This is a genomic window from Bacillus sp. BF2-3, assembly GCF_008368795.1.
Lineage (GTDB): Bacteria > Bacillota > Bacilli > Bacillales > Bacillaceae_G > Bacillus_A > Bacillus_A cereus.
In genome coordinates this window covers 1-57,671 of sequence record NZ_QOSA01000036.1, presented here as the reverse complement: position 1 = coordinate 57,671, position 57,671 = coordinate 1, and the positions used below count along the sequence as shown (strand labels likewise).

Below are 57,671 nucleotides of genomic sequence, written 5' to 3'. Positions count from 1 at the left end.
AATTGTTCTAAACGTTCTTCCTCAATTCCCTGTCCATTATCTTTTACTTCAAAATGAACCATACCCTCTTTTTCAAAAACATGCACTTCTACTTCACATACTGGTTGCTTCTTCGGAAAAGCGTGTCGTAATGCATTTTCAACCAATAGTTGAAGAACAAATGGTGGTACTAAAGTTGTCTTTAGCTCGTCCTCAATATACATCTTTACCTCATACTTATTTGGGAACCTTGCTTGTTCTAAGGATAGATATGCCTGTACATGGTTTAATTCTTGTTCTAGTGGAATCAATAACTGACGTGCCCCTTGCAAATTACATCGGAAATATACGCTAAGCTGTAATAATAACTTCCTTGCTTTTTCTACATCTGTTCGGCATAAAGCTGATACTGTATTAATCGCATTAAATAAAAAGTGCGGGTTAATTTGCGCTTGTAATGCTTTTATCTCTGCATCTTGAAGTAATTTACTTTGCAACTCAGCTTCTCCTAACTCTAACTGCGTGGAGAATATTTTTGCTAACCCTTCTGCTAATTCTTCTTCAACGCGACTTAACTGGTTAGGATTTTTAAAATACAGTTTTAATGTCCCTATCGTATTTCCATGCGAAGTTAGTGGAATAACAATCGCCGCTTGCAAAGGGCATCCTTCATGTTGACAATTAATGACCTCACGTGATTTTGCTTTCATTATTTGCCCTGTATGTAAAACTTCTTTCGACAAACCAGTTATTAAACTATGTGAAGGAATATGGTGATCTGATGCTAATCCAACATGAGCTAATATTTTCTCTGTATCTGTTAAGGATACCGCATCTGTTCCTGTAAAACGGTGAATAATTTGTGCCACATGCTTACATGATTCTTCTGTTAAGCCTTGGCGAAAATATGGTAACGTTTTATCTGCAATACGTAATACCTTATGAGTCTGAAGTGCCTTTGCGTTCTCTTCCTGACGCAAAATAGCTTGTATCATAGAAAGTAAAATAAAACTTCCAAAACTATTTACAAGGATCATTGGTATCGCAATTGTTTTCACAATGCTCATTCCATCCTCTACAATTAATAGGATCATAATCATTTCTAAAGAAACGATAAAAACACTTAAAATCGCTGAAAACTTAGGAGTAATTGTACGATTATACTTTTTGAAAATGTATCCAATATACCCCGTTATAACACCTGCTAAAATTGACGAGATTGCACAACTTAGAGCTGTCGTCCCTCCAAGCATATAACGGTGAATACCAGCAATTGATCCTACCCCAATTCCGACGATAGGACCACCAAGCAATCCACTAATTCCAACACCCATAATACGTGTATTCGCAATAGTACTCGATGATGAAACACCTTGTAACCAATTTTCATTCATAATCGTATTTCCTGCTATTTCAATCCCAGTGTAATTGCTTACAATTGTAAATACCGAAAAAATACAAATAAGCTTAAGCTTATCTACATAGCCATCCTGTTTATGAAGGAGGCGTCTGAAAGTTTTAATATGAGAGAGTAAAAATCCTAAAATAACTATAAGTCCGACTCGTTCAATCATCATGAGTACTAAATTTAGCATCTTTGATTCATTCCTTTTTATTTAGTTAGTTTTATTATGGGAAAATAATGAAGTCGGCGTCAAGAAGAACGAAATGTTTTTTGAAATATTTTACACATAATAACTTCCTCTTTATTTGACAATACATATAGAAGAGTGCTAAAAATAAAGTAATATAATACAGTCCTTTAACCCAACCCCGTGAGGTTGAGAAGGAAGTCGGAATACAATATACGTATGTTCTTTTCTTGGGGATACGTATGCTTTTTTGGCCTTCTCATCATATCAGGTGAGAAGGCCTTTTGTTATTCTTCCATAGCGACTGTAGAAAATAAGGAGGAGTAATAATGAACGTCACTACTGATGTACAACAAACAACAGAGGAGACAAAAGCGAAAAGATATAAAACATTATTTGGTTCTGCGCTAGGATATGCAGCAGAAGGTTTAGATATGTTGCTATTATCGTTCGTACTTGTCTATATTTTAAAAGAGTTTCACTTAAGTCCTGTTGAAGGCGGAAACTTAACTTTAGCTACCACAATAGGAATGTTAATTGGTTCTTATTTATTTGGATTTATTGCTGATTTGTTTGGCCGTATTCGTACAATGGCCTTCACAATCTTACTGTTTTCACTAGCAACCGCACTCATTTATTTCGCAACAGACTACTGGCAATTATTAATTCTGCGCTTTTTAGTTGGAATGGGAGTTGGTGGTGAATTCGGAATCGGAATGGCCATCGTAACAGAAACATGGTCTAAAGAAATGCGCGCTAAAGCGACATCTGTTGTTGCACTTGGATGGCAATTTGGTGTACTGATTGCTTCACTCCTTCCAGCATTTATTGTCCCACACTTTGGATGGAGAGCCGTTTTCTTATTTGGATTAATTCCAGCTTTACTAGCTGTCTATGTCCGTAAAAGTTTAAGTGAACCGAAAATATGGGAGCAAAAACAACGCTACAAAAAGGAGCTATTGCAAAAAGAAGCTGCAGGTAAATTAACAACTACTGAAGCAGAACAACTAAAACATATAAAAAAATTTCCACTTCGAAAGTTATTTGCCAATAAAAAAGTAACAATTACAACAATTGGTCTTATTATTATGTCGTTCATCCAAAACTTCGGATATTACGGAATCTTCACATGGATGCCCACTATTTTAGCAAATAAATATAACTATACATTAGCAAAAGCAAGTGGCTGGATGTTCATTTCTACCATCGGTATGCTAATTGGAATTGCAATCTTTGGTATTCTAGCTGATAAAATTGGTCGACGTAAAACCTTTGCAATCTATTATATTGGCGGTACAGTATACTGTCTCATTTACTTCTTCTTATTCACAGATTCAACATTATTATTATGGGGAAGTGCATTGCTTGGATTCTTTGCAAATGGAATGATGGGAGGATTTGGAGCAATTTTAGCTGAAAACTATCCTGCTGAAGCTCGCTCTACCGCCGAAAACTTTATTTTCGGTACAGGACGTGGACTAGCTGGATTTGGGCCTGTTATTATTGGCTTACTTGCTACAGGTGGCAACCTACTTGGAGCATTGTCCTTGATTTTTATCATCTACCCAATCGGGTTAATTACAATGCTACTATGTGTACCAGAAACAAAGGGAAAAGTATTAGATGTACCAGAAACAAAGGGAAAAGTATTAGATTAAACGTAAAAGAGGAAGCATCTCATTTAAGATGCTTCCTCTTTTACGTTTTTATTTATTTTGATTTACTAGCCTTCTGAAATAAGAATGCAGTTTTATCTTCTTCTTTTACAATACCTTGTTTTAATGCTAATTCTCCCGCAACTTTAGGCGCTAACCATAGCATTGGGAATAACAAAATTGATACCGGAACTGCCGTCACCACGATAAACGATTGTAGCGCATTAATACTTCCTTCACCCATATATAAAAGAATTGCTGCAACTGCGCCCATAATAAGCGACCAAAAAATCCGCAAACTAATTCTAGGATCTCCGTCTCCAGTCACTGCCATTGAAATGGAATACGCCATTGAATCTCCTGTTGTCACTACAAATAAAATTGTTAATAAAAGAAATGCTGGTCCAATAATATTAGAAAGTGGCAATTGCCCTGTAATTGCAATCATAGCTGCCGGCATACCAGATTCACTTAATGCGTCCGAGATAGACCCAGGATTCATCAACTCATAAAACACGCCTGATCCACCTAATATAGTAAACCAAAATGTTGTAATAATAGGTGCGATAATTCCAATTGCAACGATGATTTCTCGAATCGTTCTCCCTCTTGAAATTCGACTCACTAAAATTGCCATCATTGGTCCGTATCCAATAAACCATCCCCAGAAAAAGATTGTCCAAGATCCTAACCAACTTGTATCACCACGGTATGTGCTCATCGGCATAAACTCATTTACATAAAATCCAAACGAAGAAACAAACGAATCAATAATAAATCCACCTGGCCCAAATAGTAATATGAATGCCATTAACACAATTGCTAATCTAACATTTAAATTACTTATAATTTGAATCCCTTTATCAATACCTGTTACTGCCGATATGGTAGACACGGCCACCACACAAACAATAATTGCTAATTGAGTAGTAAACACATCAGAAACTCCAAATAATTCTTGTAATCCATAACTTGCTTGTAAACCTAAAAATCCAATTGGGCCAATTGTACCTGCAGCTACTGCAATAATTGCAGCTGCATCAATTATCGTTCCAAGCAGGCTCTTTCTTAATTTTTCCCCAAAAATAGGATATAAAAGTGTTCGAGGTTTTAGCGGCATATCTTTATGATAATGTCCATACATCATAACTACCGCACTAATTGTACCTAAAATCGTCCATGCTAAAAATCCCCAATGCATATAACTTTGTGCTAAAGCAGGCATGACTGCTTCTTTCGTTCCAGCAGATATACCATCATGTATTGGTGGCACCGTCATCAAATGATACATTGGCTCTGCTGCTGCCCAAAAAACGCCACCTCCAGCAAGTAATGTAGACATAATAATAGCAAGCCATTTTGCCGTACTAATCTCAGGTTTTTCTAATCCCCCAAGCTTAACTCTCCCATATTTGGAGAAAGCCATACACATCGCAACAATAAATGTACCTAATAATAAAACTTGCCAGAAGGCACCGAAATATTTAATTGAAAAAGCGAAACTTTTATTAATTGCACTCTCTACATAATACTTGTTCAAAAAAACTGCAATTACAAATAATAAAAGTGAACCACCACTAATAATAAATACAGGCCAATCAGTTTTTCGACTCTTCATCCTCATTTATACTTCCTCCTTCCTCAGCAATCTAAAAAAACAACTTTATTATGTTTTATTGTTTAAACCCAAAACATAATAATTATATATGCATAACATTTTATCGACTTCCCACATACTTATGTTGTCCCTAAAAATATGCCAAATCCCTTATTAAAAAGAAAAATTCTCTTCCTCTTACATAAAAAAGCAAAACAAAAGACCTTATATTTCTATAAGGTCTTCGAAACAGAAATTTGATTATAACATAAGGTACTCCTTGGTTCAAAAAGCCTCTTCCAAAAATAACCGAGAGTAAAGGCTTCCATTTGCTACATAACAGTAATTAAAAAAAATATATTTTGCAGAAAAAAACTGCACTAAATATTATTTATGAAAGAAATTTGGCTTCAAAATTTCATTCGGATACGGTTTATGATAAATGTGAGTGGTAGCTGGAGATAATGGCGGAATAAGCCATACCCAATTACCTGTTACAACACGACCACAAGCAGCTTCTTGCTTCTCAAATTGCTGAAATTGTTGTGCAGCAGTATGGTGATCAACAATACTAACTCCTTGTTTTTTAAAGGAGTGTAGTACGGCAATATTCAACTCAATTAGCGCCTTATCTTTCCATAAGGTACCGTTTCTCGATGTATCTAAATCCATCATCTCCGCAACAGCCGGAAGTAAATTATAACGATCATGATCTGCTAAGTTGCGCGCCCCAATTTCTGTTCCCATATACCATCCATTGAACGGAGCGGCTGTATAAGAAATACCGCCAATTTCTAAACGCATATCTGAAATCATTGGAACACCATACCATTTCACTCCAAGTGATGAAATAGGGTATTCTGGGTGTTCAATTGGCACTTCTTTTACTTCTTCTCTCGGAATTTCTTTATATGTAGGTGCCTTCCCGTTTATAGAGAACACAAGTGGCAATACATCGAAATTCGTACCTTCTCCTTGCCAACCAAGCCCCTGACAAAAGTCCGTAAATGTAGCGGAATGAGAATCACCAATCACTCCCGTTTCTGTTTTATATCCTGCATATCGAATCAATTGGTGATTATAAATTCTTATATTATTTTCTTCACCTTGATATTGCTTAAAAATCGTAATGGTTGGTTTAACTTTCCCGTCGTTCGTTGCATATTTAATATGATGAATTAATGCATTATATACACCCTCTTCATCATTTACTTCGCGCGCATCTAATATGTGCATCTTACTCCAAAATAGTCTTCCAATACATCTATTACTGTTACGCCATGCCATTCGTGAACCATGAACAAGTTCTTCAAATGTATGCTCATATGTCCCTGTCTTCTCTATCTCAATTTGAATTTCTTTTATACGTTCTTCTATCAATTGTTCTTTATGAAGCTCCTTATAACAAATCGTAATAAAATTACTTGCTTCTTCTATTAATTGTTTCGTTTTACTCATAAACAATCTCCTTCTATTTCAACAAAACCCTGCTACTTTACAGTATAAGCAAAAAGGATAGGAGTCACAAATGAAAGTGAGAGTGTTACTTTTATTGTAATATTTTTCAGAAAATTAATGGACTTACTATTGACTTATATGGAAAATGGGTGTATTTTTGACTCAGGTAAAGTATTTTTACCTAGACCAACTTTTTAAATAGAAAGGAGGTAATGTTATGTCTTCATTTCAATTGCCAAAGCTTTCATATGACTATGATGAACTAGAGCCACATATTGATAGCAATACACTTTCCATTCATCATGGAAAGCACCATGCGACATACGTAAATAATTTAAATGCTACTTTAGAAAATTATACTGAATTACATAATAAATCTTTAGAAGAATTGCTATGTAATTTAGATACTTTACCGAAGGAAATTGTTACAGCTGTACGAAATAACGGTGGCGGTCACTATTGTCATAGTCTTTTTTGGGAAGTGATGAGCCCACGAGGTGGCGGTGAGCCTAATGGAGACGTTGCAAAAGTAATTGATTATTATTTCAATACCTTTGACAACTTAAAAGATCAACTTTCCAAAGCAGCTATTAGTCGTTTTGGAAGTGGCTATGGATGGCTTGTTCTTGACGGTGAGGAACTCTCTGTTATGAGTACACCAAATCAAGATACGCCTTTGCAAGAAGGGAAAATCCCCTTACTCGTAATTGATGTATGGGAACATGCTTATTATTTAAAGTATCAAAATAGGCGCCCAGAGTTTGTTACCAACTGGTGGCATACAGTAAACTGGGACCAAGTAAACGAGAAGTATTTACAAGCAATTCAATCACAAAAACATTAGTCGTACGTATAAGGTAAATTTGGTAATGTAAAATCAGTATTGTCGAAATCCTCCAGAATCCCCCGGATTGCCACCGGGGGATTTATGATTACTTCATTGTATTTATATAATGTTTTAAAACATTTTTCATTTCTAGTTTCAGCTCTCGGAACAAAAATCCGAATTCACGAGCCTTTCCATTATGTAATGTACAGTTAGTTACCTCATTATAAGGAGCTATATTTTCCCCAGCTTTCTGAATGAGTGCTTTTATTCCTGTCTTCTCTTCTATGAAATGAATAATTTCTTCCGTAGAAACTACCCCGTTACTACAGGCGTTAATTGGCCCTTTCACATTTTCCATTCCGCACCAAGCTAGAAACTCTCCTGCCTCTTTTTCATGTATAAATGACAAAGTTCCATCTACATGATCCACAACGATAGGTTTTTGGTTCACAATACATTCAACGTAAAATTGTAACCTTTTCGTATAATCGTTTTCTCCAATAACAACTGGAAAACGAACTGCAACAACTGGGAATGTTGCTTGTTGAAATACAACGGCTTCAGCTAATCTCTTTCCTTCACCATAATTGAAGTCATTCCTATCTCCATACGCGATTGCATAATCGTACGGATTAAAGTCTTCTTCTGATAAGCTTAGGGCAGGTTCATAGACGGCCATTGAAGATGTCATAACATATTTCTTCGTTTTCCCTCGTAACACTTCACATATTATCTTCGCTGCATTCGAGCTATAGCATAAATTATCGTATACAATATCATAACTTTTTCCTTCTAGACGCTTTTCTAGTAGCTTTCCATCTTCTCTATCAATAATTATTCTTTTTACTGCGCTACCAAAAGAATCTTCAGTAACTCCCCTCGTCGCAATCGTTACATCGTGCTCCTCTTGCAAAAGTGCTTCTACTAAATGTTTACCAAAAAATCTTGTTCCCCCTAGCACCAATACTTTTTTCAACTTCATCATCCCCATTTTAGCAAATTGTAAAATACTACCTCTCTATTATAAGTGCCAACATATAAAAAGCATGGAATTCGTTTAACGATTCCATGCTTCTCTACAGAAAATATATTAACGTACTCGATATTTATAAATACAATAACAGAAGTACAAAATAGAAATTACTGATACATAAACCCATAGTTCATATACAAATCCCTCTCCCCACACTCCCATAAAATAAAAGAGTGAAGGTAAAGTCAATGTTACCCATGATTGTACGAAGGCAATCCTTCCAAGATATTGATTAATGTTCTTCTTTTGTGTATTTAATACAAAGAATAAATACCAAAGTAATGCCCACATAAACCACGTTAACGCATTAACAACATCATGGAATTGAACAAATGAAACAACCATATAGAATAAGGCTATAATTGCTACCCAAATACAAAACCATCCTAGACCACTACTATCCATTCCTTTTATAAAAGTAACACCTACATATAAATAAGTTAATCCAAATAAGAAAGTAGCCGCATATGAATACACTGTCCAATTGCTTTGGTCAGAAATCATGATCAAATAAAACGGAATAATAATTTGTAGTGCACCCACAAATAAATTAAAAACACCCGCACTTTTCATCTCTGCTTTCCCTAATATAACAAGACTATTTAAAAATAAAGCTGCCCCTGAAAGTAATAATCCTACATAACCCATATATATTCGTGTGAAAATCTTTACCTTTCACACTTTTAACCTCCCCACACTATAAAGTGATACTTATATTATTTTTCTTCCCATTTAAAACTACATACATAATTTTTCATTCAAATAAGTCAGACCTCCTACCTCAAAAAGGAGCGAACTTAAAACGCTTTCAATAATAAATAATCCTATTAAAACATGAACTAGGATTCCTTGATTATAAACGGACTCTAGCAATGATACAAGTGTTGGAATACTTTTCAATAATACGCTTTCAATTTCTATAAAAAATTAATAAAATAATACATTCCTCTATCTCATTCTACTACCTTCTAGCATAAGATATTGTAAAATCACATCATTTAAAACAGCGAACGCTCTTTTCTAGGTTCGCTAATAAAATTAATAAAAAATGACCTCTTGCTTTTATGCAAAGGTCATTTTTTTATATACATCATTAAACTTCTAAATAGCCATTTTTATTATTTGATTGCCATTTCCAAGAATCTGCACACATTTCTTCTAATCCACGTGTTGCCTCCCAGCCTAATTCACGCTTTGCTTTCGATGCATCAGCAAAACATACTGCTACATCACCTGGGCGACGCTCTGTAATTTTATAAGGAACTTTCTTGCCCGAAACTTTTTCAAACGCTTCAACCATCTCTAGTACACTATAGCCCATACCTGTGCCCAGGTTATAAGCATCTACTCCCGTTGTACTCAATACTTTCTCAAGCGCCTTTACATGACCATTTGCTAAGTCCACAACATGGATGTAATCACGGACTCCTGTTCCATCTTTCGTTGGATAGTCATTTCCGAATACGCTTAATTCTTTTAACTTACCTACCGCTACTTGCGTTACATATGGCATTAAGTTATTTGGGATTCCATTTGGATCTTCTCCGATACGCCCACTTTCGTGTGCACCAAATGGATTGAAATAGCGAAGTAATGCGATACTCCATTCTGCATCTGCAAATGCTACATCACGCATAATTTGCTCAATCATTAATTTCGTTTGACCATATGGATTTGTTGCACTTAATGGAAACTCCTCCGTAATCGGTGACGTTTCCGGGATACCATATACAGTTGCAGATGAACTAAAGATTATCTTCTTTACATTATGTTTCTGCATTACTTCACATAGCACTAACGTGCTTGTAATGTTGTTATGATAATATGTTAATGGAATCGCTACTGACTCCCCTACAGCTTTAAATCCTGCAAAGTGAATAACTGCTTCAATTGCATTTTCTTCAAAAATTGCGTCAAGCGCTTCGCGATTTAAAACATCTTCTTTATAAAACTTAAATTGTTTTCCTGTTATTTCTTTCACTCGATTTATAGATTCTACCGAGCTATTCGAAAGATTATCCACTACTATAACTTCGTAACCGCTATTTAGTAATTCTACACATGTATGACTACCAATATATCCTGCTCCACCTGTTACAAGTATTGCCATAATTATAGTCCTCCATATTTCATTCATTATAAACTTCTCAAAGTATATCACATATTTCTTATCCTATGTTTAACATGCGAACACAGAAACTTACATTTTATCCCATAATAAATTTATAACATATACGATTCTAATCAGGTAATAAAAAAACGCCACATAATTTTTATTATGTGGCGTTTTTTTATTAAATTACATAACAATATACACTTATATAACATATACGATTCTAATCAGGTAATAAAAAAACGCCACATAATATGTGGCGTTTTTTTATTAAATTACATAACAATATACACTTAGAAAATGCGCAAGACTACCTAATAATACAAAAACATGAAAAACTTCATGATGCCCCATATATTTAAACTCTAACCATTTTGGCTTTGTTCCATAAATAAATCCACCAATTGTATAAAAAATGCCCCCAAGTACTAAGAAAATAATGCCTCCTGTACTTAAATTCTCAGCTAACGGTGCAAAGAATAACACAATTAACCAACCCATCGTAATATAAATTGCTGTCGATAACCATCTTGGACAATTAAACCAAAACATTTTAAATACAATGCCACAAATCGCAGTTGCATAGACTAAACAAAATAATAGTAAACCACTTGCTGAATTTAATGTAATTAAGCAAAAGGGTGCATATGTACCTGCAATTAATATAAAAATCATAGAATGATCTAGCTTCCTAAAGAAGTAAATAACACGTTCATTGGCCACAACACTATGATACACAGCTGACGCCGTATAAAGGACCATCATTCCAATACCAAACAAAATAACAGCTGTAATTGCAGCAAATGATGGCATCTTGATAGAAACTTTCACAAGCATAGCTAATAAGGCAATAAATGATAATATTGCTCCACCTAAGTGAGTAAATGCATTAACCGGTTCCCTTACATAAGCATTCATAATAACACCCCTCATATAATTACATGTAGTTTTGATAACTACATGTAATTATATACACATTTCTTTTTAAGGTCAACATTTACAATTCATTTGTTTCGTAATACCATATTTAAAGATATATTAAACATTAAGTTCCACTAAGTTATAAAAGTGAGGGATTCTACGTGGAAAATATAAATGAATTACTTGAGACATTGCATTTAGAAAAAAACATTAAACTTGAGGATATTCCAAATGTTGACTTATATGTAGATCAAGTTGTTCAACTATTTGAGAATACTTATGCAGATACAACGAGAACTGATGATGAAAAAGTATTAACCAAAACCATGATTAATAATTACGCAAAAGGAAAACTATTCATCCCCATCAAAAATAAAAAGTATTCAAAAGAGCATATGATTTTAATTAGCCTAATTTATCAATTAAAGGGAGCTCTCTCCATTAACGACATAAAAAGTTCATTAGAAACTATAAATGACTCCTTATTAAATGATGATTCATTCGAATTAAATACGTTATACAAAAATTATCTTGCTCTTACTGAAAGCAATGTCGAAAGCTTTAAACAAGACGTAAATAACCGTGTTACAGAAGTAAATGAGATTTCTTCCTTAGAAGATACAAAGCTAGAAAAATTTCTACTACTAACATCCTTCGTGACTATGAGTAATATGTATAGACGTTTAGCGGAGCAACTAGTGGATGATTTAAAAGAATCATAAATAAAAAACTATCCACCTATTAAAGTGGATAGTTTTTTATTTACTTAATTGCTTCATGAACTTTTAGTTGTTTCCCTTTAATCGTTGTAGTCTTCATAACTTTCAAGACGAGTGGGCCTTTTCCATTTAATATTTCAACATAAGAAACATTATCTTGTATCGTAATAATACCTATATCTTCTGCTGTAACACCTTTAATTTTAGCAATTGTACCGACGAAATCTACCGCCCTAATTTTCTTTTTCTTCCCGCCATTAAAGTACAGCTTCATAATGCCTTTGTTGATGTCTGCATTTTTATCTTTCTTTATAATTGGTTTAGCATGTATCTTTTCTTCAAATGCAGCTTTCTCTTTCATAACTTCTTCTTTTGAAGGTCCAATTGCCTTTGGAATTTCAAATCCAATATACTCCTCAATCTCTTCTAAAAATCTATTTTCATATGGTGTTATAAATGTAATAGCTTTTCCACTATTTCCAGCTCGTCCCGTTCTTCCAGTACGATGTACATAGCTTTCTTTTTCAAGTGGAATATCATAATTAATAACATGTGTAATATTATCAATATCAATTCCTCTCGCAGCTACATCTGTTGCTACTAAATAGCGGAATTTTCCTTTTCTAAAATCATCCATGACTTCAAAACGATCTTCTTGTACCATACCACCATGTATTTTGTCACAGGGATAGTTAGCTCGTTTTAATTGTCTATATACATGATCTACATTTTCTTGTGTACGGCAGAAAATAATACAGCTATCAGGATTCTCAATCGTTGTTACATCTTTAAGTAGTGAAAGCTTCTCGTCTTCTATCACCTCAAAAAGAGTATGTTCAATTTTATCCGTCGTAATCCCAGCCGCTTTAATTTCAATATGAGTTGGTGAATTCATATATGTACGAGACAATTTCTCAACATCTTCTGGAAGTGTTGCTGAAAATAACATCGTCATTCTTTTTGTAGGTAATTCATCAATAATTGCCTCTACTTGATCGATAAAGCCCATATTTAGCATCTCATCTGCTTCATCAATAACTAAATACTTCAAACACTCTAAAGAAAGGGTACCCTTCTCAATATGATCCAACACACGACCAGGAGTCCCAACTACAATATGTGTCTTTTGCTTTAATTCTAATTTTTGACGTGCAAATGGAGATTTCCCATAAACTGCCGCAGCCTTAATCCTTTTGAATCGACCTATATTTGTAATATCTTCTTTTACCTGTACCGCAAGCTCTCTCGTTGGTGTTAAAACTAATGCTTGTGGTTTATTCTCTTCCCACTCCACCATTTCACAAAGTGGAATACCAAATGAAGCTGTTTTTCCACTTCCAGTCTGGGACTTCACAACAAGATCCTTCTTTTGTAATGCAACTGGAATAACCTCACCTTGTACTTCTGTTGGATGATCATACCCTAACCCAGTAAGTGCCCTTACAATTTCCTTACTTAATTTATAATCAGAAAAACTTTTTTTACTCATATATTAACCTCATTTTATTCTGTATTATTTTCTTTTTTATCTTTTGTATACGTTACTATCACCCTACTTATTATACTTGAAACCTCACATAAAAGGTGAATCATGCCAGATTCATCTTTTTATATAGAAATAAACCTTTTCATTTCATATATTGTTCAAATACTTGATAACATCTTTTGCTCGTATTGTTAGCATTAACCTTTTTATAGTATCCTACATCCAATCAAAAAAATAAAAAGAATACATACAACCTTCTATAATTATCTTAATTTTTCAACCCTTCCCATAAACGAACAATATAATTTAAAAAACGTTTTAAATTCGTTTTTAACGTTGTTTTTCAGGTATAAAATCTATTTTTTCAAAAAACGTTAAGAAATCCTTTGACTTCTTAATAAAAATAATGTAAATTATCCTATGGACGAACATTTTTTATTAATAAAAATAAAATATTCGTATTTTAGGGGTGTAAATGATGGAAAACGTATTCGACTATGAAGATATTCAATTAATTCCTGCAAAATGTATTGTAAATAGCCGCTCTGAATGTGATACAACTGTCACTTTAGGAAAACATAAATTTAAATTACCTGTCGTGCCTGCAAATATGCAAACGATTATTGATGAAAGAATTGCAACTTATTTAGCTGAGAACAACTACTTTTATATCATGCATCGTTTCCAACCAGAGAAACGAATCTCATTCATTAGAGATATGCAATCACGTGGATTAATCGCTTCTATCAGCGTTGGTGTAAAAGAGGACGAATATGAATTCGTACAACAATTAGCTGCTGAGCAACTTACACCTGAATATATCACGATTGATATCGCACACGGTCATTCTAATGCTGTGATTAACATGATTCAACATATTAAAAAACATTTACCAGAGAGCTTTGTTATTGCTGGAAACGTTGGAACTCCAGAAGCGGTAAGAGAATTAGAAAATGCTGGTGCCGATGCAACAAAAGTTGGTATTGGACCTGGTAAAGTTTGTATTACTAAAATTAAAACAGGCTTCGGAACTGGTGGTTGGCAGCTAGCTGCACTTCGCTGGTGTGCAAAAGCTGCAAGTAAGCCAATTATCGCTGATGGTGGTATTCGTACACACGGCGACGTAGCTAAATCTATTCGCTTTGGGGCAACTATGGTCATGATCGGTTCTCTATTCGCTGGTCACGAAGAGTCTCCAGGGGAAACAATTGAAAGAGATGGAAAACTTTATAAAGAATACTTCGGTTCTGCTTCTGAATTCCAAAAGGGTGAGAAGAAAAACGTTGAAGGTAAGAAAATGTTCGTTGAGCATAAAGGTTCTTTAGAAGATACGTTAATCGAAATGGAACAAGATCTTCAATCTTCTATCTCTTACGCTGGCGGAACAAAATTAGACGCTATTCGTACTGTAGATTATGTTGTCGTGAAAAACTCGATTTTCAATGGTGACAAAGTATATTAATTCTTAAATTAACTCGAAGGACAAGCATTTTCATGCTTGTCCTTCTTTTTTGTATATGAAAATGTAAAAACATTTTAATTTAACTGAATTTTCTAGTATTATGTGTTTAGATAGTCTTAATAAGGGGGAGATACGACTTGAAAAATGTAATAGAAAATCGCCTTAATCGCGCAGAGGTACCCGCTGAACTAACATGGGATTTATCCCATTTGTATAATTCCGATGCCGAATGGCATACTGCATTAAACGCATTGGAAAATGATATACAGAAACTTGATTCATTTAAAGGGCATTTACATACTAGCTCCCACACTTTATTAAATTGCCTACTTTTAGAAGAAGAGCTTTTAATGACGTTAACAAAACTGTACTCATATGCAAATTTAAAAGAAGCTACTGATCGTACAAATCCAAGTATTCAAGCGAACTCTTCCAAAATTTCTGCTTTATGGACGAAAGTACATACTGCACTATCCTTTATTCATAATGAAATCCTCTCATTCGACGAAGGAACAATTGAAAGATGTTTAACTGAAGAAACAAAACTCGAACCTTTCCGTAAATCTTTACTAGAGATACTACAAAAAAGACAGCACACACTCTCTCCTGAAACAGAAGAAGCACTTGCTGCACTTGGCGAAGTTCATAGTTCTCCATACAAAATTTACGGCATGACTAAATTGGCCGATATGGATTTCACTTCTATACAAGACGAACAAGGAAACGAACTTCCTGTTTCATTCTCATTATTTGAAAGCAAATATGAATTTTCTCCAAGCACATATATACGTCGAAAAGCATATTCATCATTTGTTTCCACACTAAAACGATATAAAAATACAATTGCCACAACATATGCTACTGAAGTAAAAAAACAAGTAACACTTTCTCGTTTACGTAAATATGAATCCGTTACTCATATGCTATTAGAACCACAAAAGGTTCCACTTGAAATGTATAACAACCAACTTGATATTATTTATAAAGAACTAGCACCTCATATGCGCCGTTTTGCAGATTTAAAAAAGAGAGTATTAGGACTCGATCAAATGCTTTTCTGCGACTTACATGCACCTTTAGATCCCGAATTTAATCCGGCGATTACTTATGAAGAAGCAGGCACGCTCATTCAAGATTCTTTAAAAGTATTAGGCGATGAATATAGTTCCATAATCCAAAAAGGATTCAAAGAAAGATGGGTAGATCTTGCAGATAACGTAGGCAAATCAACAGGGGCATTTTGCTCAAGTCCATACGGCTCTCATCCCTATATTTTAATTACATGGCAAAATACGATGCGTGGATGCTTTACATTAGCACATGAATTTGGACATGCTGGTCATTTCTATTTAGCAAATAAAAACCAACGTATCATGAACATACGCCCATCTATGTACTTTGTTGAAGCACCATCAACCATGAATGAATTACTATTAGCTCAGCATTTACTAGCGACTACTGACGATAAGAGAATGCGCAGATGGGTCACTCTACAACTACTTGGCACATATTATCACAACTTTGTTACTCATTTACTTGAGGGTGAATATCAACGTAGAGTATATGCTCTAGCAGAAAAAGGACAGGCCCTTACAGCTACAACTTTAACTGAAATTAAAACAAATGTCCTTTCGACATTCTGGGGAGATTCTGTAGAAATCGATGAAGGTGCGGGCTTAACTTGGATGCGTCAGCCTCATTATTATATGGGTCTATATGCTTATACATATTCCGCAGGCCTCACTGCATCCACTGCAGTAGCTCAAATGATTAAAGAGGAAGGACAACCTGCTATTGATCGCTGGTTAGATGTGCTTCGTGCTGGCGGTACAATGAAACCACTTGAACTAATGAAACATGCCGGAGTAGATATGTCAAAACCAGATGCAATCCGTAAAGCTGTTTCTTACGTTGGTTCATTAATTGATGAATTAGAGCATTCTTATCAAGAATAAAAAAATAAGCCCTCGCTTTAATGAGGGCTTATTTCATATTTACTTTCCAAATCTTTTACGGTATCCACATTTTCTACATAGCTCTTCAACCGCAACTCTTCTGGAAAATCCATCAACAATGTTTGTTGCTCTTTCACCTTCTATAATGTTAGAAAATGAATCATTATTAATATTTCCAAGGTTAATAATCCCTTCACCATCTAAACAACAAGGAATAACCGTTCCGTTCGCTAAAATACCAGCTTGATTACGAAGTCCATGACAGAATCCTTTCCCATCATCCTCTTCCTCATGTAATGCTGGCCACTGGAATTCATAGTCTTGATTAATAAAGACACGTTCTGCAATTTTTATACCTTTTCCTGGTGTAAGCTTCTCTTCAATTTGATAAGATAGATCAAATTCATTTTCAATTATAGATAATAACTCTCTATTTTTCTGGATTTCAGCATTTGTTTTATTATCCTGAGTTAAATTCCATAACCTTAACGATACAATTAAATCTGATTGACTTGTCGCTTCCCTAATGAAGGAAAGTATACTCCTTACATAGCCCTCTTTATCTTGCGAACCTGGATGTCCATCAAAACTATGCAGTGAAAAATTCATTTGTCTTAACGCAGGCTTATTTAACAGCCTATGTCTTCTCTTATTAATTAACGTTCCGTTCGTTGTAATATTAACTTTAAATCCTTTTTCATGACTTAAGTCTAATAGTTGATCTATTTTCGGATGGAGCAACGGCTCACCCTTCACGTGCAAATAAATGTAGTCTGTGTGAGGTTTAATTTGGTCTAATCTTTTAGCAAAATCCTCCACAGAAATGAATTGCTTCTGCCTTTCCGTCGGCGGACAAAAGCTACACGCAAGATTACATACACTCGTAATCTCCAAGTAAAACTTCTTAAACTTCTTCACCTTTAATTCCTCACTTCTCTAACTACTTATACTTTTTCCTCTTCATATTACAGCATATTTTTATGGAAATAGAAACATACTTATTTTAGGAAATCTACATACCATCTAATAATATTTAAAAGACCATCGGTAATTTTTGTCCAATGGTCTTTTTATCCTTTTATATACAAAGAATAAATTTATTTATGATACGGTTCATCGTAACTATTCTAAATAAGGTTATTTTTTATTATTTTCATAATTAAATTTAACAAAAAAGGTAGTGCCTTCCGATCCTGTTTGAATTTCTATTTTTGCATTATGGCGGGCAGCAATGGCATAACATACACCTAACCCCAATCCAGTTCCATTATCTTTGGTCGTGTAAAACGGCGTACCCAGTTTCTCTAATACTTCAGGCCTGATACCTTTTCCTTGATCCCGCACTGCAAGCACCACACAATTTTGACCTTCCTTGTAAGTGCTAATGGTTAGAACTTTCCCTGTATTCATCGCTTCTAAGCCATTACGATATAGATTCATTAATAATTGCCGTATCTCATTACGATTTATAAGTAATTCTGGAATGTCATTTGTATCGACTTGAATATATTTATTTTGATTGTACGTATCAATCTTTATTAAAGGAATAATATCGCGGATAATTGAATTTAAATCTAACATCTGCAAATCCAATTTCCTTGTATTACCCATTGAGAGAAATTCAGTAATAATAGAATTGGCACGGTTAAGTTCTTCAATCATTAAATAAAAGTACTTATTATGTTTCTCATAGGTATTCTCTTCTTTTAATAACTGTAAAAATCCCAGTACTGTTGTCATTGGATTTCTAATTTCATGGCTGATACCTGCTGCCATTTGCCCTATTAAATCTATATTGGATAATCTTTTCAATTCCTGTTCATATTTCTTTTTTTCCGTTATGTTTTTAAAAATACAACAAATACCATCATCATATGGGTATGCAATAACTTCGTGCCAATATTCATCTGCAGTAGAAAGAAATTCGAAATGAACTGTAGTTCGCTCTGACATCGCACGATGAAATTCCTTATACATAACTGTGTCAATTTCACTCGGGAAAACATTCCATATATTCTTTCCTAATACATCTTTTGCTGTTTTTCTTTGCGGAAAATATTGGTGCTTATTTACGTACGTAAATTCCCATTTATTATTTAAAATAAAAAATCCATCCGTAATACATTCAATCACACTTGTAACTTTTTCATTAGCAGCAGCTAACTCTCTCGTTCGCTCTTCCACTATGCTCTCTAGTTGATCCATATACAACAAATTCGAAAACGTAGGGGCTGTGGCATCAACGATAGATTTTGCTAGTTGAAGTTGGGAATCATCATAATTGTGAGCTTTTCCTTCTTTGCCAACGACGATTACCCCTAATACTTCTCCCATCGAAACCAATGGAATCATCAATAGACCCTTACTATCTATATTTTTTGTTTGAATAACCTCTTGGATCTTGGCTTCATAGCTTTTCTCTGTCCAATCCGCTTCTGTCCAATGACAGTCCTTACTTAATTTCGTTGTTTTAATTGTTGTTTTGTCTAGCGGATCTAGAAGATGAGCAGTCATATTTTTACTCTCTAAAATCTGTTCTAGGTAAAAAAAGCATTTATCAAAACTCTCCTGTATCGAGGAACACATCGATAAATCACGTGTAACATTTAGTAACAGTTGTTTCTCAGCAATAAGGTTTTCCTTTTGTTTTAAATTATTTGCGTTTTGAATTGCAACCGCAGCCATATTTACATAAGCTTCAACACTTTGAATTTCTGAATCTGTTAAGTTCATCGGAATTCCATAATCAAATAAAAAAACCAGACCAAATAACTCTTGCCCAAATGAGATAGGCAGAGCTAATAAGGACTTAATTTTGAATGCATTAACCGGTCTCGGATCTGGTCGATGATCCTTTGAGGTATCAGGAATATAGATGGTTCTTTTCGTTTCAATAACTTCTTTTGCCAGTAAGTCTATTTCAGGATCAATTACTTGAGTATCGAGCGTTACACCATTTATAGTCTCTGGTTTTCCTGCAAACCCTCTAAATGTTCCATCTTCCTGGGGTAAATAAATTCCAACAGCGTCGCACCTAACAATCTCCTCTGATATCGCCATTGTCACACGCTGCAATACGTCACGTAGTTCTAATTTCGTATTTATTATTTTTGTTATATTCGCGAGCCTAGAATATCTCGTCTGATCACTTACCATTCACATAGCCTCCAGTTATAGGCATAATAAAATAAATATGATAATATCAGTGTTTTATATAGAATACATTACTTATGATACGGTTCCCCACGATTAATCCGAAACGCTCTATACACTTGCTCAAGCAACACTAATCGCATTAATTGGTGTGGTAATGTCATCTTTGAAAAAGAAAGTGATTCATTTGAACGCTTCATCACTTCTGAGCTTAGTCCAAGTGATCCACCAATTACAAATGCGACTTTACTCTTTCCGTATGTAGCAAGGCGATCTAGACTTATCGCGAATTCTTCTGATGACTTTTGCTTTCCTTCTATAGCTAATGCAATCACATGTGTGTCATCAGAAATTTTATCCAGTATACGTATACCTTCTTTGTCCTTTACAATTAACATTTCTGCTTCACTTAAATTTTCTGGCGCCTTTTCATCAGGCAATTCAATTACTTCTACTTTTGCGTATGCAGATAATCGTTTTAAGTATTCTGCTATACCTTGTTTCAAATATTTTTCTTTTAATTTCCCAATTGAAATAATCGAGATATTCACACGTATCCTCCACCTTACAAACATGTTATCCACAAAACTTATCCACATATCCACAAATACTACCCACATATTGTGTGAGAATCTGTGTTCGATACAACATATGTCGCCTCATTTTGACAAAATTCACATGTTTTTTTCTCTTTTTCTGAGTTATCCACATTGTTGATAACTGGCGCAACTTCACACTCATCCACAATAATATCTAACGCTAATTCAACATGCTCTAAACAACAAGGTAAATTCATTTTCTTCACCTCACTTTTCTACAATAGAAAACAGGAGGTAGGCCCTCCTGTTTTTAATACTTTTGAATGCCTAATTTCACTGTTGTTGTTACTCTTTTTGTGCCACGATAAAACGTAAGAGTCATTTTATCATTAATTTCCTTATCATATAAGGCCGTACGGAATCCAATAATATCGCGAATCGGTTTTCCATCTACCGCCACAATAACATCATGTTCTCTTAAACCAGCATCCGCACCTGGCGAAGGACTTTTCACATCCAAAATACAAACTCCCTCTGTTACAGTACCTGGTAAATGTAATGTTTTTGACCAATAATAGTTTGGAATTTCATTTAATGACCTAAGTTCAATCCCAACATATGGTCTTCTTACTTTTCCATACTTCTCAAGTTCATTCATAATCGGAACAGCTCTAGTCACCGGAATAGCAAGGCCGATTCCTTCTACTTCTTTTGCAGCAATTTTCATTGAATTAATACCAATTAATTGTCCTGCTGCATTTACAAGCGCACCGCCACTATTCCCCGGATTAATCGCTGCATCTGTTTGTAACACTTCTACTTGCCAATCATAATGTCCATCTTGATCTAAATCTACAGGGACAATACGTTCATTAGCTGAAATAATACCTTGTGTAACTGTTCCAGAAAATTGCAGTCCAAGCGGGTTTCCAATCGCAATAACTGGCTCTCCTCTGCGAACAGTATTAGAATCGCCAATTTCAATTATTTTTTTCACATGCTTTGCATCTATTTCTAATACAGCTAAGTCTGTGACTACATCGGTTCCTAATACTTTTCCAGGAACCTTCTTACCGTCACTTAGACTTACTTCAATACGATTCGCTCCAGCTACAACATGATTATTCGTTACAATATAAGCTTGACCATCTGTCTTTTTATAAATTACTCCTGATCCTGTACCGGCCTCTGAATCTGCCTCTGAAAAGTTATCTCGTTGAATGTTAATAACACCCACAACAGCTTCAGATGCACGATCAACAGCATCTACAAAGCTAATCTGTTTAATCCCTTGAGCTTCGGCCATATTACTTCCGCTTGCTTCAGCTTGCGGAAGCGTATCAGCAGAATTTGAAAATAAAGGCGCTCCAAACGCGAATAAAGAAGCTCCTACAATTGTTCCCGCTATACTAGAAAGAACTATACCTTTGTGCTTCTTTTTTCCTGCACGTTTCATACGATAATTTTCTTCATCAATAAAGGACATATTTGTTCACCTATCTTCCTGAAAACAACTATATTCACCTTTATTGTTTACTAAAATGAAGAATTATACGTATTGAATTTTTGTAGGCATTTTTGGATCTGTATCGTGAATTTCAAAGGATTCACCCACTCCAAATCCTTTTTCCTCTAGTACTTGTGATACTGACATACGCGCTAGTTCTTTCATGTTATTATCTAAGCTTAAATGGGCTAAATAAATATGCTTTGTCTCATCTGTAATTACATCTGCCATCGCTAATGCAGCATCCTCATTACAAACATGCCCAACGTCACTTAAAATACGTCGTTTAATGCTCCATGGATAACGTCCCATACGAAGCATTTCTACATCATGATTACTTTCAAATACGAAAGCATTAGCTCCCTTAATAACGCCTTTCATACGGTCACTTACGTATCCCGTATCTGTAATAAGCGCTAACTTCCTATTATTGTTATGGAAAGCATAAAACATCGGTTCTGCCGCATCATGAGAAACTCCAAATGACTCGACTTCAATATCACCAAAGGTTTTCACATCACCAACTGAGAAAATAAACTTTTGTTCAGTTGGGATATTTCCTATTAAATGTTCCATTGCATTCCATGTTTTCTCATTCGCATAAACAGGTAAATCATATTTACGTGCCAGTACACCTAAACCTTTAATATGATCACTATGCTCATGCGTTACAAGAATACCTGATACATCATTTATATTCAGTTCTGCTTGTTTAAATAAAGCCTCTGTCGCTTTACCACTTAAACCTGCGTCGACTAGTAATTTTTTTTCATCGGTTCCTACGTATAGCATATTTCCTGTACTTCCACTTGCAAGTACGCTAAAATGCAACCCCATTCTTTCTCACTCCAGTTTGTTCATCAACCACTTGATTTTCCTTTTCTCCTAATTCCATAACTTGTCCTTCAATTGCATTCACAAAGAAGTCCTGCTTCTGCTCCGTTTTCAAATTCCACGTTGGAGCCAGTACTTGGTTATTAGAAGTAGATGCGGTAAGAGTGGCATAACCAATTTGCGCTTCTTTAACATGCGTATTTCCATGAATTTTATTTTTTAAATACAAATTTTCTAAAGCTGTTTGAGCCGTAATAATTTCTTGCTCTTTCGTTTTTTCACCTTCGCCCATTTCTTTTAAATCAGTTAGCATTGTCTGCGTATATGAAACAAGTTCATTTTTTTCATTTAATTCCACAACAATCATCGCCTGATTATTATAGAAAATAGGCTTATCTTTATATTTTTGGAAGAAATAAATTTTAGAGTCTTTCACCGCTCCAAATTCATACTTTTGTCCATCCAATACATAGTTCTTCAAAAATTCATTATACTTATCTTTTGATAATGATTTCGTATTTAAAAAAGGCTCTTTTAGCTTACTTTCTATCTTGTACATATTTTGTATATGCACTGTTTGATTTTTCAAAGACTGTATATCTTCTTCTTTAAAAGCTTTATTTTCTGCTCTAATAAATGACTCTTTTTTCGGTTCTTTAGGGATATTTCCCATCGTAATTTTGTTTGCTTTTAATTCTTGATCTATCTTTGTTTCTGCAATAAGCTCCAATTGATTACTATCTTGCTTTTGAATGAATTGGAAAATGAGAAAGAGGTCCAAAACAAAAAAGGTCACAATAAATATGGTTTTAATCCGATCCCAATCCATTTAGTCCTCCCTCACTCCACTCATAGATTTTCTGTTTACCTGTTTCATCTTCAACAAGCTTTACATACCAAATTGGTTGTAATCGAACTACTTGTCCATCTAGTGATAACTTGTATCCAATACCAATATCCTTAATTGCTTGTTTCTTTATCTCTGGATTATTTTCTAGGGATGCTATTACAACATGCCCTGACGGAAGAGTAACCTTCTGTTCTATACCTTTAGTATTTAAAGACAGCAACGGTCTTTCATATTCCATTACTTCTTCTGATCCCCATATTTGTCTCAATTCAGCTAATCCATCTTCATTGAATACTGAATATCCATCTTCATTTAAACGAAATACTGTCTCTCCTTTATTCATATAGTCCAAACGATATGAATCCAAACTTCCACTGTGACCACTTACAAATTCAAAGCTTTTTTGTAAAAGCATTAAATTATCTATCGTTTTCTCAGTTAAGACAGAAGAGTTTTTATACTTTAGCATGTGACGATCGTTTTCAATTTCCATGGATCTAATACCATCTGTAAATGTTTCTTTCGACATCTCGGTAATCGGACTTAAATAACGAGGATCACTAAACAGAGCATTCTTAAACGTATCAACTGCTAAATTAGATGAAATATATGTTATATTGTTTAACTCTGTCGTTCCATCTGGTAAAAATAACTTTTTCATATCATTAAGTTGATAATCAAAATAAGGCTTTGCTGATACTATAAATTGATTTTGGGCATTTACAATATCTTTTAAATACACGCCACTTAATTTTGCCTCGTATATTTTAAAGTTATCACCATCAGAAACAAAGTTAATTTTAATTTCTTGATCCTTACTTCGAGAAGGATCGAGGAGAATACGGTTAAAATGTTTAGGCTTATCTGTACTCTTCTCTTTCATGTTAAACATGGATTTTACTGCATCAAATGGGATATCGGTAGGGAAAACAAGTTCAACTTTCCCTTCACCATGCACATATGAAAGGAAATCACCCTTAGTGATTGATATCTCTTTAAAATCATGTAGTTCCCCTACTTCCAGAGGCTTATAGATTGATTCTATATCTGCCTCTCTTCTGCTCCCATAATGATTTTTATCTTTATGCACGATGATAGAAGTAGGACGGACAACATCGGAAATTTTAGTTTGGTTCATTCCTTCATTTCCCTGCACAAATTTCGCGTTTTGCATGGATGTAGAATCTGGCACATACGTCCATAGGTTAAAAGTAAGAAATAGGCTAATTACAACTAGGTTAATTAAAACTATTGTTTTAAAGTTTTCCATACTCATTCCCAATCGTCCTCTTCATCTGCTGCCATTGGTAACGTGAAATAAATAGTTGTCCCTTTTCCTTCTTCACTCTTCGCCCAAATAGAGCCACCATGTGCCTCAATCATTTCTTTTGCAATTGCTAATCCAAGCCCAGTACCACCCATTTGTCTTGAACGAGCTTTATCTACGCGATAAAAACGTTCAAAGATTTTATCAACGTTTTCTTTTGGAATACCCATTCCTTGGTCACTTACACTAATTTCTAATAAATCACCGCGATCACGTAAACGATATGTTACTGTTCCACCTTCTGGTGAATACTTTAATGCGTTAGAAATAATGTTATACAGCACTTGAGTAATTTTGTCAGTATCCATATCAATAAATCTAGATTTCTTAGAGAAAGATCGTTTGAAACTTACATTTTGCTCTTTAGACATTTCAAAGCGATCAATAATATTATTAAAGAAATCAGTAAAGTCGACCCATTCTTTCATTAAACGATGCTCTGTACTATCAAGTTTAGATAGCTGTAACAACGCATTTACAAGTCTAATCATTCTTTCTGTTTCTTCTTGTGTAACCGTTAAAAATTGTGGTGCAATATTTGGATCCTGCCATGCTCCATCTGTAAGTGCCTCTAAATAACTGCGCATCGTCGTTAATGGCGTCCTTAATTCATGAGAGACATTCGCCACAAACTCACGGCGTTCCCGTTCTATACGCTCCTGCTCTGTTACATCATATAGTACAGCAATTAAGCCGTTTGCCTTCCCTGTTTCTTTTTGAATAACAGAGAAACTAGCACGTAAAATATATGGTTCGTTTCTCGTACTAAAATCTAATAAAACAGAATCTGGCTCTTCATATAAATGATCGAGCGTAAATTCTTCCTGTATCCCTAATACCTCTAAAACAGATTGATCGAGCGCTGTTTCACGAGAAACATTTAACATCTTTTCCGCAGGATCATTTAGTAAAATAATATCCCCTTTTCGGTCAGTAGCAATTACTCCATCTGTCATATGTGATAAAACAGATGATAATTTACGCCTTTCACTTTCTGTAGAAGAACGAGCTTGTTGTAATTTTTTTGATAAATTATTGAAGGATAATGCCAGTTGTCCAATTTCATCATGGCTATGCACTTTTACTTTTCTCGAATAATTTCCTTTTGCCATTTCGATTGCTTGTCTCCGCATATCTGAAATTGGTCTTGTAATTGTTTGAGCCAATAAAATCCCAAGTACGGCCGTTACTAATAAAGCAATTACTGTTCCCGTAGCAAAAATTTGATTTATATCCTTCATTTGTTTATATACATCTTCCATAGATGCCACAATGTAAATAACACCAAGCGCATCCTTACCGTTATCATCTAGAATCGGAGTAAGCATAACTTGAACACGATGACCTGTACTACCATCCTTCTCAATTTTCACTTCCGGCTTTTTTTGTACTAACACTCGCTGAACAGCTATATCAGTTGATGTTCGATTCACCTTATTCTGCTTTGATTCATCTGAAATAGCCAGTAACTTTCTGTGCGAATCAAATACACTTACCTCTTGTATAACTTTCTTCTGATCAGAGGCAAATTTTCGAATTGAAGTTTTAATCGTTTCATCTGTTGACTCTGTTTCTGCTTTTGTATAACTTTTTTTAAACTCTTGCTTCAAATTATATGATAATAAGTTTGTTTGCTGCGTTAAAGAATCCCTAAAACCTTGTACTAAGCTCTTCTCTAATTCCCTTACGAAATATACTCCAATAACTTGCATCGCTATTAATATTAATAGCATATATATAAGCACAAATTTTAAATGAATAGATTGAAAAAAACCAACTTTCTTCATATACTATTCCTGCTCTGGGTCACGCAAGTAATACCCTACTCCACGTCTAGTTACAATTAAAGTAGGATGGCTTGGATTATCTTCAATTTTTTCACGCAAACGACGTACTGTAACGTCTACTGTGCGCACATCTCCAAAATAGTCATAACCCCAAACTGTTTGTAATAAATGTTCGCGTGTCATAACTTGTCCTAAATGTTTCGCTAAATAATGTAGCAACTCAAATTCACGATGTGTAAGCTCGATATTTTCCTCGCGCTTCGTTACACTATATGCATTTGGATTGATCACAATTGGTCCAATAACCATTTCTGTATTTTCTTCTTTTTCCGCAGCACCACCTTGTTGATGGCGGCGTAAATTCGCCTTCACACGAGCAAGTAATTCCCTCGTACTAAATGGCTTCGTTACATAATCATCTGCCCCAAGCTCGAGCCCTAATACTTTATCAATCTCAGAGTCCTTTGCTGTAAGCATAATAATCGGCATTTCTGAGCTTTTACGTATTTCACGGCAAACCTCTAAGCCATCTTTACCTGGTAGCATAATATCTAATAAAACCATATCTGGTTGCTCTTCATTAGCCTTTTCAATTGCTTCATCACCATCATGCGCCATTACTATTTCAAAACCTTCTTTTTCTAGGTTAAACTTCAAAATATCTGCAATCGGCTTTTCATCATCAACTACTAAAATTTTCTTTCCCATCATCGTCTATTTCCTCCTTATAAAAATATGGTCAATAATCCCTAAACATATTGATGTTTACATAGTATGTCCTATATGACCGCATCCTTTGTTTAAGTATTTTCTCCTCTATTCTCATAGACTCATGTATGATCCACTTTTACACGGCATCCTATACGATCTATAGAAAAACCTCTAGCTTCAACTGCTAGAGGCTCCTCGTTCTATTTTAAAATAACTACTCAGTTTTGTAAAATTACATAAATAAAAAGGATATTAAGTGGGCCCACTTAATATCCTGAGAGTGGCTCGGGACGGAATCGAACCGCCGACACGAGGATTTTCAGTCCTCTGCTCTACCGACTGAGCTACCGAGCCAAAACTATATATAAAACCACTAATGGTGGTATAAACAAAAGTGGCGGTCCCGACCGGGGTCGAACCGGCGATCTCCTGCGTGACAGGCAGGCATGTTAACCACTACACCACGGGACCAAAAATAAGCAAAAAAAAACATGACCCGTACGGGATTCGAACCCGTGTTACCGCCGTGAAAGGGCGGTGTCTTAACCACTTGACCAACGGGCCACGAAAAATAAAATGGTGAGCCATGAAGGACTCGAACCTTCGACCCTCTGATTAAAAGTCAGATGCTCTACCAACTGAGCTAATGGCTCATACTCACCAACGTCATATTTTCGTGACGACAAGATGTATCATAACATGTATTCTGTATTTATTGCAATACTTTTTTTGTTTTTTTATAAAAGAATAAGAAAAAAACTCATGCAGACATGAGTTTTTTTCAAAAAATGTTAATTAAGCTTCGTATACGTTACGTACAATATTTGTTTGGTTACGATCTGGTCCAACTGAGAACATAGATATTTGAATTCCTGTTAACTCAGAAACACGTTCTACGTATTTTCGTGCATTTTCAGGAAGTTCATCTAATGATTTTACACCAGTAATATCTTCTTCCCAACCTGGAAGCTCTTCATATACAGGCTCACATTTCGCTAAAATGTTTAAGTTAGCTGGAACTTCATCAATAACTTCGCCATTGTATTTGTAAGCTACACAAATTTTAAGAGTTGGAATACCTGTTAAAACGTCGATAGAATTTAATGATAGATCCGTTAAACCACTAACACGACGTGCATGTCTTACAACAACGCTATCGAACCAACCTACGCGGCGTGGACGACCAGTTGTCGTTCCATACTCGCGACCAACTTCACGAATTTGATGACCAATTTCATCATGAAGCTCAGTAGGGAATGGACCATCACCAACGCGGCTTGTATATGCTTTACATACACCTACAACGCGAGTAACTTTCGCAGGACCAACTCCAGTTCCAACTGTTACACCACCAGCAATTGGGTTAGAAGATGTAACGAACGGGTACGTACCGTGGTCAATATCAAGCATAACACCTTGCGCACCTTCAAATAATACACGGTGATTATTATCTAATGCATCATTTAATACAACAGACGTATCACATACATATTGCGCGATTTGTTGCCCGTACTCGAAGTACTCTTCGAAAATTTCTTCTACAGTGAAACCTTCTGTATCGTACATTTTTTCAAATAAACGATTTTTTTCTACTAAATTGCGCTCAAGCTTCTCTTTAAATGCTTCACGGTCTAAAAGATCAGCCATACGAATACCAATACGAGCAGCTTTATCCATATATGCAGGACCGATACCTTTTTTCGTTGTACCGATTTTGTTATCACCTTTACTTGCTTCTTCTAACTCATCTTGTTTTAAGTGGTAAGGTAAAATAACATGTGCACGGTTACTTACACGTAAATTATCAGTACTTACACCACGATCGTGTAAGTATTTCAACTCTTCAAGTAATGCTTTTGGATCTACTACTAATCCGTTTCCGATTACACAAATTTTCTCTTTATAGAAAATACCAGATGGAATTAAGTGTAATTTATATTTAACTCCGCCGAAAACAATTGTATGTCCCGCGTTATTTCCACCTTGATATCTTGCAACTACTTCCGCATGCTCAGAAAGAAAATCAGTGATTTTACCTTTTCCTTCGTCGCCCCATTGTGTTCCTACAACTACTACTGAAGACATTATTAAAGCACCTCCGCAATTTTCAAACGATCTATTCAAACAATATAATTGTACCAAAACCGAAAGAGAAGTCAACCGAAAAGCGAACATTTTTTCACAAAAAAACATTTTCGTTCGTAAGAATTATATATTTAACTTATGAAAGCCTTATCTTTCTTATAAAAAAAAAGAAACACATCTTATTATAAGAAATGTGTTTCTTTTTTATACTGCCTTTATGCCGGTGGAGCATGTCCATCCTCAAAACGACGTTCTAAGTTAACGAACTTATTGAACTCTTTGACGAATGCAAGTTCCACTGAACCTACTGGACCGTTACGTTGTTTTGCAATAATAATTTCAATTGTATTTTTGTTTTCCGTTTCTCGATCATAGTAGTCTTCACGATATAGGAAAGCTACAATATCAGCATCCTGCTCAATACTTCCAGATTCACGAATATCAGACATCATCGGGCGTTTATCTTGACGAGATTCTACACCACGAGATAACTGTGATAAAGCAATAACAGGCACTTGCAATTCACGCGCAATCCCTTTTAAGGTACGAGAAATCTCAGATACTTCCTGCTGACGGTTTTCTCCTGATTTCCCACTTCCTTGAATAAGCTGCAAATAGTCAATCAAAATCATACCAAGACCTTGTTCTTGCTTTAATCTACGGCATTTTGCTCGAATCTCATTTACTTTAATACCTGGCGTATCATCAATATATATACCAGCATTTGAGAGACTCCCCATTGCCATTGTTAATTTTGCCCAATCATCGGAAGTTAATGAACCAGTACGAAGTCTTTGTGCATCAATATTCCCTTCTGCACAAAGCATACGCATAACAAGCTGATCAGCACCCATCTCCAAACTAAAAATCGCTACATTTTCATCCGTTTTCGTCGCTACGTTTTGTGCAATATTTAATGAAAATGCCGTTTTCCCTACTGATGGACGTGCTGCCACGATAATTAAATCATTTCGTTGGAAACCTGCTGTCATCTTATCTAATTCAGTAAACCCAGTTGGTATCCCAGTAACTTCACCCTTTTGATTATGCAAAAGTTCAATTTTGTCATAAGCATCTACAAGAACATCTTTAATGTTTTGGAATGCTTTTGCATTCGTTTGATGGGATACTTCTAATATTTTTTTCTCAGCCTCGTTTAAAAGACCATCCACATCATCTTCTCTCTCGTATCCATCCGATACAATATGAGTCGCCGTGCGAATTAAACGACGTAAAAGCGCCTTTTCAGCGATGATGCGTGCGTAATATTCTACGTTAGCTGCAGTTGGCACAACTTCTGCTAACTCTGCTAAGTAAGAAACCCCACCAACCTCTTCTAGTAATCCTTGATCAGCCATTGCTGATGTCATCATTACTAAGTCGATCGGCTCTCCCTTATCAGATAGCCCAAGCATGACTTCAAAAATCTTTTGATGTTTCGTTCGATAGAACGAATCAGGTACCAATAACTCTGATGCTGAAGTTAACGCATCTTGATCAATCAATATGGCCCCTAAAACCGCCTGCTCAGCCTCTATATTATGCGGAGGGGTACGATCAGCAAGTACATCACTCATACGCAATCCTCCTTGCTTAATTTATTTTTATTGTTCACTAACATGAACTTTTACTGTTGCTGTTACTTGTGGATGCAATTTCACAGTAACGTTTGTATAACCTAGCGCACGGATTGCATCGTCCATTTCAAATTTACGTTTATCAAGTTTAATCTTGTGTGATTTTTGCATTGCATCTACGATTTGTTTGCTTGTGATAGAACCAAATAAACGGCCACCTTCTCCAGATTTCGCCTTTAATTCTACAGTTAATTTCTCTAAAGTCTCTTTTAACTCTTTTGCATTTTCAAGCTCTGCTGCTGCATCTTTTTCTTCTTTACGCTTTTGAGCTTCTAAAGTTTTCATACTGCTATTTGTTGCTTCAGCAGCTAATCCTTGTTTTAGTAAGAAGTTATTTGCATAGCCATCTGGTACGTTTTTCACTTCTCCTTTTTTACCTTTACCTTTTACGTCTTTTAGAAAAATTACTTTCATGATTGTGTGCCTCCCTGTAAATAGTCATCAATAACAAATCGAAGCTTCTCCTCAGCTTCATCTACTGTAACATTTTTCATCTGTGTGGCTGCATTCGTCAAATGCCCGCCACCGCCTAAGTTTTCCATAATTAGCTGCACATTCACTTCACCTAAAGACCTGCTGCTAATTCCAATGAGATTCTCGCCACGTTTCGCAACAACAAATGATGCAATAATCCCTGTCATCGTTAATAACGTGTCTGCCGATTGCGCAATAAGCACTTGATCGTAGTAATCATCACTATCAACTTTAGCAATCGCAATTCCATTTTTATAAATGTACGCATTTTTTATAGCTTTTGCAACCCGTAAATACTGATCCATATCTTCCTTTAAAAGTTCTTGTACAAGTACAGTATCTGCACCATGTGAGCGTAAATAAGAAGCAGCATCAAATGTACGAGCCCCTGTCCGGAATGTGAAACTTTTCGTGTCAACAATAATACCCGCTAACAATGCCGTCGCTTCTAACATTGTCATCTTTAAATTTTTAGGTTGATACTCAAGTAATTCTGTAACCAATTCTGCCGTTGAAGAAGCATATGGTTCCATATAAACTAGCAATGGGTCTTCAATAAAATCTTCTCCACGGCGATGATGATCAATAACTACTACATTTTCAATTTTATGTAACAATTTTTGCTCCATCACCATAGAAGGTTTATGCGTATCGACAACAACAAGTAACGACTCATCATTTGCAAATTCCATCGCTTGCTCTGGAGTAATAAAATGAGACCATAACTCCTCATTTTGTTTCACTTTGTCCATCAAACGCTTAATTCCTTTATCGGAATCATTTTCATCTAACACAATATATCCTTTACGCTCATTTAATTGAGCCACTTTTAAAATACCAATCGCAGCACCAATTGCGTCCATATCGGGAGCCCTATGCCCCATAATAATGACATTACTACTTTCTAATACTAAATCCTTTAACGCATGCGAAATGACCCTGGCGCGTACACGGGTACGTTTTTCAACCGGATTTGTCTTACCTCCATAGAACTTAACTTTACCTGTCGCTTGTTTAATAGCTACTTGGTCTCCCCCACGCCCAAGTGCAAGATCTAAACCAGATTGAGCCATTGCTCCAAGCTCTGATAAAGGTAAATCACCTGATCCGACACCCACACTTAATGTAAGTGGTATATTCCTTTTAGATGTTTCTTCACGCACCTGATCTAAAATGCTAAATTTCCCTTTCTCCATCTGCGTCAAAATACTTTCATTTAGCACAACGAAGAATCTTTCTGAAGATGCACGTTTTAAATAAGCACCATACTTAAGTGCCCATTCATTTAGTCGCGATGTCACAAGACTTGTTATATTCGTACGTAATTGATCATCTAATCCTTGTGTAACTTCATCATAATTATCCAAATAGATGACAGCTAAAACAGTCCTTTGATCCTCGTACATCTTTTCGATTTCTGTTTGTTCCGTTACATCAAAGAAATAAATTAACTTTTCTTCTTTCCTTACAAAAACGCGAAACTTTCGATTATTTAAAGAGACTATATCATCAGAAGTTTCTCCTTTAATGAAAAGAAGTAATGTTTCTGATACATCGTAAAGGTGCCATCCAGCTAATGCGTGCTGTCCCAGACATGAAGATAAATAAGGATTTGCCCAATCAATCCCATAATCCTTATTGTATAACAAAATACCAATCGGCATTTGGTTAAATGCTTCATTACTTACTTTCTTTACTCTTGTAATCATATCTGTCGTATGCTTTTCGAAATTCCTTTGAAAATTAAGTTCAAATCGTATAACGATAAAGAATACGATACAAAAAATGACAAAAGCAGCTATACCCATAATTAAATGAAAATAACAGAGAATTGAAATGAGCACAAACACAAAAAATGCCAATACATAAACAGGATATAAAAACCACTGTTTCTTATCAAATTCAGGCATGTATACAACTCCTATAAAGTAAAACTAACTTACCTTCCAGTTAGTTAAACAGATTAAAATAGTATAAGGAATATTATTTTATCCCCCTATTTTAGAACGCAATGAAATCCCTAAGTCAATTATACCTAAGATTGTCACAAGAGGAAACAGCATCGGAATAAACATGCATGCAATAAAACTAATAATAGGAACCCCTTTAGTAAAACCTTTTCTATACGCTAAAAAGGCGATAAATGTCAGACCTTGCAGTACAAGCAATAGTGCAAATATGACATTTAGATTAGAAAATACCATATGTAAATATGATGTTGGTTCTACTTTTATAAAAGTTGCTAACAAAATAAATATAACGTAATACCAAATGATACTCTTTGGTAATTGTATATCTTTAAATTTAGGCCAAGATATAACTTCATGTTTTAACTTTTTCAAAACACTACCTGATATTATCACTGTAATCCAAGAAAAACATACTGAAACTAGCACAAGTATACTTGGAAGTAACGATTGTAATATATCATTCATTTGTGCAAGTAGCTCTTTTTGTTCCTTACTAATCGGCATACCTGTAGCACTTACTATCTTTTCGCTTTTCGCCATACTTTCACTAAACATACTTTGCATTTGCTTCATTATATCTATGTTGAAAAACTTTATACTCGCAACATAAATAAGTACAAAACCAATTAAGTATGCAAGCGTCCCCGCTATTAAGATTTCAACTGGCTTTTTTCTTGTTTTATACATATATCCTAAAACAATCCCTATCAATCCAAACATAATTGTCTTCACTAAATTCAGCGGTTGACTCACAATAATAGTAACAAAAAGTGCTGCTACAAAAACCACGAGCACATTAGATAGTTTATGTCTTATCATTAATAGTATAAATGGTAACGGCAACGCAAAAGTTACAACTGTACCCAAAATCGGAACATACATAGATATAAGCAATAAAATTGCATATAGAGCTAATAATGCTGCACCTTCTGTAATAAACTTTGTTTGTTTCACATTTTAACCTCTCTTTCAAAAAGAAAAGCATAGCAAAATGCACAGTAGAGTCCGACTCTACTGTGCATTTCATACGCTATTATTCACCAACATATGGTAAAAGTGCCATTTGACGAGCACGTTTAATTGCAACTGTAAGTTTGCGTTGGTATTTTGCGCTTGTTCCTGTTACACGACGAGGTAAAATTTTACCACGCTCAGAAACGAAACGTTTTAATAAATCAACATCTTTATAGTCAATGCGAGTGATGCCGTTAGCTGTGAAGAAACACACCTTACGACGTTTCGCACGTCCACCTTTGCGTCCTGCCATGTCTATTTCCCTCCATTCTTTGTTAAAACTAACAAATTTACTGTATTAGAACGGTAAATCGTCGTCGGAAATGTCGATCGGTTGACCTACATTTGAAAATGGATCGTCATTCTTCGTAAATCCAGAGTTACCTTGGTTACCTGAATTACTAGATTGACCAAATGGGTTAGAGCCTTGGTTACCGAAACCAGCTCCTGATGGTTGCTGATTAAATGAACCACGTTGCTCCCCACCGCCATTACGCGGCTCTAAAAATTGCACGCTTTCCGCAAGAACTTCTGTTACGTATACACGTTTACCATCTTGTCCCTCGTAATTACGAGTTTGAAGACGCCCATCTACGCCTGCTAAGCTACCTTTTTTCAAATAATTTGCTACGTTTTCTGCTTGTTTACGCCATATTACACAATTAATAAAGTCAGCTTCACGCTCACCTTGCTGATTGGCAAATGCGCGATTCACAGCTAACGTAAAAGTAGCTACTGCGACACCATTGGGCGTGTAACGTAAGTCAGGGTCCTTAGTTAAACGACCAACGAGGATAACACGATTCATCAATCGAACCACTCTCCCTTATATATCAATTATTTTTCTTCTTCTTTAACAACGATATGACGAAGGATGTCTTCGTTGATCTTAGCTAAACGGTCGAATTCGTTAATCGCTTCTGCGTTAGATTTCACGTTTAAGATCATGTAGAAACCTTCACGTAAGTCGTTGATTTCGTAAGCTAAACGACGCTTACCCCACTCTTTCGTGTTAATGATTTCTGCACCATTGTTTGTTAAAACACCTGCAAAACGTTCAACTAAAGCTTTTTGAGCTTCTTCTTCAACGCCAGGACGAATGATGTACATAATTTCGTACTTTCTCATTACACTTTCACCTCCTTTTGGTCTAAACGGCCCGTAATGGGCAAGGAGCAATTAATTTATAGTAATTACTCACGAGTTTAGATTATATCATAGTAAGTTATATGAATCAACTCACCAATACATAAAAAACTTGGCAAACATATAATATATTTGCCAAGTTCATATCTTTATTTTTCCTAGGAAATATTAAATTAAACGTTAAAACGGAAGTGCATAACATCTCCGTCTTTTACGATATATTCTTTTCCTTCTAAACGTACTTTTCCAGCTTCTTTTGCAGCTGTCATAGAACCGTTTGTCATTAAATCATCGTAAGAAACTGTTTCTGCACGAATAAATCCACGCTCAAAGTCTGTATGAATAACACCAGCACATTGTGGTGCCTTCATTCCTTGTTTAAATGTCCAAGCACGTACTTCTTGAACGCCAGCTGTAAAGTACGTAGCAAGGCCTAATAGGTCATATGCTGCACGAATTAATTGATCTAAACCAGACTCTTCAATTCCTAATTCTTCAAGGAATACTTTTTTCTCTTCTTCGTCTAATTCAGCGATTTCTGATTCAATTTTTGCACATACAACGATTACTTGAGAATTTTCATTTGCTGCAAATTCTTTTACCATTTGTACGTATTTATTTTCCGAAGGATCGATAATATCGTCTTCACTTACATTCGCTACGTATAACATTTCTTTTGTTGTAAGTAAATGAAGGCCTTTAACAATCTTCATCTGCTCTTCTGTAAATTCAACAGTACGAGCTGGTTTTCCCTCTTCAAAAGCTTCTTTTAAACGAACTAAAATTTCATGCTCATATACCGCTTCTTTATCTTTTTGTCTTGCTAATTTCGCAACACGCTCGATACGCTTATCAACAGACTCTAAATCCGCTAAAATTAGCTCTAAATTGATTGTTTCAATATCATCAATTGGATCTACTTTCCCTGAAACGTGCGTAATATTTTCGTCTTCAAAACAACGAACAACTTGGCAAATTGCATCTACTTGACGAATGTGAGATAAGAATTTATTTCCTAAACCTTCACCTTTACTAGCACCTTTTACGATACCTGCAATATCAGTAAACTCGAATACAGTCGGAACAGTCTTTTTCGGTTCTACTAATTCCGTTAATTTATTTAAACGCTCATCTGGTACTTCTACAATCCCTACGTTTGGATCAATTGTACAGAATGGATAGTTCGCAGATTCTGCTCCTGCTTGTGTAATTGCATTAAATAAAGTGGACTTCCCTACGTTAGGTAATCCAACAATCCCAGCCGTTAATCCCATATTTTTCACTCCTATGTCTCAATCTTTCATCATTATAGATAGTAACGAAAAAAATGACAAGTTTCCGCCAAACGAAAAAAAGTAACAGTTACCTACTGTAACTGTTACTCTCCCTCTATTCTTCGTGCTTCACAAGTATTTTTTTCACCTTACGATCAAACTCTCTTCGAGGAATCATTACTGAATGGTCACACCCCTCGCACTTAATGCGGATATCCATTCCCATACGAATAATTTTCCAACGATTCTCGCCACATGGATGGGCTTTCTTCATTTCCACAACATCATACAAGTTATATTCCTTTTGCTCCATTCTCCAAACTCCTCTCCATACTAAATTGCTTTTCCACTAACTAATTCTTCACGATTATATAAAACCATACGTGGATATGGAATTTCAATTCCATGTAAATCAAGACGATTTTTAATCTCTTTACGAAGTGCCCTTGCAATAACTGCATGTTGCATCGGTTCTACTTCAGCAATAACACGTAATATAACTTCTGATGCAGCTAATGTTTGCACACCTAATAATTGAGGCGTTGTTACCATTTTTTCGTACTTTGAAGGTAATTCTACTAATAAATCTTCAATAACTTGCTCTGCTTTCGCAATATCAGCCTCATATGAAATAGATACATCAACAAACGCTACACTATTACTAACTGAGTAGTTAGTAACTTGAATAATACTTCCATTTGGTAAAGTATGAATTTCACCTGTCCAACTCTTTACTTTCGTTGTACGAAGTCCAATTTCTAAAACGACTCCTTCAAATTGACCGATTTTAACATAATCGCCAACTGAAAACTGATCTTCTAACAAAATAAATAAACCTGTAATAACGTCTTTCACTAAACTTTGAGCACCAAATCCGACTGCTAAACCAATTACCCCAGCACCCGCTAATAAACCTGATGCATTAATATCAAACACACCTAAAATCGCAATTAGCATAATGAACATAACAACGTACGCTACAATATTTTCAAGTAATTTCGCTACTGTAACTGTACGACGTTCTGAAATTTGAATTGGAGAACGACTCCCCATACGAAACGCATTTCGTACAACCGCCCTTGCAATTCGCACAACAACTGCACCAATTGTTAAAATAATACATATTTTTAATGTCGCAACTCCAATATGAGCCCAACGATCAGCATCTAATAAATACTGTTTCATAGAATTAAACCACTTCGCTAATAAATCCATGTACCTCTACCTCTCTAGCTAAAATTTCTTTTTAGTTACCCTTATTATTGTATCAGAAGTCCCCTAATTGCTGAAAAAATTTTATGATTTTAATCCTATTTTATCCCCGACATCCAGGTATAAAATGGAACGAATATATATATACTAGTACTATTATTTCCGTTTTCATTCACATTTTGCAAAAATTACGCACTTATAACTTTCCATTTTCCTCACCATATAACATATATTGAAAATTTATTAAAAGGATGGGTGCTTCATGAATATTGGAAGTTTTCGCTTACCATTTTTTGAGAAAGAAACTCAAAACGTTATGCACCAAGATCTAGAAGCCTCTGAGATAATCAGTAATTTCTTACTTACCCATATTCCTATTAAAACTAATATACCACTCATTCTCGTTTGTATCGGCACAGATCGCTCTACAGGTGACGCACTCGGCCCATTAGTTGGTACAAAACTTGAACAAATAGACATCCAAAACCTCCAAGTATTCGGTACACTAGATGAGCCAGTACATGCGCTAAATTTAGAAGAGAAAATTCAGAATATACAGAAAGAATATCCTACTGCATTTATAATTGCTGTTGATGCATGTTTAGGAAAGTCCCAAAATATCGGATCAATCACTACTGGAAAGGGACCTAGTAAACCTGGAGCTGCTATGAATAAGAAATTACCTGCAGTTGGTGATTTGCACATACACGGTATCGTCAATCTAAATGGGTTTATGGAGTTTTTCGTTCTTCAAAATACAAGATTAAGTTTAGTCATGAAAATGGCTGATGTAATCGCAAAAAGTATAAAAGAGACGGATCAAAAATTATCCGCATTAAAAAAAGCAAACCATCTATAAATAATAAGATGGTTTGCTTTTTAATTTTTCTGTGCTAATAGTTCTAAAATACGATTTAAATCTTCTTTATTAAAAAATTCAATTTCGATTTTACCTTTTTCTTTTTTCGTCTCTTTAATTTTCACATCTGTGCCAAACTTTTCTCTTAAGAACGTTTCACGTTCTACGAAAAATATATTTCGCTCTTTTTTCACTTTTTTTGTTTCACGTGAAACGTGTTGATTAATCTCTTGGACGATTTTCTCTAATTGACGAACATTTAATCCTTCTTTTTCAATGCGTTTCAATAAGGACTTCAATTGTTCTTCATCTTTTATCGTAAGTAAAGTTCTCCCATGAGCCATTGAAAGTTGACCATTTGCAATCATATCTTGTACGAAAGAAGGTAGGCTTAATAACCGAGTATAATTTGCAATGTAAGGTCTGCTTTTACCAAGACGTTTCGCTAATTGTTCTTGCGTTACATTTAGCTCATTCATTAACATCTGGTATGCCATTGCCTCTTCCATAGGATTTAAATCTTCTCGTTGTAAGTTTTCTAACAAAGCAAATTCCATCATTTGCTGTTCAGTTAATTGTCTTACAACCGCAGGTACTTTTTCTAAACCAGCCTCTTTTGCAGCACGAAATCGTCTTTCACCTGCAACAATTTCATATCCTTTAATACTCTTCCTAGCAATTAATGGTTGTAGAATACCGTGTTCCTTAATCGAAATTGCTAATTCCTGAATCGCCTCTTTATTAAAGTGTTTACGCGGTTGATATGGATTCGGCCTTAATTCAGTTACAAGAATCTCCTGAATTGTTTCCTCTTCTTTCACATCTAAATCAGGAAAAAACACATTAATTCCTCTTCCTAATCCTTTAGCCACCTGCAATCACTTCCTCTGCTAAATCTATATACACTTCTGCTCCTCTTGATTTAGCGTCATACTGCATAATAGGTTTCCCATGACTTGGAGCCTCGCTCAAGCGTACATTACGCGGAATAATCGAGCGATATACTTTATCCCTAAAATACTTTTTCACTTCATCTATAACTTGAATCCCTAAATTTGTACGGGCATCCAACATTGTTAACAATACACCTTGAATTGCTAAATTTTTATTTAAATGTTTTTGTACAAGTCGAACTGTATTTAATAGCTGACTTAACCCTTCTAGTGCGTAATATTCACACTGTACAGGAATAATAACAGAATCTGCTGCTGTTAATGCATTAATCGTTAATAACCCTAAAGATGGGGGACAGTCGATAATAATATAGTCATATTCATCACGAACTGGCTGTAATGCTCTTTGCAAACGTACTTCCCGGGAAATAGTCGGTACCAATTCAATTTCAGCACCAGCCAATTGAATTGTAGCGGGTAGAACATCTAAGTTTTCAGTTGCGGTTTTCTGTATAACCCCTTGAACATCTGCATCTTCCACAAGAACGTTGTAAATACATTGATCTAATTCAGATTTTTCAATTCCCACACCAGTCGTTGCATTTCCTTGAGCATCAATATCTACAAGAAGGACTTTTTTACCTACTTGCGCCAATCCAGCCCCTAAATTAACAGATGTTGTTGTTTTTCCAACACCGCCTTTTTGATTAGCAATAGCAATGATTTTTCCCATGATGTCACCTACTTTCAACCTTTCTATCTTATTCTAGTAACAATTACGTTTATTGTAACATGAAATAAAACTTTTTCTTTTACGTCCTTTATTAAACTTCAAAATTTATTTCTAAACTCCTTCTTCATTTAACAAGAAAATATAGTAAAAGAGACCTCTCCAATAGGATAAGGTCTCTAGCACGTCATTATTATTTTTTCTTTGGAATTTTAATTGTAATTTGATAGTACTCATCAAATTCTTCTTCCTCAGAATTAACATTCAAACCACTTTCAGTAACCATTTGTAAAGATTGTCTAATTGTATTCATAGCAATCCTCGTATCTCGACTTACTGCTTTTTGCTTTGCCTTACGCTTCGGTTTCGCTTCCTCTAGTAACTTCGCAATTCGTTCTTCTGTTTGCTTTACATTTAGTTGTTTCTCAACAATTTCCTGTAAAACCTTCAGTTGTAATTCCTCATTTTTTAAAGGAATGAGAGCGCGGGCATGACGTTCTGTAATGCTTTTTTCTAATAATGCACTTTTTATTTCTTCAGGCAACTTTAACAAGCGCAACTTATTTGCGATTGTAGATTGTCCTTTTCCAAGTCGTTGTGCCAATGCTTCTTGTGTTAAATTATGTAACTCAATCAGCTTTTGATATGCCACAGCTTCCTCGATTGCCGTTAGTTCCTCACGTTGCAAGTTTTCAATTAAAGCTACAGAAGCTGTCTCTGTATCATTTAAATTCTTTATAATTGCAGGAACCTTTTCCCAACCTAACTTTGTTGCCGCGCGAAAACGTCTTTCTCCAGCAATAATCTCGTACTTATCATCCTCATATTGCCTTACAACAATCGGTTGAATAAGTCCATGTGTACGAATTGTTAATGCTAGCTCATCAATACGCGCATCATCAAAAACTGTTCTTGGTTGATAACGGTTAGGGGTAATATTTACTATCGGAATTTCTTGTATTTCTTCATATACCTTTTTATCTATCTCTTCATGGCTTTCGTCTTGTAATTCGAATTCGCTCTCTTTATCTCCAAAGCCAAATAAACGAGAAAACGTATTTTTCATACATATTCCACCACCTTTTAGGCCTATTGACTATTCTCCATAAAATGTTTCCTATGAAACATTTACGTTTTCATTTATATAATTTAATCTTACGTCTAATAAGATTTATTTTTCAATAGGTAATTTATTGGGTGTTCCCGGTTTGCGTGGATATTTCTTTGGTGTCTTGCGCTTTTTCTCGATTAATAAAATATTACGTTCACTCTCTTCAAATGGCAATTGGAACGTAGACATCTCTTTTAACTCTCCGCCTAGCACCTCTAAAGCATACTTGCCATTTTCAATTTCTTCGTTTGCTGCTGCACCTTTCATTGCAATGAATGTTCCTCCAACTTTTACAAGCGGTAAACATAGCTCACTTAATACAGAAAGACGCGCAACTGCACGTGCCATTACAATATTGTATGATTCACGTACACCTTCTTTTTTCCCAAATGTTTCAGCACGATCGTGACAAAATGCAACATCACTTAATTCTAACTTTTGGGCTAAGTGATTTAAGAAATTAATACGTTTTTGCAACGAATCTACAATTGTTACTTTTAAATGCGGGAAACAAATTTTTAAAGGAATACTTGGGAATCCAGCCCCTGCACCAACATCGCAAATTGAGAATGGTTTTGAAAAATCATAATAAAAAGCAGCTGTAATGGAATCAAAAAAGTGTTTTAAATATACTTCTTCTTTTTCTGTAATAGCCGTTAAGTTCATTTTTTCATTCCACTCTACTAATGTTTCAAAGTAGATTTTGAACTGCTCTAACTGTCTAGAAGAGAGGGTGATTCCCTTCTCTTCTAGCATAGATTGAAATTGTTCTATGTTCATCTAGCAATATCTCCTTACTATTTATTGGTTCGATACGCGTGCAATTTTTCCTTGTTCTATATACACAAGTAAAATGGAAATATCCGCTGGATTTACGCCAGAAATACGTGAAGCCTGCCCCATTGAAAGTGGACGAACATCTTTCAATTTCTGTCTAGCTTCTGAAGCAAGGCTAGAAATCGCATCATAATCAATATCTACAGGGATTTTTTTACTCTCCATTTTCTTCATACGCTCTACTTGCTGTAAAGATTTTTCAATATACCCTTCATACTTAATCTGAATTTCAACTTGTTCTTTAACTTCATCACTTAATTCTACTTCACTTGGTACTAAAAGATGAATATGCTCATATGTCATCTCTGGACGACGTAATAAGTCACTTGCACGTATTCCATCTTTCAATTCACTTCCGCCAATATTGCGAATTAATTCTTGAACTTCAGGACGTGGTTTAATAATAATGCTGCTTAAACGTTCCTTTTCCTGTTCAATTTGTAATTTTTTATTTGTAAATCGCTCATAGCGCTCTTCTTTAATTAATCCAATTTCACGACCAACTTCAGTTAAACGAAGATCAGCATTATCGTGGCGTAATAATAGACGGTATTCTGCACGAGACGTTAATAAACGATATGGTTCATTTGTACCTTTCGTTACAAGATCATCAATTAAGACGCCAATATAAGCATCCTCGCGACCTAAAACAACTTCTTTTTTACCTAAAGAACGGCATGCTGCATTAATTCCAGCCATAAGCCCTTGTCCTGCCGCCTCTTCGTAACCAGAAGTTCCATTAATTTGTCCTGCTGTATATAAATTTTTAATCTTTTTCGTTTCAAGTGTTGGCCATAGTTGTGTTGGCACAATTGCATCATATTCAATTGCATAACCTGTACGCATCATTTCAACATTTTCTAGGCCTGGAATTGTTCTAAGCATGTCACGTTGTACATCTTCTGGTAAGCTTGTGGATAAACCTTGTACATATACTTCTTGTGTATTACGCCCTTCTGGCTCTAAGAAAATTTGATGGCGTGGTTTATCATTAAATCTTACTACTTTGTCTTCAATAGAAGGACAGTATCTAGGGCCTGTTCCTTTAATCATACCAGAATACATAGCTGAACGATGTAAATTTTCATCTATTAAACGGTGTGTTTCTGTACTTGTATATGTCAACCAACATGGAATTTGATCCATAATAAATTTCGTTGTTTCAAAAGAGAACGCACGTGGCTTATCATCACCTGGTTGAATTTCTGTTTTACTGTAGTCAATTGTATTACTGTTTACACGCGGAGGTGTCCCTGTTTTAAATCTAACAAGATCAAATCCAAGTTCCTCTAAATGCTCAGATAATGTAATAGACGGTTGCTGATTATTTGGACCGCTTGAATATTTTAAGTCACCCATGATAATCTCGCCGCGTAAAAATGTTCCAGTTGTAATTACAACGGTTTTTGCTGTATATTCTGCACCAGCTTGTGTAACTACCCCTTTACATACACCTTCTTCAACGATTAAACGCTCTACCATTCCTTGGAACAACGTTAAGTTTGGTGTTTCTTCAATTGTTTTCTTTAATTCATGTTGGTAAGCGAATTTATCAGCTTGCGCTCGAAGTGCACGTACGGCTGGTCCCTTACCTGTATTTAGCATACGCATTTGAATATGAGTTTTATCAATATTACGTCCCATTTCTCCGCCTAATGCATCAATTTCACGAACAACAATCCCTTTTGCTGGTCCACCAACAGAAGGGTTACATGGCATGAATGCTACCATATCCAAGTTAATTGTTAACATTAATGTTTTTGAGCCCATTCGTGCTGCCGCAAGACCAGCTTCACATCCTGCATGACCTGCACCGATTACTATGACATCGTATGAACCGGCATTGTATCCCATTGTTTATTCCTCCTAATAATCTCTATCTTTCTACAACTTCACTATATTATTTTCCTAAACAAAATTGAGAGAACAACTGGTCAATTAAGCTTTCATGCACTGTGTCCCCAGTAATTTCACCAAGTATTTCCCACGTTCTTGTTAAATCAATTTGTACCATATCAATTGGTACACCATTTTCAATCGCCTCAACTGCATCACCGATTGTTTTTCCTGCTTGTGTTAATAATCCAATATGTCTCGCATTAGAAACATATGTCATATCTGCAGAATCGATTGTTCCTTCAAAGAATAAATCAGCTATTGCCTTTTCGAGTTCATCTATTCCTTGTTCCTCAATTAAGGATGTTGTAATAACACGATTTCCCGCGGCTAACTCTGTAACACGTTCCATATCAATCGCTTGCGGTAAATCAGTCTTATTCACAATAACAATAAAGTCTTTTCCTTGTACCGCACGGAATAGATCTTCATCCTCATTTGTTAAAGCCTCGCTATAGTTGACAACAACTAATACTAAATCCGCTTGGCTCATCATTTCTTTTGAACGTTCCACACCAATTCGTTCAACAACATCTTCTGTCTCCCGAATACCGGCTGTATCTATAAGTTTAAGAGGTACACCACGCACGTTAACGTACTCTTCAATAACATCACGAGTTGTTCCTGCAATATCAGTTACAATTGCCTTTTTCTCCTGAACAAGACTATTTAATAACGATGATTTCCCAACGTTAGGTCTACCGATAATTGCTGTAGCAATACCTTCACGTAAAATTTTCCCCTGTTTTGATGTTTCTAATATTTTTTCGATTTCCGAACGAACATGCGTCGCTTTCTCAATTAAAATATTATGTGTCATCTCTTCTACATCATCGTATTCTGGATAATCTATATTTACCTCAACATGAGCTAATGTTTCTAATATTTCTTGACGCAAAAGACCAATTAATTTAGATAATCGCCCTTCCATTTGATTAATTGCTACATTCATCGCACGATCTGTTTTTGCTCGAATCAAATCCATAACAGCTTCTGCTTGTGATAAGTCGATACGTCCATTTAAAAAAGCACGTTTTGTAAATTCGCCCGGTTCTGCCAATCGTACTCCTTGTGCTAGAATAAGTTGCAATACTTTATTTACTGAAACAAGTCCACCGTGACAGTTAATTTCCACTATATTTTCACGTGTAAAAGTCCTTGGTGCGCGCATAATAGACACCATGACTTCTTCAATAACTTGATTTGTATCTAAATCAACAATATGACCATAATGAATAGTGTGAGAAGGAACCTCTGTTAAATCCTTCCCCTTAAAAATACGATCAACTTTCTCAACCGCATCATCCCCACTTACTCGAACAATGGCAATTGCACCCTCTCCAAGCGCTGTGGAAATCGCAGCAATTGTATCAAATTCCATGTCCTTTCACCTCACTTGCTTATTTATCTCTATTTCAACATGATTATTTCTTTCACTAAATTATTAGGATACCATAACGAACCTATCTACAAAAGAAGAATAACTCATTTTATTATATCCCCATGTAAAAAACACTAAACTTATTCACAGTGGATAAGTTTAGTGTTTTTTAGTTATCCACATCTATTTTCCGCTCAAAAAAACCGGCACTCATTTGAGCAACCGGTCATTTAGGAGATATTACAACATGCCGATGTGGTTCATTTCCTTCAGAAGTTGTATTGATACCTTGATGATTTGATAATGCCTGATGAATAATTTTTCGTTCAAAAGATGGCATCGGTTCTAAAATAACTCTTTTTTTCGTATTAAATACTTGTTTCGCTAATCGATAAGAAAGTGATTCTAACGTACTTTTTCTTTTACTACGATAATTTTCAGCATCTAGTGTAATACCGATATACTGCTTCGTGTTACGATTCGCGATAAGTTTTGTTAAATACTGTAAAGAGTTCAATGTATTACCTCTTTTCCCAATTAAAACACCTACATTATCACCAGAAATTGTAAATTCTATTTCGCGTCCTTTTACAATTTTACTAATCTCGACTTCCACACCCATATCGTGAATAACATTTCTTAAATATTCTTCACATTCTTGAATTGGATCTTTCTTCAATACAACTTCTACTACTGCAGGGCGATTCCCAAATAAACCTAAGAATCCCCTTTTACCCTCATCGACAATATTTATATCTACTCGATCTTTTGATGTATTTAATTGCCTTAAAGCATCCTCTACTGCCAGCTCGACTGTTTGTCCTTTAGCAGTAATTACACTCACTTGCTTGAGCCTCCAGCCTTACCAGCCTTACTAGCCTTAATCTCTGGCCCTTTAATAAAGTACATTTGAGCAATACCAAAGATATTACCAACAACCCAGTAAAGTGATAATGCAGCTGGGAAGTTAATTGCAAAGATTAAAATCATAATCGGCATAAGCCAAAGCATCATTGCCATTTGTGGATTTTGACCAGCTGTTCCTGCCATTGCAAGCTTTTGCTGAATAAATGTCGTAATTGCTGCAACGACTGGTAAGATATAGAACGGGTCTGCATGTCCTAAATCGAACCATAAGAAACTATGTTGTTTAATTTCAGCTGTTCTCATAATTGCATGATAAAAAGCGAACAGAATTGGCATTTGAATAAAGATTGGTAAACAACCAGCTAATGGATTTACACCATTTTTTTGGTATAACTGCATCATTTCTTGCTGCAGTTTTTGCTGTGTCGCTTGATCTTTAGAGCTATATTTCTCTTTTAACTTCACCATTTCCGGTTGTAACGCTTGCATCGCTTTCGTACTCTTCGTTTGTTTAATCATTAATGGTAATAACGCAAAACGAATGATAAGAGTCGTAACAACAATTGCTAAACCATAATTACTGTTAAATAAGTTTGCAAAATACGTGATTAACTGAGAAAGCGGGTATACGAAGTATTCATTCCAAATTCCAGTGCTTTTTGGTGTAATTGGCTGATTTACTTCACTACAGCCAGCAGTAATCGCCATTAATGCAATAAGCATGGCTAGTAAACCTAATTTCTTTTTCAAAGCCTACTCCTCCTTGTATCGGTATGTATATAGTGTAATTCATTTCCTTACGCTACTTTTTTATTCTTTTCATACCAGAGCGTTTAAAGACATGAATTAAGCTTTTCTTTACTTCTTCATATGTCATCTCTGCACAAGGCTTCCTTGCTATTATAACAAAATCTTTTCCAGAAGCTATCTCATCTTTTAACTCTGTAATAGCCTGACGGACCATGCGCTTAATTCGATTACGAACTACTGCATTTCCTATTTTCTTGCTAACAGAAAGGCCGATGCGAAAGTTTGGCTGTTCTTCTTTATCTAATTGGTATACAACAAACTGACGATTTGCATTTGATTTTCCTTTTTGAAAAACCGCCTGGAATTCATCATTCTTCTTTATACGATGTTTTTTCTTCATATCAATTGACACTCCTGTATTTCATCAGCGGAAATTCACTATTATTAGAAAAAAAGACCACTGAACGATCAGTGGTCTACGCAGATAATACTTTTCTTCCTTTACGACGACGAGCTGCTAGCACTTTACGTCCGTTCGCTGTGCTCATACGGCTGCGGAAACCATGTACTTTGCTGCGCTTACGTTTATTTGGTTGGTAAGTTCTTTTCATTATATGACACCTCCCTGAGGAATATCTGTTAAAGACAGTCCTATAAATTATAGTTAATTAACTAGGAAAATGTCAATGGTTCTAGAAATTTTCATCAAATATTCATTTTGAACCTATTCACATACTTTTTCACAGCACCTATATTTCCTTGTGGATAAATATTTTTTCGCGCTTTTTATATCCACAAACTTTTTTCGCACTTTTACACAGTATATCGTGTTGTGGACAAGTTTATTCCACAAGGTATTGATTTTGTGGATAACTTTCTTAAATTCATTGCTATAGCCACTTTTTTTTGATATTATAGTTGTGTTTTCACTTTGAATAAGTTTTCCACATCTTTATCTTATCCACAATTTGTGTATAACATGTGGACAGTTTTAATCACATGTGGGTAAATAGTTGTCCACATTTGCTTTTTTTGTCGAAAACCCTATCTCATATACAAACGACGTTTTTAGGTTTTAAAATACGTTTCGTATAAATATACATTTTATATTTATTAGGTTGTACATTTGTTGCGCAACCTTATTCTTTTACCAACTTAGTAAAGGAGGGACACCTTTGGAAAATATCTCTGATTTATGGAATAGTGCCTTAAAAGAATTAGAAAAAAAGGTAAGCAAGCCTAGTTATGAGACATGGTTAAAATCCACAACGGCTCATAACTTGAAGAAAGACGTATTAACGATTACAGCTCCGAATGAATTTGCTCGTGACTGGCTAGAATCTCATTACTCCGAACTAATTTCAGAAACACTATACGATTTAACAGGGGCAAAATTAGCAATTCGCTTTATTATTCCCCAAAGTCAAGCTGAAGAGGACATTGATCTGCCTCCAGTTAAGCCGAATCCAGCACAAGATGATTCAGCTCATTTACCACAGAGCATGTTAAATCCAAAATATACATTCGATACATTTGTTATTGGCTCTGGTAACCGTTTTGCCCATGCAGCTTCATTAGCTGTAGCTGAGGCGCCAGCTAAAGCGTATAATCCACTCTTTATTTACGGGGGAGTTGGACTTGGAAAGACACATTTAATGCACGCAATTGGTCATTATGTAATTGAACATAATCCAAATGCAAAAGTTGTATATTTATCATCAGAAAAATTTACAAATGAATTTATTAACTCTATTCGTGATAATAAAGCTGTTGATTTTCGTAATAAATATCGTAACGTAGATGTTTTATTGATAGATGATATTCAATTTCTTGCTGGAAAAGAACAGACTCAAGAAGAGTTTTTCCATACATTTAATGCATTACACGAAGAAAGTAAACAAATTGTAATTTCTAGTGACCGACCACCAAAAGAAATTCCAACTTTAGAAGATCGTCTTCGTTCCCGCTTTGAATGGGGACTTATTACAGACATTACGCCGCCAGATTTAGAGACACGAATTGCGATTTTACGCAAAAAAGCAAAAGCTGAAGGGCTTGATATACCAAATGAAGTTATGCTTTATATCGCAAATCAAATTGATTCAAATATTCGTGAATTAGAAGGTGCACTTATCCGAGTTGTAGCTTATTCATCTTTAATTAATAAAGATATTAATGCTGATTTAGCAGCTGAAGCACTTAAAGATATTATTCCAAATTCTAAGCCGAAAATTATCTCTATTTATGATATTCAAAAAGCTGTCGGGGACGTTTATCAAGTGAAATTAGAAGATTTTAAAGCGAAAAAACGTACAAAATCAGTTGCGTTTCCTCGCCAAATTGCAATGTATTTATCGCGCGAGCTTACAGATTCCTCTTTACCAAAAATAGGTGAAGAATTTGGTGGACGTGATCATACAACAGTTATCCATGCCCATGAAAAAATCTCTAAACTACTAAAAACCGATACGCAATTACAAAAGCAAGTTGAAGAAATTAATGGTATTTTAAAGTAGTAGCTGAATAGTGTGAATAACTTACCTTGTTTTACGCACAGTCTATCCACATGTAGATAGACTGTTTTTACATCCCTTAGCGGGGTTATCCACATATCCACAAGCCCTATTACTATTACTACTATTTTTTATCTTTATTAATTAAATAAAATCTTATACTTACCGGAGGTTTTTCTTTATGCGTTTTACAATACAAAAAGACTATCTTGTAAGAGGTGTACAAGATGTAATGAAGGCAGTTTCTTCTCGTACAACAATCCCAATTCTTACGGGAATTAAAGTTGTAGCAACTGAAGAAGGAGTTACATTAACAGGAAGCGATGCTGATATTTCGATTGAATCGTTTATTCCAGTCGAAGAAGATGGAAAAGAAATCGTAGAAATAGCTCAATCAGGAAGCATTGTTTTACAGGCAAAATATTTTAGTGAGATTGTAAAAAAACTACCTAAAGACACTGTCGAAATTTCTGTAGAAAATCATTTTATGACAAAAATAAAATCTGGAAAATCAGAGTTTAACTTAAATGGTTTAGATTCTGCAGAATATCCGTTATTGCCACAGATTGAAGAACATCATGTATTTAAGATACCAACAGATTTACTTAAACATATGATCAGACAAACTGTATTTGCAGTTTCTACTTCTGAAACAAGACCAATCTTGACAGGTGTAAACTGGAAGGTATATAACAGCGAGTTAACTTGTATTGCAACAGATAGTCATAGGCTGGCACTTCGAAAAGCAAAAATTGAAGGACATAATATTGCAGATGAATTCCAAGCTAATGTTGTTATCCCAGGTAAGAGCTTAAATGAATTAAGTAAAATTTTAGATGAGTCTGAAGAAATGGTAGATATCGTTATTACGGAGTATCAAGTATTATTCCGTACAAAACATTTATTATTCTTCTCAAGATTGTTAGAAGGGAATTATCCTGATACCACACGTTTAATTCCGGCAGAGAGTAAAACGGATATTTTTGTGAATACAAAAGAATTCCTACAAGCAATTGATCGCGCTTCACTATTAGCAAGAGATGGCCGCAATAACGTTGTTAAATTATCAACTTTAGAGCAAGAAATGCTAGAGATTTCTTCGAATTCACCAGAAATCGGAAAAGTTGTCGAAGAAGTACAATGCGAAAAAGTAGATGGAGAAGAGTTAAAAATATCTTTTAGTGCAAAATATATGATGGATGCATTGAAAGCTTTGGATAGTACAGAGATTAAAGTTAGCTTTACTGGGGCGATGAGACCGTTCTTAATTCGTACAGTAAATGATGATTCAATTATTCAATTAATTTTACCGGTTCGTACTTACTAGGTAAGGAATAAGGGTTGCTAGTTTAAAGATGCTAGTGGCCCTTATTTGATTTTTGGGTATTACTTTCCTAATGCTAGTTTATTTAGTACAATGAAAGAATGAACACTTTCAGAAAGTGAGCGATTTTATGAAACGTATTAAAATTTCAACAGAGTATATTACACTAGGACAATTTTTAAAGTTAGCTGATGTAATTGATACAGGTGGCGCTGTAAAATGGTTTTTACAAGAATATGAAGTGTACGTGAACAACGAACTTGAAAATAGAAGAGGTCGCAAACTATATGCGAATGATGTTATTGAAATTCCAGGAAGCGGAACTTTCCAAGTTCAGGCATAAAGGGGGAGCCCTTTGTTTATTTCAGAAATACAATTAAAAAACTATCGCAATTATGAAAAATTAGAGCTTTCCTTTGAAGATAAGGTAAATGTAATTATCGGCGAAAATGCGCAAGGGAAAACAAATTTGATGGAAGCTATTTATGTTTTAGCGATGGCGAAATCTCATAGAACCTCTAATGATCGCGAACTTATCCGCTGGGATGAAGATTTTGGTCAAATAAAAGGGAAATTACAAAAAAGAAACAGTTCTTTGTCTTTGGAATTAAATATTTCGAAAAAAGGTAAAAAGGCAAAATTAAATCAACTTGAACAACAAAAGTTAAGTCAATATATTGGCGTGATGAACGTTGTCATGTTTGCCCCAGAAGATTTAAATCTTGTAAAAGGAAGCCCTCAAGTAAGAAGACGCTTTTTAGATATGGAATTAGGACAAATAGCTCCTGTATATTTGTATGAATTAAGTCAATATCAAAAGGTGCTCACGCAACGAAATCACTTGTTGAAAAAAATGCAAGGGAATAGTAAGAATGAGGAAACGATGTTGGATGTATTTACACTTCAACTAATTGAGCATGGTGCGAAAATACTGCAAAAACGTTTTGAATTTTTGCATTTGCTACAGGAATGGGCAGCTCCAATTCATCGAGGTATAAGCCGTGGATTAGAAGAGTTAGAAATTGTCTATAAACCAAGTGTAGATGTATCAGAATCAATGGATTTGTCGAAAATAAAAGAAGTATACTATGAAAGTTTTCAATCTGTGAAACAACGTGAAATTTTCCGTGGTACGACTTTAATTGGTCCTCATCGTGACGATTTACAATTCTTCGTTAATAGTAAAAATGTTCAAGTCTTTGGTTCGCAAGGACAACAACGAACGACCGCACTATCCCTAAAATTAGCTGAAATTGAATTGATTTATTCAGAGGTTAAAGAATATCCAATCCTTTTGTTGGATGATGTTTTATCAGAATTAGATGATTATCGTCAATCACATCTTTTAAATACAATTCAAGGAAAAGTGCAAACATTTGTTACAACGACGAGTGTCGACGGAATTGAACACGAAACATTAAAAGAAGCGAAAACAATTCATGTAACGAACGGCACTGTAGATTGTGAAATAGATAGGGAATAACCCCTGTTTAAATGGAAAAGTAGGTGATCTTTGTGTCAATGGAACAAAAGCAAATGCAAGAAAATGCATATGATGAAAGTCAGATACAGGTGCTTGAAGGACTAGAGGCAGTTCGGAAACGCCCTGGTATGTATATTGGATCTACAAGTGGAAAAGGGCTTCACCATCTTGTTTGGGAAATTGTAGATAATAGTATTGATGAAGCACTTGCAGGTTATTGTGATGAAATTAATGTTAGTATCGAAGAAGATAATAGTATTCGTGTAACGGATAATGGGCGTGGTATTCCGGTTGGTATACAAGAAAAAATGGGACGTCCAGCTGTAGAAGTTATTATGACTGTTCTCCACGCCGGTGGTAAATTTGGCGGTGGCGGTTATAAAGTTTCTGGTGGTTTACATGGTGTTGGGGCATCGGTTGTAAATGCTCTATCAACAGAATTAGAAGTATTTGTACACCGTGAAGGTAAAATCCATTACCAAAAATACGAAAGAGGTATTCCGGTTGCGGATTTAAAAGTCATTGGTGACACCGATCAAACAGGAACAATAACTCGATTTAAACCAGATCCGGAAATTTTCCAAGAAACAACAGTATACGATTTTGATACGCTAGCAACTCGTATGCGTGAATTAGCGTTTTTAAATCGTAATATTAAATTAACAATTGAAGATAAACGTGAACATAAGCAAAAGAAAGAATTCCATTACGAAGGTGGAATTAAATCATACGTTGAGCATTTAAATCGCTCAAAACAACCGATTCATGAAGAGCCTGTGTACGTAGAAGGTTCAAAAGATGGTATTCAGGTTGAGGTTTCTCTTCAATATAACGAAGGATACACAAATAATATTTACTCATTTACGAATAACATCCATACGTATGAAGGTGGTACACATGAGGTAGGTTTTAAAACAGCTTTAACTCGTGTAATCAACGACTATGGTCGTAAAAATAGCATTTTAAAAGATGCGGACAGTAATTTAACTGGTGAGGATGTTCGTGAAGGTTTAACAGCAATTGTATCAATCAAGCATCCAAATCCACAATTTGAAGGACAAACGAAGACAAAACTTGGGAATAGTGAAGCGAGAACAATTACAGAGTCTGTATTCTCAGAGGCATTTGAAAAGTTCTTACTAGAAAATCCTAATGTAGCGCGAAAAATTGTAGAAAAAGGTACGATGGCTGCACGTGCACGTGTAGCTGCGAAAAAAGCGCGTGAATTGACACGTCGAAAGAGTGCGTTAGAAGTTTCAAGTTTACCTGGTAAATTAGCTGATTGCTCTTCGAAAGATCCAGCAATTAGTGAAATTTACATCGTAGAGGGTGACTCTGCGGGTGGATCTGCAAAACAAGGACGCGATCGTCATTTCCAAGCAATTTTACCGCTGAAGGGTAAAATTATTAATGTGGAAAAGGCGCGCTTAGATAAGATTTTATCAAATGATGAAGTTCGTACAATTATTACAGCAATCGGTACAAATATTGGTGGAGACTTCGATATTGAAAAAGCACGCTATCATAAAGTTATTATTATGACCGATGCCGATGTTGATGGTGCACATATTCGTACCCTATTATTAACGTTCTTCTATCGTTATATGCGTCAAATAATTGAGTGTGGTTATATCTATATTGCACAGCCGCCATTGTTTAAAATACAACAAGGTAAAAAAATTCAATATGCTTACAACGATAAGGAACTTGAAAAAATCTTAGCTGAGCTACCAGCCCAGCCGAAACCAGGAATTCAACGTTATAAAGGTCTTGGGGAGATGAATCCAACTCAGCTATGGGAGACGACAATGGATCCAGAAGTACGTTCGTTACTTCAAGTTTCTCTTCAAGATGCAATAGAAGCAGACGAAACGTTTGAAATTTTAATGGGTGATAAAGTAGAACCGCGTCGTAACTTTATCCAAGAGAATGCAAAATACGTGAAGAACCTTGATATTTAAATGAGTAATGACAGGAATCTAAGTATTCCTGTCTTCTACATATAAATCAATGTATGTGTAACGGAAATGTAAGAGGAGGTGCTCGTTGATGTCAGACAATCAACAACAAGCACGAATTCGAGAAATTAATATTAGTCATGAAATGCGTACCTCATTTTTAGATTACGCAATGAGTGTTATCGTATCTCGTGCATTACCAGATGTTCGTGATGGATTAAAACCTGTGCATCGTAGGGTTTTATATGCGATGAATGATTTAGGAATTACAGCTGATAAAGCGTATAAGAAATCAGCACGTATTGTCGGTGAAGTAATCGGTAAGTATCACCCTCATGGTGATTCAGCCGTTTATGAAACAATGGTACGTATGGCGCAAGATTTTAGTCAACGTTATATGCTTGTAGATGGGCATGGTAACTTCGGTTCTGTAGATGGAGATTCAGCAGCAGCAATGCGTTATACAGAGGCAAGAATGTCTAAGATTTCTATGGAATTAATACGTGATATTTCAAAAAATACAATTGATTATCAAGATAACTATGATGGTTCCGAAAGAGAACCGATAGTACTACCAGCGCGTTTCCCTAATTTATTAGTAAACGGTACAACAGGTATTGCTGTTGGTATGGCAACAAATATACCGCCGCATCAGCTTGGCGAAGTAATTGATGGTGTGCTGGCATTAAGTCATAATCCTGATATTACTATCGCAGAATTGATGGAATATATTCCTGGTCCAGACTTTCCGACGGCAGGTTTAATTTTAGGAAGAAGTGGAATTCGAAGAGCTTATGAAACAGGTCGCGGTTCCATTATGCTTCGTGCTAAGGTTGAAATTGAAGAGAAGTCAAACGGTAAACAATCTATTATCGTAACTGAACTACCTTATCAAGTTAATAAGGCGCGATTAATTGAAAAAATCGCAGAATTAGTTCGCGATAAGAAAATTGAAGGTATTACAGATTTACGTGATGAATCAGATCGTAATGGTATGCGTATTGTCATGGAAGTACGTCGTGATGCTAATGCAAACGTACTATTAAACAATCTATATAAACATACAGCGCTTCAAACAAGTTTCGGCATTAATATGTTGTCTCTTGTAAATGGGGAGCCACAAGTACTAAATTTAAAACAAAATCTATATCATTATTTAGAGCATCAGAAGGTAGTAATTCGTAGACGTACTGCTTATGAATTAGAAAAAGCAGAAGCACGTGCTCATATTTTAGAAGGATTACGAATTGCTTTAGATCATCTTGATGAAGTTATTACGTTAATTCGTAGTTCAAAAACGGCAGATATTGCAAAGCAAGGCTTAATGGAACGTTTTGGTTTAAGTGAGAAACAAGCGCAAGCGATTTTAGATATGCGTCTGCAACGCTTAACTGGATTAGAACGTGAAAAAATTGAGCAAGAATATCAAGACTTAATGAAGTTAATTGCTGAATTAAAAGCGATTTTAGCAGATGAAGAAAAAGTTCTTGAGATTATTCGTGAAGAATTAACAGAAGTAAAAGAGCGTTTCAATGATAAGAGACGAACAGAAATTACAATTGGTGGTATGGAATTTATTGAAGATGAAGATTTAATTCCTGAACAAAACATTGCGATTACGTTAACTCATAACGGTTATATTAAGAGGTTACCAGCTTCTACGTACAAAACACAGAACCGTGGGGGACGTGGTGTGCAAGGAATGGGTACGAATGATGATGACTTTGTTGAACATTTATTAACAACGTCTACTCATGATCATATTTTATTCTTTACAAACAAGGGTAAAGTATACCGTACGAAAGGATATGAAATTCCAGAGTATAGTCGTACTGCAAAAGGACTACCAATTATTAACCTATTAGGGGTAGATAAGGGTGAGTGGATTAACGCTATTATTCCGATTCGTGAATTTGGTGACGATCAGTTCTTATTCTTTACGACAAAACAAGGGGTTTCTAAGAGAACGCCACTTTCATCATTTGCAAATATACGTACAAATGGTTTAATTGCAATTTCTCTTCGTGAAGAGGATGAAGTAATATCTGTACGTTTAACATCGGGTGATAAGGATATTATTGTCGGGACAAGTAACGGTATGCTAATTCGTTTCAATGAACAAGATGTTCGTTCTATGGGACGTAATGCTGCAGGTGTTAAAGCTATTACGTTGGGCGATGAAGACCAAGTTGTAGGTATGGAAATTGTCGAAGAGGATGTAAATGTTCTAATTGTAACGAAAAATGGTTACGGAAAGCGTACACCGATTGATGAATACCGTCTGCAAAGTCGCGGTGGTAAAGGTCTGAAAACTTGTAACATTACAGATAAGAACGGTAAATTAGTAGCTGTTAAGTCTGTTACAGGTGAAGAAGATATTATGTTAATTACAGCGGCAGGCGTTATTATTCGTATGCCAGTTGATCAAATCTCTCAAATGGGACGTAATACACAAGGTGTTCGTCTAATTCGATTAGAGGAAGACCAAGAGGTAGCGACGGTAGCAAAAGCACAAAAAGATGAAGAGGAAGAAACGAGTGAAGAGGTTTCTTCAGAAGAATAAGAGAGGGGATTTTCCCTCTCTTTATTTTTTTATAATAATACTTGCATAGGGAAGAGAAAGCCTATATAATAGGCAGAGTCAGCAAATGAGAGATACAACTTATCAAAAAAACTTGTTGACCAAAATAATATAGTATGATATATTATAAAAGTCGCTGAAACGCGATGTTGAACTTTGAAAACTAAAC

51 protein-coding genes and 4 tRNA genes (1 of these 55 running past the window's edge) are annotated in these 57,671 nt (G+C 35.3%); 12 read left to right on the top strand and 43 right to left on the bottom strand.

The window, feature by feature from the left end:
- Nucleotides 1-1,574, bottom strand: the 5' portion of a protein-coding gene (gene lytS / locus DN401_RS23020; protein WP_000933565.1) for a two-component system sensor histidine kinase LytS. It extends 196 nt beyond the left edge of the window; only the first 1,574 of its 1,770 coding nucleotides appear in the window; its start codon is at nt 1,572-1,574; the stop codon falls past the left edge of the window.
- 326 nt (nt 1,575-1,900) lie between these two features.
- On the opposite strand from lytS, the gene DN401_RS23015 reads away from it, so the two are divergent.
- Complete coding sequence (locus DN401_RS23015) at nt 1,901-3,229, top strand: MFS transporter (protein WP_149287944.1); 1,329 nt, start codon at nt 1,901-1,903, stop codon at nt 3,227-3,229.
- A 52-nt stretch (nt 3,230-3,281) separates the two neighbouring features.
- Here DN401_RS23015 and DN401_RS23010 read toward each other — a convergent pair whose 3' ends face one another.
- Both DN401_RS23010 and DN401_RS23005 read right to left on the bottom strand, forming a co-directional pair.
- The gene (locus DN401_RS23010) at nt 3,282-4,850 is read right to left on the bottom strand and encodes a BCCT family transporter (protein WP_149287943.1); all 1,569 of its coding nucleotides are present in this window, start codon (nt 4,848-4,850) and stop codon (nt 3,282-3,284) included.
- Between the two features lie 360 nt (nt 4,851-5,210).
- Nucleotides 5,211-6,281, bottom strand: a complete 1,071-nt coding sequence (locus tag DN401_RS23005) for a nitric oxide synthase oxygenase (RefSeq protein ID WP_000047627.1) — start codon at nt 6,279-6,281, stop codon at nt 5,211-5,213.
- Nucleotides 6,282-6,498: 217 nt separating this feature from the next.
- On the opposite strand from DN401_RS23005, the gene sodA reads away from it, so the two are divergent.
- A complete protein-coding gene (gene sodA, locus DN401_RS22995; protein ID WP_000094042.1) occupies nt 6,499-7,125 on the top strand; it encodes a superoxide dismutase [Mn] in 627 nt (208 codons plus the stop codon).
- 88 nt (nt 7,126-7,213) lie between these two features.
- Here sodA and DN401_RS22990 read toward each other — a convergent pair whose 3' ends face one another.
- The 4 genes from DN401_RS22990 to trhA form a co-directional block, all read right to left on the bottom strand.
- Entirely contained in the window at nt 7,214-8,101 is an 888-nt protein-coding gene (locus tag DN401_RS22990; protein ID WP_033689455.1) for an NAD-dependent epimerase/dehydratase family protein, read from the bottom strand.
- Nucleotides 8,102-8,200: 99 nt separating this feature from the next.
- Nucleotides 8,201-8,791, bottom strand: a complete 591-nt coding sequence (locus DN401_RS22985) for an AmiS/UreI family transporter (RefSeq protein WP_000542569.1) — start codon at nt 8,789-8,791, stop codon at nt 8,201-8,203.
- Between the two features lie 445 nt (nt 8,792-9,236).
- A complete protein-coding gene (gene galE, locus DN401_RS22975) occupies nt 9,237-10,253 on the bottom strand; it encodes a UDP-glucose 4-epimerase GalE (protein WP_000996540.1) in 1,017 nt (338 codons plus the stop codon).
- A gap of 273 nt (nt 10,254-10,526) precedes the next feature.
- On the bottom strand, nt 10,527-11,174 hold the full coding sequence (gene trhA, locus DN401_RS22970) for a PAQR family membrane homeostasis protein TrhA (protein WP_149287942.1): 648 nt from the start codon (nt 11,172-11,174) through the stop codon (nt 10,527-10,529).
- A gap of 164 nt (nt 11,175-11,338) precedes the next feature.
- On the opposite strand from trhA, the gene DN401_RS22965 reads away from it, so the two are divergent.
- On the top strand, nt 11,339-11,899 hold the full coding sequence (locus DN401_RS22965; protein WP_000427879.1) for a DUF1836 domain-containing protein: 561 nt from the start codon (nt 11,339-11,341) through the stop codon (nt 11,897-11,899).
- 40 nt (nt 11,900-11,939) lie between these two features.
- Here DN401_RS22965 and dbpA read toward each other — a convergent pair whose 3' ends face one another.
- Complete coding sequence (gene dbpA, locus DN401_RS22960) at nt 11,940-13,385, bottom strand: ATP-dependent RNA helicase DbpA (RefSeq protein ID WP_000039350.1); 1,446 nt, start codon at nt 13,383-13,385, stop codon at nt 11,940-11,942.
- A 475-nt stretch (nt 13,386-13,860) separates the two neighbouring features.
- Between dbpA and guaC the strand changes: the two genes are divergently transcribed.
- Complete coding sequence (gene guaC / locus DN401_RS22955) at nt 13,861-14,844, top strand: GMP reductase (RefSeq protein WP_000432447.1); 984 nt, start codon at nt 13,861-13,863, stop codon at nt 14,842-14,844.
- Nucleotides 14,845-14,981: 137 nt separating this feature from the next.
- Nucleotides 14,982-16,799, top strand: coding sequence for an oligoendopeptidase F (pepF, locus tag DN401_RS22950; protein WP_000800007.1), 1,818 nt, complete (start codon nt 14,982-14,984; stop codon nt 16,797-16,799).
- Nucleotides 16,800-16,838: 39 nt separating this feature from the next.
- On the opposite strand, the gene DN401_RS22945 is transcribed toward pepF, so the two are convergent.
- The 25 genes from DN401_RS22945 to DN401_RS22825 all read right to left on the bottom strand — a co-directional run bounded on the left by DN401_RS22945 (nt 16,839) and on the right by DN401_RS22825 (nt 38,322).
- Entirely contained in the window at nt 16,839-17,717 is an 879-nt protein-coding gene (locus tag DN401_RS22945) for a radical SAM/SPASM domain-containing protein (protein ID WP_000713634.1), read from the bottom strand.
- Nucleotides 17,718-17,936: 219 nt separating this feature from the next.
- The gene (locus tag DN401_RS22940) at nt 17,937-19,955 is read right to left on the bottom strand and encodes a GAF domain-containing sensor histidine kinase (RefSeq protein WP_000253114.1); all 2,019 of its coding nucleotides are present in this window, start codon (nt 19,953-19,955) and stop codon (nt 17,937-17,939) included.
- A 68-nt stretch (nt 19,956-20,023) separates the two neighbouring features.
- A complete protein-coding gene (gene rlmH / locus DN401_RS22935) occupies nt 20,024-20,503 on the bottom strand; it encodes a 23S rRNA (pseudouridine(1915)-N(3))-methyltransferase RlmH (RefSeq protein ID WP_001026997.1) in 480 nt (159 codons plus the stop codon).
- Nucleotides 20,504-20,562: 59 nt separating this feature from the next.
- Nucleotides 20,563-20,748, bottom strand: coding sequence for a CxxH/CxxC protein (locus DN401_RS22930; RefSeq protein WP_001052827.1), 186 nt, complete (start codon nt 20,746-20,748; stop codon nt 20,563-20,565).
- Nucleotides 20,749-20,801: 53 nt separating this feature from the next.
- Nucleotides 20,802-21,977: a S1C family serine protease gene (locus tag DN401_RS22925; RefSeq protein ID WP_000008031.1), complete on the bottom strand. Its 1,176-nt coding sequence runs from the start codon at nt 21,975-21,977 to the stop codon at nt 20,802-20,804.
- A gap of 63 nt (nt 21,978-22,040) precedes the next feature.
- Nucleotides 22,041-22,835, bottom strand: a complete 795-nt coding sequence (locus DN401_RS22920) for an MBL fold metallo-hydrolase (RefSeq protein ID WP_000522837.1) — start codon at nt 22,833-22,835, stop codon at nt 22,041-22,043.
- Nucleotides 22,819-23,661 (bottom strand): two-component system regulatory protein YycI, encoded by an 843-nt coding sequence (locus tag DN401_RS22915; protein WP_000383741.1) that lies wholly within the window; start codon nt 23,659-23,661, stop codon nt 22,819-22,821. Before DN401_RS22915 ends, DN401_RS22920 begins: the two co-directional genes overlap by 17 nt.
- Entirely contained in the window at nt 23,642-24,958 is a 1,317-nt protein-coding gene (locus DN401_RS22910) for a YycH family regulatory protein (RefSeq protein ID WP_000061559.1), read from the bottom strand. Before DN401_RS22910 ends, DN401_RS22915 begins: the two co-directional genes overlap by 20 nt.
- On the bottom strand, nt 24,955-26,796 hold the full coding sequence (gene walK / locus DN401_RS22905; RefSeq protein ID WP_000755367.1) for a cell wall metabolism sensor histidine kinase WalK: 1,842 nt from the start codon (nt 26,794-26,796) through the stop codon (nt 24,955-24,957). Before walK ends, DN401_RS22910 begins: the two co-directional genes overlap by 4 nt.
- A 3-nt stretch (nt 26,797-26,799) precedes the next feature.
- A complete protein-coding gene (gene walR, locus DN401_RS22900) occupies nt 26,800-27,507 on the bottom strand; it encodes a cell wall metabolism DNA-binding response regulator WalR (RefSeq protein WP_000971865.1) in 708 nt (235 codons plus the stop codon).
- Nucleotides 27,508-27,788: 281 nt separating this feature from the next.
- A tRNA-Phe gene (locus DN401_RS22895) sits at nt 27,789-27,861 on the bottom strand.
- A gap of 41 nt (nt 27,862-27,902) precedes the next feature.
- Nucleotides 27,903-27,978 (bottom strand) — tRNA-Asp (locus DN401_RS22890).
- A 21-nt stretch (nt 27,979-27,999) separates the two neighbouring features.
- Nucleotides 28,000-28,071, bottom strand: a tRNA-Glu gene (locus DN401_RS22885).
- A 13-nt stretch (nt 28,072-28,084) separates the two neighbouring features.
- Nucleotides 28,085-28,160 (bottom strand) — tRNA-Lys (locus DN401_RS22880).
- A 142-nt stretch (nt 28,161-28,302) separates the two neighbouring features.
- Entirely contained in the window at nt 28,303-29,592 is a 1,290-nt protein-coding gene (locus DN401_RS22875) for an adenylosuccinate synthase (RefSeq protein ID WP_000100238.1), read from the bottom strand.
- Nucleotides 29,593-29,807: 215 nt separating this feature from the next.
- Nucleotides 29,808-31,169 (bottom strand): replicative DNA helicase, encoded by a 1,362-nt coding sequence (gene dnaB / locus DN401_RS22870; RefSeq protein ID WP_001286148.1) that lies wholly within the window; start codon nt 31,167-31,169, stop codon nt 29,808-29,810.
- Between the two features lie 27 nt (nt 31,170-31,196).
- Complete coding sequence (gene rplI / locus DN401_RS22865; protein ID WP_000864228.1) at nt 31,197-31,643, bottom strand: 50S ribosomal protein L9; 447 nt, start codon at nt 31,641-31,643, stop codon at nt 31,197-31,199.
- On the bottom strand, nt 31,640-33,613 hold the full coding sequence (locus tag DN401_RS22860) for a DHH family phosphoesterase (protein ID WP_001113785.1): 1,974 nt from the start codon (nt 33,611-33,613) through the stop codon (nt 31,640-31,642). The genes rplI and DN401_RS22860 overlap by 4 nt, the downstream gene beginning before the upstream one ends.
- Nucleotides 33,614-33,691: 78 nt before the next feature.
- Nucleotides 33,692-34,627: a YybS family protein gene (locus DN401_RS22855; protein ID WP_000814854.1), complete on the bottom strand. Its 936-nt coding sequence runs from the start codon at nt 34,625-34,627 to the stop codon at nt 33,692-33,694.
- A 79-nt stretch (nt 34,628-34,706) separates the two neighbouring features.
- Nucleotides 34,707-34,940 carry a 30S ribosomal protein S18 gene (gene rpsR, locus DN401_RS22850; protein WP_000918873.1) on the bottom strand — a complete coding sequence of 78 codons (234 nt, stop codon included), beginning with the start codon at nt 34,938-34,940 and terminating at the stop codon, nt 34,707-34,709.
- A 45-nt stretch (nt 34,941-34,985) separates the two neighbouring features.
- Entirely contained in the window at nt 34,986-35,498 is a 513-nt protein-coding gene (ssb, locus tag DN401_RS22845) for a single-stranded DNA-binding protein (protein ID WP_000981966.1), read from the bottom strand.
- 26 nt (nt 35,499-35,524) lie between these two features.
- Entirely contained in the window at nt 35,525-35,815 is a 291-nt protein-coding gene (gene rpsF, locus DN401_RS22840; RefSeq protein WP_001233778.1) for a 30S ribosomal protein S6, read from the bottom strand.
- Nucleotides 35,816-36,006: 191 nt separating this feature from the next.
- Complete coding sequence (gene ychF, locus DN401_RS22835; RefSeq protein ID WP_000524657.1) at nt 36,007-37,107, bottom strand: redox-regulated ATPase YchF; 1,101 nt, start codon at nt 37,105-37,107, stop codon at nt 36,007-36,009.
- Nucleotides 37,108-37,222: 115 nt separating this feature from the next.
- The gene (locus DN401_RS22830) at nt 37,223-37,420 is read right to left on the bottom strand and encodes a DUF951 domain-containing protein (protein ID WP_000435485.1); all 198 of its coding nucleotides are present in this window, start codon (nt 37,418-37,420) and stop codon (nt 37,223-37,225) included.
- Nucleotides 37,421-37,440: 20 nt separating this feature from the next.
- Nucleotides 37,441-38,322, bottom strand: coding sequence for a mechanosensitive ion channel family protein (locus DN401_RS22825; protein WP_000364814.1), 882 nt, complete (start codon nt 38,320-38,322; stop codon nt 37,441-37,443).
- A gap of 259 nt (nt 38,323-38,581) precedes the next feature.
- On the opposite strand from DN401_RS22825, the gene yyaC reads away from it, so the two are divergent.
- Complete coding sequence (gene yyaC, locus DN401_RS22820; protein ID WP_001020714.1) at nt 38,582-39,178, top strand: spore protease YyaC; 597 nt, start codon at nt 38,582-38,584, stop codon at nt 39,176-39,178.
- 20 nt (nt 39,179-39,198) lie between these two features.
- Here the strand turns inward: yyaC and spo0J are convergent, their stop codons facing one another.
- From spo0J to rpmH, 10 genes are all read right to left on the bottom strand, one after another.
- A complete protein-coding gene (gene spo0J, locus DN401_RS22815) occupies nt 39,199-40,050 on the bottom strand; it encodes a stage 0 sporulation protein Spo0J (protein ID WP_001051832.1) in 852 nt (283 codons plus the stop codon).
- Nucleotides 40,043-40,804 carry a sporulation initiation inhibitor protein Soj gene (gene soj / locus DN401_RS22810; protein WP_000516114.1) on the bottom strand — a complete coding sequence of 254 codons (762 nt, stop codon included), beginning with the start codon at nt 40,802-40,804 and terminating at the stop codon, nt 40,043-40,045. Before soj ends, spo0J begins: the two co-directional genes overlap by 8 nt.
- 190 nt (nt 40,805-40,994) lie before the next feature.
- Entirely contained in the window at nt 40,995-41,867 is an 873-nt protein-coding gene (gene noc / locus DN401_RS22805) for a nucleoid occlusion protein (RefSeq protein ID WP_000799016.1), read from the bottom strand.
- 105 nt (nt 41,868-41,972) lie between these two features.
- On the bottom strand, nt 41,973-42,692 hold the full coding sequence (rsmG, locus tag DN401_RS22800) for a 16S rRNA (guanine(527)-N(7))-methyltransferase RsmG (protein WP_001019632.1): 720 nt from the start codon (nt 42,690-42,692) through the stop codon (nt 41,973-41,975).
- A gap of 21 nt (nt 42,693-42,713) precedes the next feature.
- Complete coding sequence (gene mnmG / locus DN401_RS22795; protein ID WP_000541031.1) at nt 42,714-44,603, bottom strand: tRNA uridine-5-carboxymethylaminomethyl(34) synthesis enzyme MnmG; 1,890 nt, start codon at nt 44,601-44,603, stop codon at nt 42,714-42,716.
- Between the two features lie 46 nt (nt 44,604-44,649).
- Entirely contained in the window at nt 44,650-46,026 is a 1,377-nt protein-coding gene (mnmE, locus tag DN401_RS22790; RefSeq protein ID WP_000393757.1) for a tRNA uridine-5-carboxymethylaminomethyl(34) synthesis GTPase MnmE, read from the bottom strand.
- Nucleotides 46,027-46,252: 226 nt separating this feature from the next.
- Nucleotides 46,253-46,870 (bottom strand): RNA-binding cell elongation regulator Jag/EloR, encoded by a 618-nt coding sequence (jag, locus tag DN401_RS22785; protein ID WP_000111515.1) that lies wholly within the window; start codon nt 46,868-46,870, stop codon nt 46,253-46,255.
- Nucleotides 46,867-47,643 (bottom strand): YidC family membrane integrase SpoIIIJ, encoded by a 777-nt coding sequence (gene spoIIIJ, locus DN401_RS22780; protein ID WP_000727734.1) that lies wholly within the window; start codon nt 47,641-47,643, stop codon nt 46,867-46,869. Before spoIIIJ ends, jag begins: the two co-directional genes overlap by 4 nt.
- Before the next feature lie 52 nt (nt 47,644-47,695).
- Complete coding sequence (gene rnpA, locus DN401_RS22775; protein WP_000726619.1) at nt 47,696-48,043, bottom strand: ribonuclease P protein component; 348 nt, start codon at nt 48,041-48,043, stop codon at nt 47,696-47,698.
- Nucleotides 48,044-48,119: 76 nt separating this feature from the next.
- Nucleotides 48,120-48,254 carry a 50S ribosomal protein L34 gene (gene rpmH / locus DN401_RS22770; RefSeq protein ID WP_000831901.1) on the bottom strand — a complete coding sequence of 45 codons (135 nt, stop codon included), beginning with the start codon at nt 48,252-48,254 and terminating at the stop codon, nt 48,120-48,122.
- 564 nt (nt 48,255-48,818) lie between these two features.
- Between rpmH and dnaA the strand changes: the two genes are divergently transcribed.
- The 6 genes from dnaA to gyrA all read left to right on the top strand — a co-directional run bounded on the left by dnaA (nt 48,819) and on the right by gyrA (nt 57,484).
- On the top strand, nt 48,819-50,159 hold the full coding sequence (dnaA, locus tag DN401_RS22765; protein ID WP_000428017.1) for a chromosomal replication initiator protein DnaA: 1,341 nt from the start codon (nt 48,819-48,821) through the stop codon (nt 50,157-50,159).
- Between the two features lie 178 nt (nt 50,160-50,337).
- Nucleotides 50,338-51,483 carry a DNA polymerase III subunit beta gene (gene dnaN, locus DN401_RS22760; RefSeq protein WP_001212884.1) on the top strand — a complete coding sequence of 382 codons (1,146 nt, stop codon included), beginning with the start codon at nt 50,338-50,340 and terminating at the stop codon, nt 51,481-51,483.
- A 127-nt stretch (nt 51,484-51,610) separates the two neighbouring features.
- Nucleotides 51,611-51,823 (top strand): S4 domain-containing protein YaaA, encoded by a 213-nt coding sequence (yaaA, locus tag DN401_RS22755; protein WP_000821364.1) that lies wholly within the window; start codon nt 51,611-51,613, stop codon nt 51,821-51,823.
- A 12-nt stretch (nt 51,824-51,835) separates the two neighbouring features.
- The gene (gene recF, locus DN401_RS22750; RefSeq protein ID WP_000470745.1) at nt 51,836-52,963 is read left to right on the top strand and encodes a DNA replication/repair protein RecF; all 1,128 of its coding nucleotides are present in this window, start codon (nt 51,836-51,838) and stop codon (nt 52,961-52,963) included.
- 38 nt (nt 52,964-53,001) lie between these two features.
- Nucleotides 53,002-54,924 carry a DNA topoisomerase (ATP-hydrolyzing) subunit B gene (gene gyrB, locus DN401_RS22745; protein WP_000435982.1) on the top strand — a complete coding sequence of 641 codons (1,923 nt, stop codon included), beginning with the start codon at nt 53,002-53,004 and terminating at the stop codon, nt 54,922-54,924.
- 88 nt (nt 54,925-55,012) lie between these two features.
- Nucleotides 55,013-57,484: a DNA gyrase subunit A gene (gyrA, locus tag DN401_RS22740; protein ID WP_001282864.1), complete on the top strand. Its 2,472-nt coding sequence runs from the start codon at nt 55,013-55,015 to the stop codon at nt 57,482-57,484.
- The last annotated feature ends 187 nt before the right edge of the window (nt 57,485-57,671 follow it).

Excerpts from the sequence above, each read along its gene's own strand:
- rplI (WP_000864228.1), bottom strand. The coding sequence starts at position 31,643 with ATGAAAGTAATTTTTCTAAAAGACGTAAAAGGTAAAGGTAAAAAAGGA.
- yyaC (WP_001020714.1), top strand. The coding sequence starts at position 38,582 with ATGAATATTGGAAGTTTTCGCTTACCATTTTTTGAGAAAGAAACTCAA.
- yaaA (WP_000821364.1), top strand. The coding sequence starts at position 51,611 with ATGAAACGTATTAAAATTTCAACAGAGTATATTACACTAGGACAATTT.
- DN401_RS22875 (WP_000100238.1), bottom strand. The coding sequence starts at position 29,592 with ATGTCTTCAGTAGTAGTTGTAGGAACACAATGGGGCGACGAAGGAAAA.
- DN401_RS22925 (WP_000008031.1), bottom strand. The coding sequence starts at position 21,977 with ATGTCCTTTATTGATGAAGAAAATTATCGTATGAAACGTGCAGGAAAA.
- ychF (WP_000524657.1), bottom strand. The coding sequence starts at position 37,107 with ATGGGATTAACGGCTGGGATTGTTGGATTACCTAACGTAGGGAAGTCC.
- rpmH (WP_000831901.1), bottom strand. The coding sequence starts at position 48,254 with ATGAAAAGAACTTACCAACCAAATAAACGTAAGCGCAGCAAAGTACAT.
- guaC (WP_000432447.1), top strand. The coding sequence starts at position 13,861 with ATGGAAAACGTATTCGACTATGAAGATATTCAATTAATTCCTGCAAAA.
- DN401_RS22910 (WP_000061559.1), bottom strand. The coding sequence starts at position 24,958 with ATGAGTATGGAAAACTTTAAAACAATAGTTTTAATTAACCTAGTTGTA.
- noc (WP_000799016.1), bottom strand. The coding sequence starts at position 41,867 with ATGAAAAATACGTTTTCTCGTTTATTTGGCTTTGGAGATAAAGAGAGC.
- dbpA (WP_000039350.1), bottom strand. The coding sequence starts at position 13,385 with ATGAGTAAAAAAAGTTTTTCTGATTATAAATTAAGTAAGGAAATTGTA.
- DN401_RS23005 (WP_000047627.1), bottom strand. The coding sequence starts at position 6,281 with ATGAGTAAAACGAAACAATTAATAGAAGAAGCAAGTAATTTTATTACG.
- dnaB (WP_001286148.1), bottom strand. The coding sequence starts at position 31,169 with ATGAGTGATGTACTTGCTGATCGTACCCCTCCGCATAATATAGAGGCT.
- DN401_RS22940 (WP_000253114.1), bottom strand. The coding sequence starts at position 19,955 with ATGGTAAGTGATCAGACGAGATATTCTAGGCTCGCGAATATAACAAAA.
- walK (WP_000755367.1), bottom strand. The coding sequence starts at position 26,796 with ATGAAGAAAGTTGGTTTTTTTCAATCTATTCATTTAAAATTTGTGCTT.
- DN401_RS22860 (WP_001113785.1), bottom strand. The coding sequence starts at position 33,613 with ATGCCTGAATTTGATAAGAAACAGTGGTTTTTATATCCTGTTTATGTA.
- mnmE (WP_000393757.1), bottom strand. The coding sequence starts at position 46,026 with ATGGAATTTGATACAATTGCTGCGATTTCCACAGCGCTTGGAGAGGGT.
- DN401_RS22990 (WP_033689455.1), bottom strand. The coding sequence starts at position 8,101 with ATGGGGATGATGAAGTTGAAAAAAGTATTGGTGCTAGGGGGAACAAGA.
- rpsF (WP_001233778.1), bottom strand. The coding sequence starts at position 35,815 with ATGAGAAAGTACGAAATTATGTACATCATTCGTCCTGGCGTTGAAGAA.
- DN401_RS22985 (WP_000542569.1), bottom strand. The coding sequence starts at position 8,791 with ATGGGTTATGTAGGATTATTACTTTCAGGGGCAGCTTTATTTTTAAAT.
- gyrB (WP_000435982.1), top strand. The coding sequence starts at position 53,002 with ATGGAACAAAAGCAAATGCAAGAAAATGCATATGATGAAAGTCAGATA.
- gyrA (WP_001282864.1), top strand. The coding sequence starts at position 55,013 with ATGTCAGACAATCAACAACAAGCACGAATTCGAGAAATTAATATTAGT.
- dnaN (WP_001212884.1), top strand. The coding sequence starts at position 50,338 with ATGCGTTTTACAATACAAAAAGACTATCTTGTAAGAGGTGTACAAGAT.
- DN401_RS22920 (WP_000522837.1), bottom strand. The coding sequence starts at position 22,835 with ATGGGGTTGCATTTTAGCGTACTTGCAAGTGGAAGTACAGGAAATATG.
- mnmG (WP_000541031.1), bottom strand. The coding sequence starts at position 44,603 with ATGGGATACAATGCCGGTTCATACGATGTCATAGTAATCGGTGCAGGT.
- rpsR (WP_000918873.1), bottom strand. The coding sequence starts at position 34,940 with ATGGCAGGACGCAAAGGTGGACGTGCGAAACGTCGTAAGGTGTGTTTC.
- DN401_RS22825 (WP_000364814.1), bottom strand. The coding sequence starts at position 38,322 with ATGGATTTATTAGCGAAGTGGTTTAATTCTATGAAACAGTATTTATTA.
- galE (WP_000996540.1), bottom strand. The coding sequence starts at position 10,253 with ATGGCAATACTTGTAACAGGTGGAGCAGGATATATTGGTAGTCATACA.
- trhA (WP_149287942.1), bottom strand. The coding sequence starts at position 11,174 with ATGAATGCTTATGTAAGGGAACCGGTTAATGCATTTACTCACTTAGGT.
- soj (WP_000516114.1), bottom strand. The coding sequence starts at position 40,804 with ATGGGAAAAATCATTGCTATTGCTAATCAAAAAGGCGGTGTTGGAAAA.
- rsmG (WP_001019632.1), bottom strand. The coding sequence starts at position 42,692 with ATGAACATAGAACAATTTCAATCTATGCTAGAAGAGAAGGGAATCACC.
- rnpA (WP_000726619.1), bottom strand. The coding sequence starts at position 48,043 with ATGAAGAAAAAACATCGTATAAAGAAGAATGATGAATTCCAGGCGGTT.
- DN401_RS22930 (WP_001052827.1), bottom strand. The coding sequence starts at position 20,748 with ATGAATTTACCTTGTTGTTTAGAGCATGTTGAATTAGCGTTAGATATT.
- DN401_RS22915 (WP_000383741.1), bottom strand. The coding sequence starts at position 23,661 with ATGGATTGGGATCGGATTAAAACCATATTTATTGTGACCTTTTTTGTT.
- DN401_RS23015 (WP_149287944.1), top strand. The coding sequence starts at position 1,901 with ATGAACGTCACTACTGATGTACAACAAACAACAGAGGAGACAAAAGCG.
- walR (WP_000971865.1), bottom strand. The coding sequence starts at position 27,507 with ATGATGGGAAAGAAAATTTTAGTAGTTGATGATGAAAAGCCGATTGCA.
- sodA (WP_000094042.1), top strand. The coding sequence starts at position 6,499 with ATGTCTTCATTTCAATTGCCAAAGCTTTCATATGACTATGATGAACTA.
- DN401_RS23010 (WP_149287943.1), bottom strand. The coding sequence starts at position 4,850 with ATGAGGATGAAGAGTCGAAAAACTGATTGGCCTGTATTTATTATTAGT.
- DN401_RS22830 (WP_000435485.1), bottom strand. The coding sequence starts at position 37,420 with ATGGAGCAAAAGGAATATAACTTGTATGATGTTGTGGAAATGAAGAAA.